Raw genomic sequence first — 57,671 nt, 5'->3', positions numbered from 1 at the left:
ATGAGGTGCGCGAGGCCAGCCCGCGCACCTCGTCGGCGACCACGGCGAAGCCGCGGCCCTGCTCGCCGGCGCGCGCCGCCTCGATGGCGGCGTTGAGCGCCAGCAGGTTGGTCTGCTCGGCGATGCCGTGGATGACGTCGAGCACGCGGCTGATCTCCTGGCTGTGCGCCTCCAGCTGGTGGATGACGTCGGTGGCCTGCTGGATATCGTCCGCCAGGCGCACGATGCTGCTGCCGGTAAGGCCGACGATCTGCCGGCCACTGGCCGTCTCGCCATCGGCCCGCGCCGCCGCCTCGGCGGTGCGCTGGGCATTCAGGGCGACCTCCTGGACGCTGGCTGCCATCTGGTTGATCGCGGTGGCGACCTTGTCGGTTTCCTGCTGCTGGCGCGAGGCGCTCTGCGTGCTGCCCTGCATCGCGGCGAGCAGTTCGCGGGCATGGTTGCTGAGCAGGCCGCTGGAGTCGGCGATGCGCCCGACCATGGCGGCGGCTTCGGTTTCCAGCATCTTCATGGCGAAGGCGATTTCGCCGATCTCGTCGCGCCGGCCGGTGTAGATCCGCTGGCTGACCGGATTGTGCCCGACCTGCCGTGCCTGCCACGCCAGCCGCCGCAACGGGGCGAGCGCCAGGCTGCCCAGGGCGGCGGCGCCGAGGCTGCCGAGCAGGATGCCGGGGGCCGCGGCAAGCAGCGGCACGCCGCCGAACAGGGCGCCCAGGGTGCCGCCGAGCACGACGCCGAGCGCTGCCAGCAGGCCGACACGGGCGCGCATGCCCAGCTGGAGCTTGCTCAGGAACGCGGCGCCCGGCTTGTCGCGCAGCTGGCGGTAATAGGCTTCGGCGGCACGGATCTGCTCGGGCTGTGCCCGGGTGCGCACCGACTGGTATTCCACCACCCGACCGTTGCGGCTGACCGGCGTGACGAACGCGCTGACCCAGTAGTGATCGCCGTTCTTGCAGCGGTTCTTGACCAGCCCCATCCAGGATTGCCCGCCACGCAGGCAGCTCCAGAGATCGGCGAAGGCCTGCGACGGCATGTCCGGATGACGCACGATGCTGTGTGGCTGGCCCCGCAGTTCCTCTTCGCTGAAACCGCTGATAGCGACGAAGTCCGCATTGGCATAGGTGATTTCGCCACCCAGGTTGGTGGTCGAGAGGATGTTGGCGTGGTCGCTGACGTTGATTTCGTGGCCGGTGACCGGCAGGTTCGTGCGCATGTTGGCGTTATCTCCCATGAATAAAAGGGCGGTTAACGCAAGGGAATATCGGCGCTGCATCGTCGGCCCGTCAGCGGACCCGGCAGCGCTCTTGTCTTGGACGCGGTGAGCGTCTGTGTTGTTTCCGTCATGCCGGGATCGTTGTCCGGTTCCGCTCATGCGGGGTCGCTATCGGCCTGCGGCTCCTCCAGTTGCTCGAGCAGGTCCAGCAGGCGCCGCCGAAGCTGCCCGAGTTCCCGCGACTTGAAGGAGTGGCGGGTTCTCTCGAGGACCTGGATGGTTTCTTCCAAGGCTGCCCGCAACTGGGTGGTCTCGTCGCTCGGCATGGGCGTTCACCGCGGCGCAGTACGGTATGCAAGTTTCATGACTGTCTCGTGTCGTCCGTGGCGTTGCGGCGATGTCCGGTGGCAACGAAAAAGGCGCCGGCGATGGCGCATCCGACAGGATGGCCACGGCAGGCGCCTCAGCTATCAGGCCCTTACGTCCTGAGCGGTAAAGCAGCTTTCGTATTACGAAACTAGTGGCAGTCTGCCATTGTCGGGATGATGGAACAAGCCCGCCGGCTGCATGCCCTGCGGCAATCGGTCAGGGCGCTGTTCGTTGTCCGCAACGCTGCTAGACTCCCAACACCGCGCAGACTCACAAGGGATGCCGGGCATTCGAAAACAACCAAAAGGAGTGCATCCATGAAAGGCAAATCCTTGGCATGGATCTTTACCGCTGCACTGGCGGGAACCGGCCTGAGCGGTATGGCGCAGGCGCAAGAGAAGTTCGTCACCATCGGCACCGGTGGCCAGACCGGGGTCTACTACGTGGCGGGGCAATCGATCTGCCGCTTCGTCAACCGCAACGCCGAGAACCTCAAATGCAATGCGCCTGCCAGTGGCGGCGGCGTGGCCAACGTCAACGGCCTGCGCAGTGGCGAGTTCAATTTCGGCATCATGCAGTCCGACCACCAGTACAAGGCGATGGAAGGCGCCGTACCCTTCGAGAAAGAAGGGAAGATGGACGACATCCGTGCGGTGTTCTCCCTGCAGAGTGAAGTCTTCACCGTGCTTGCGCGTCGTGACGCCAACATCAAGGGCCTGGATGACCTCAAGGGCAAGCGCGTCAATATCGGCAACCCCGGCTCCGGCCAGCGCGACACCCTCGAAGAGATCATGAAGGAGAAGGGCTGGAACAAGTCGGTGTTCTCGCTCGCCGCCGAACTGAAGCCGGCCGAACAGGCCAGCGCGCTGGGCGACAACAACATCGATGCCATGACCTACTTCGTCGGCCACCCCAACGGCGCGATCCAGGAAGCGACCACCACCGTGGATGCCGTACTGGTACCGATCACCGGCCCGGAGATCGACAAGCTGCTGGCGGAGAAGAGCTACTACACCAAGGCCGAGATTCCCGGCGGCCTGTACAAGGGCAACGACCAGCCGACCCAGTCCATCGGCGGCAAGGCCGTGCTGTCGACCACCAGCAAGGTCGACGCCGAAGTCGTCTACCAACTGGTCAAGTCGGTGTTCGAGAACATCGAGCGCTTCCAGCGCCTGCATCCGGCATTCAAGGACCTCAAGCCGGAAGAGATGATCAAGGTCGGTCTGAGTGCGCCGCTGCATGAAGGCGCCGAGCGCTACTACAAGGAACGTGGCTGGTTGTAAGGCGCGAGCGGTCGTCCCACCGGGCGGCCTTGCTGGCAATGCCTTAGCCCGAAAACCCGTGCGCCGGCCGGCCACGGGTTTTTGCGGTTTCCGTTACCTGAAAAAACAGGCCTCATTTCATGCAAGACAAACAACTGTCCACCGAGGAACTGATCGCCCAGGATGTCGGTGCGCGCCTGCCCACCGGCGCGATGGCCGCGGTCATCGCCGGGCTCGCGCTGCTCTGGTCGCTGTTCCAGTTGTGGATCGCCTCGCCGCTGCCGTTCGTCCTCGGCTTCGGCGTGCTGAATGACACCGAGACCCGCTCGATTCACCTGGCCTTCGCCCTGCTGCTGGCCTTTCTCGCCTACCCGGCTTCCAAGCGCTCGCCGTGCGACCGGGTACCGCTGCTGGACATCGCCCTCGGGCTGGTCGCCGCGGCCAGTGCCGCCTACCTGTTCATCGCCTACGAACAACTGGCGCAGCGCCCCGGCAACCTGACCACCCTGGATCTGCTCACCGCCTGCGTCGGCATTCCGCTGTTGCTGGAGGCTACCCGTCGCGCGCTCGGCCCGCCGCTGGCGATCATCGCGCTGGTATTTCTCATCTACAGCATCGCCGGCCCCTGGATGCCCGGCCTGCTGGCCCACCGCGGCGTCAGCTTCACCGCGTTGGCCAATCACCAGTGGATCACCACCGAAGGCGTGTTCGGCATCGCCCTCGGCGTTTCCACCAGTTTCGTCTTCCTGTTCGTGCTGTTCGGCGCGTTGCTCGAACGTGCCGGCGCGGGGCATTACTTCATCCAGCTGGCGTTCAGCCTGCTCGGGCATTTCCGCGGCGGTCCGGCCAAGGCGGCCGTGGTGGCTTCCGGCATGACCGGCCTGATCTCCGGCTCCTCGATCGCCAACGTGGTCACCACCGGCACCTTCACCATCCCGATGATGAAGCGCACCGGCTTCTCGGCGGAGAAGGCCGGCGCGGTGGAAGTCGCCTCCTCGGTCAACGGCCAGATCATGCCGCCGGTGATGGGCGCCGCGGCGTTCCTGATGGTCGAATACGTCGGCATTCCCTATGTCGAGGTGATCAAGCATGCCTTCCTGCCGGCGCTGATCTCCTATATCGCGCTGGTCTACATCGTCCATCTGGAATCGCTCAAGCTCGGCCTGCAGGCGCTGCCGCGGGCCAATGTGGCCAAGCCGTGGATGCAGCGGCTGATCGGCTTCGCCTTCGGCGCGGCGTTGATTTCCGGGTTGTCGCTGGGGGTCTACTACGGCCTCGGCTGGCTCAAGCCGGCGCTCGGCGATGCCGCGCTGTGGGTCATCGGCGCGCTGCTGGCGCTGGTCTATCTGGGGCTGCTGAAGATTGCCGCGAGCAACCCGCCGCTGCCCCACGAAGACCCGAACATGCCGCTGGAGAAGCTGCCCGAGACGCGTCCGGTGCTGCTTTCCGGCCTGCATTTCCTGTTGCCGGTGGTGGTGCTGGTGTGGTGCCTGATGATCGAGCGGCTGTCGCCCGGCCTGTCGGCGTTCTGGGGGTCGGTGATGCTGGTGATCATCCTGCTCACCCAGCGCCCGCTGCTGTCGTGGCTGCGCCGTGACGGCAACCACCGCGACGGCACCTTCGTCGATGGCGTGATCGACCTGCGCGAAGGCCTGATCGCCGGTGCGCGCAACATGATCGGCATCGGTATCGCCACCGCGGCTGCCGGCATCATCGTCGGCGCGGTGTCGCAGACCGGCGTCGGCCTGGTGCTGGCCGATCTGGTCGAGCTGCTGTCGATGGGCAACCTGCTGCTGATGCTGCTGCTCACCGCGTTCCTCAGCCTGATCCTCGGCATGGGCCTGCCGACCACCGCCAACTACATCGTGGTGTCCAGCCTGCTGGCGCCGGTGATCGTGGCGCTGGGGCAGCAGAACGGGTTGATCGTGCCGCTGATCGCGGTGCACCTGTTCGTCTTCTACTTCGGCATCATGGCCGACGTCACGCCCCCGGTGGGCCTGGCCTCGTTCGCCGCGGCGGCGGTGTCCAAGGGCGATCCGATCAGGACCGGCATCACCGCCTTCTACTACAGCCTGCGCACCGCGGCGCTGCCGTTCCTGTTCATCTTCAACACCGACCTGCTGCTGATCGGCGTGGATTTCTGGCACGGCGTGCTGATCTTCCTGGTGGCCACGCTGGCGATGCTGATCTTCGCCGCCGGCACCCAGGGCTATTTCCTGGTGCGCAGCCGCTGGTACGAGAGCCTGCTGCTGTTGCTGGTGGCCTTCACCCTGTTCCGCCCGGGGTTCTGGATGGACATGCTCCACGACCCCTACCAGGACATCCCCCCGGCGCAATTGGTCGAGGCCCTGGGCGGGGTGGACGAGGACAGCCAGCTGCGCCTGCGCGTACGCGGCGAGGACGCGGTGGGCGATCCGCGCGAATTCGTCCTGCTGCTGGCGATCCCGGATGGCGCCTCCGGCGAGGAGAAGCTGGAGAAGATCGGCCTGGTGACCTACGAGGACGACGGCAAGCTGCTGGTCGACAGCGTCGCCTTCGGCAGCCCGGCGGCCGAGGCGGGACTGGAATTCGACCAGGAGATCCTCTCGGTACGTGCGCCGACCGACCGCTGGCAGAAAGAGATCATGTGGGTGCCGGGCTTGCTGCTGTTCGGCCTGATCGTCTGGATGCAGCGACGGCGCAAGCAACGCTGATCGCGACCTCCAACCCCGGCCGTGCTCGCGCATCGCCGGGGTTCTTTTTGCTCAAGAGGACGTAGGAGCAGGCCATGCCTGCGAACGAGGTCGATGCACCCGCGTGGCTGCCCTTCGCGGGCATGGCCCGCTCCTACGAGAGCCGACTCCGGGGCGATGCTTTCAAGCAAGCCGTGACATGGATGCGTGCCTCGTTCGGCGGGTTACAACCCGCCCTACGCAGGCTTGCCGGGCAGATGCTGCTCTACCGGCAGCCTGTCGCGGCCCGCCTCGGTGGCGTGGCCCTTGCCGCCCTGGCCCTCCAGCGCCGCATAGGCCGCACTGCAGAACAGCGAATTGAGCCGCTTCATGTCGGCGATCAGTTCCAGGTGCGCGGCACTGGTCTCGATGCTCTCCACCACCTGCTGGTGCAGGCGCTGCACGTGCGAATGGGCCAGCTCGCGCTCCAGCTTGCGAAACTGGCGCTTGTGCTGCAGCAGTTGCCGCGCGCTGTGCGAGTCGCCGGAGAGGAACACCGACAGTCCCAGCCGCAGGTTGGCGCCGAGCAGGGCATGCAACTGGCCGAGCTCCTCCAGGCCGCTGTCGGAGAAGGAGCGGCGCTTGGCGGTCTTGAGGTTCTGCACCTTGCTGGCCATGTGCTCGATGATGTCGCCGGCCTGTTCGAGGTTGATCGCCAGCTCGATGATCTCCGCCCAGCGCCGGCCCTCCTGCTCGGCCAGGTCCTCGCGCGGCATCTGCGCCAGGTAGAGCTTCACGCCGCTGTAGAGCGCGTCGACGTCGTCGTCCAGGCGGCGGATCTCCTCGCCGGGTGCCGCGCGATCCTCCTGCAGCGCCTCGAGCAGGCGCGCCAGCATCATTTCAACCAGGTCGCCGATGCGCAGGGTCTCGCGCACCGCATTGGCCAGCGCCAGGCTCGGCATGTCCAGGGCGGCGGGGTCGAGGTGCCGCGGCTGCGCCACGCCGTTGTCCAGCACGCGTTCCGGCAGCAGGCGTTCGCACAGCCGGCTCATGGGCTGCACGGTGGGCAGCAGGATCAGGCAGCGCAGGCTGTTGTAGAGCAGGTGGAAGCCGATCACCTGGGTCTGTGCGCTGTAGCCGAGGGTATCCATCCAGGCCACCAGCGGCCCGAGGAAGGGCAGTGCCGCCAGCCCCGCCAGCTTGTAGAGCAGGCTGCCCAGCGCCACCCGGCGCGCCGACGCCGGCTGCACGCTGGCGTTGAGCCAGGCGAGCAGGCCGCTGCCGATATTGGCGCCGATCACCAGGCCGAGCGCCACCGGCAGGCTGATCAGGCCGGCGCCGGCCAGCGTCGAGGTCAGCAGTACCGCCGCCAGGCTGGAATAGGAGAGCAGGGCGAACAGCGCGCCGACCAGCGCCGCCAGCAGGGTATCGCCGGCCAGCGAGGAGAACAGCACCTGCATGCCGCGCGCCTCGGTGATCGGCTCGGCGGCATGCACGATCAACTGCAGGGCGAGGATGATCAGCCCCAGGCCGATCAGCACCCGGCCGATCTGGCCGGCACGGCTCTGCTTGCGCGAAAGGAACAGGCTCACCCCGACCAGGGTCAGCAGCGGCGACAGCCAGGACAGGTCCAGCGTCAGCACCCGCGCCATCAGCGCGGTGCCGACGTCCGCGCCGAGCATGATCGCCAGCGCCGTCGGCAGCGCCATCAGGCCCTGGGCGACGAAGGAAATGGTCAACAGCGCCGTGGCGTTGCTGCTCTGCACCAGCGCGGTGACGCCGATGCCGGCACCGAAGGCCAGCGGTGCGTTGGCCATGCTGTGGCCGAGCAGGCGGCGCAGATGGGAGCCATAGACGCGCATGATGCCGGTGCGCACGATGTGCGTACCCCAGACCAGCAGCGCGATGGCGGAAAGCAGGTGCAACAACGTCAGCATCAGGCCCGGCCTCCGGCTGTTCGATGGTCGACGGCCACAACCTGTCGCGCCCAGGGGCGGCACAGAGCTGTGGGGTTATGGACGGTTGACCATCGCCGGGAGCCGGCCGTTCACACAATTGTCATCAGCGGAGCGCCTCGCGGCCGCGCTTGGCGGCTCAGTTGGGCGCGTAGTAGCCCACCCCCAGCAGCACGTCATCGACCCGCTGGATCAGCGAATGCTTCTGCTCCACCGCGTTGGTGGCCGGGTTGCGCCATACATAGTCGACCGTGCCTTCGCCCTGTTCGCGCGCCAGCTCGATCATCTCCTTGAACAGCGGCTTGCCGGCGGCATCGTTCACCGCGCGTACATCGAGCCCCACCAGGTTCGGCGAACTCCCGCTGGCGCGGTAGCGGCCATCCTCCAGGCCGATGGCGAACACGTACTCGTCGTTGATCACGAAGCCGCCCTGCGGATCGTTGAAGCGCTCGAAGGCCCGTTCGGGGCCGAGTTCCCGCGTCAGCGCCACCGCCTTGTCCAGCAGCGCCCTGGCCTGTTCGGCCGTGCCGCGCGGGATGTAGTAGCCGACGCAGAGGATGTGCTCACCCACCCGGCGGAACTGGCTGACCTTGTTTTCCACCTTGTTGGTCGTCGGGTTCAGCCAGTGATAGTCCACCGTCCCGCTGTCGGCGTTCTTCGCCTTGTCGATGAACTCACGCATGAACGGCTTGCCGGCCGCATCCTGCAGGGCGGCCACGTTCAGGCCGACCAGGCTGCGCGAGGCGCCATTGCTGGCCAGCATGCTGCCCTGGGTGTCGAGCACGAAGACATAGTGCTGGCCCATGACGAACGGTCCCTTGCGGTCGTTGAACGCGGCCAGCGCCTGCTCCGCGCCATTGGCCTGCAGGTAGGCGACGGCCTTGTCGAGCAGCTCGGCGGCCTGTTTGGCGTGGCTGCGCTCGACCGAGCCGAGCGGTCTGGCCGCCGTTCCCTCGGCCGCCGACACGGAGAAGGCCAGCGGGGCACTGCCGAGCACCGCGGCCATGGAAAGCGCGAGCAGATTCTTGAGATTCAGATTCATGGATGACTCCTGGCGGGCGGGGCGTTTCGATCACCCCATCGCAACCCATCCTATTGGCCATCGGCAGAATTGATATTGGCCCTCGGAACGAGATGCCTCGGGCAAAAGGCGTAGTTTTTGTAGCCTGCCGTCCCGGGCGGCCATCCTGCGGGCCGTCGCGCGCAGCGTCCGGGCCGCAGGCGCGGCTCGCCCCCGTCGCGGGTGGCCTGTAACCTATCGGCTCCTGTTCTCAGCGGTGCGTCCATGCTCAGCCTCTACCATGCTCCCGACCTGGAAACCCTGGGCGAACTGGCTACCACGCTGCTCGCCCAGCCGCTGGCCGACCCCTTCGCCCCGGCGCGGGTGGTGGTGCCGAGCCAGGGCATGGGCCGCTGGCTGACCCTGGAGCTGGCACGCAAGCAGGGCATCGCCATGCAGCTGGACATCCAGCTGCCGGCCAGCTTCGTCTGGGACCTCAGCCGCGCGGTGCTCGGCAGCCTGCCGGAGCAGTCGGCGTTCACCCCGGCCAGCCTGACCTGGCGCCTCTACGGCTGGCTGTGCGAGCCGGCCAACCTGGCGCTGGCGCCGCGCCTGGCGCAGTACCTGGACGGCGGCGACGAGCGCCGGCGGCTGAGCCTGGCGGCGAAAATCGCCGACACCTTCGACCAGTACCTGCTCTACCGCGACGACTGGCTGGCGGCCTGGGAGCGTGGCGAAACCCTCGACCTCGGTCCCGACGAAGCCTGGCAGGCGCTGCTCTGGCGCGAGCTGACCAAGGATGGCCACCCGCACCGCGCGCGGCTGCTCGGCGACCTGCTGCAGCGCCTGTATCGCGACGAAGCACTCGCCGGGCTGCCCGAGCGGCTGCTGGTGTTCGGCATTAGCAGCCTGCCGCCGCACCACCTGCGGGTGCTCGACGGCCTGGCGCGGCACATCGACGTGGTGGTCTGCGCGCTCAATCCGAGCCGCGAGGCCTGGGGCGAGATCCGCGATGTGCGCGAGCTGGCGAGGCAACCGGAAAGTGCTGCGGACGACTGGTACCTCGACGTCGGCCACCCGCTGCTGGCCAGCCTCGGCAAGCAGGGCCGCGATTTCTTCGATGCGCTGTTCGGCCTCGGCGGCCAGGAGATCGGCCTGTATTCCGAAGACGCGGACCTGCGCGACGACAGCCTGCTGCATGCCCTGCAGCACGACATCCTGCGCCTGCGCACGCGGCTGCCGGACGAGCGCATGACGCTGGCGGACGATGATCGCTCGCTGGAAGTGCACATCGCCCATTCGCCGCTGCGCGAGGTGGAAATCCTCCACGACCAGCTGCTCGCCCGCTTCGCTGCCGACCCGGCGCTGAGCCCGGACCAGGTGGTGGTGCTGACGCCCGACATCGAGCGCTACGCGCCCTTCATCGAAGCGGTGTTCGCCGTGCGCGAGGGCGTGCCGCGTATCCCCTACAGCCTGGCCGACCGCAGCCTGCGCGCCGAGGTGCCGCTGATCGAGGCCTTCCTGCAGTTGCTGCTGCTGGCGCAGAGCCGCTTCGCCGCCGAGGAAGTCCTCGCCTGGCTGGAGCAGCCGGCCATCGCCCGCCGTGCCGGCATCGACAGCGAGGACCTGCCGCTGCTGCGCGACTGGCTGCGCGAGGCAGGTGTGCGCTGGGGCCGCGACGGCCGTCAGCGCGCCGCGCTCGGCCTGCCCGACGAGGCCGCGTTCACCTGGCGCCAGGGCCTCGACCGCCTGCTGCTGGGCTTCGCCGCGCCGCCGCAACTGGCCGGCGATGCCGCGCCGCTGCTCGGCGAGCACTGGCCGCTGGATGCCCTGGAAGGCGCGCGCGGGCAACTGCTCGGGCGCCTGGTGGAATTCGTCGAACGCCTCGGCCAGCTCGCCGAGCAGCTGGCGCGGCCGCGCCCGCTGGCGCAATGGGCCGATGATCTGCAGATGCTGATCGACAGCCTGTTCGACGAGCGCGAGGCCGGCGATACCCTGCTGCAGCTGTCCCAGGCTTGCGCCGCGTTGCGCGAGCAGGCGCAGGCGGCGGGCCTGGAGCGGCCGCTCGACGTGGAGCTGGTGCACCAGCAGCTCAGCGCCGCGCTGCAGCAGGGCGGCGGCGCCTCGGGCTTTCTCACCGGCGCGGTGACCTTCTGCACCATGGTGCCGATGCGCAGCCTGCCGTTCCGCCTGGTCTGCCTGCTCGGCCTCGACGACGGCGCCTTCCCGCGGCGCAATCCGCCGGCCGGCTTCGACCTGATCGCCCGCCATCCGCGCCGCGGCGACCGCGCGCGGCGGCTGGACGACCGCTACCTGCTGCTGGAAACCCTGCTCTCGGCGCGCGAGGCGCTGTACCTGTCCTACGTCGGCCGCGACCCGCGCGACAACGCCGAGCTGCCGCCGTCGGTGCTGCTCAGCGAAGTGCTGGAGGCGGTGGACATGACTGCCGTTTGCAGGAGCGAGCGTGCTCGCGATCCCGCCAGTACCGATGCCTCGCTGCCGAAAGAGCGCAAAGCCAGCATGGCGATCACCGTCGCCCATCCGCTGCAACCCTTCGCCCCGGGCAACTTCGCCGGCCCGCCCCGCGCCGGTTTTTCCGCCCCCTGGTTCCGCGCAGCCCAGCGCCTGGCGGCGACGCCGGAACCAGCGCCGCCGTTCGCCAGCCTGCTCGCCGAGCCGGACGAGGCCTGGCTGACCCTCGAGCCGTCGCAGTTGCTGCAGTGCTTCCGCCATCCCGCACGTTTCCTGCTGGAGCAGCGCCTCGGTCAGCGCCTGGCCGATACCCGGCAGGCGCTGGCCAGCGACGAGCCGTTCGAACTGGAACTGCCGGCCTGGAACGGCCTGCGGCAACTCTCGCTGCAGGCCCTGGAACACGGCTGGAGCGACGCCGACGAGCGGCGCCTGGCCTCGGCCGCCGGCTGGCTGCCGCCCGGCGAGCTGGGCCAGGCGCTGTGGGGCAAGCTGCGCGGGCCGGTGCGCGCCTTCGCCCCGCGGCTGTTCGAACTGCGCCCGCAGGCCGTGCCCGAGCCGCTGGCAGTGGACATCAGCCTGGCCGGCGTACGCGTCCACGGCTGGCTGGATGGGGTGACGCCGAGCGGGCTGTTCGGCTGGAAGCTCGGCCGGCTCGGCGAGTGGGACCTGCCGGCGTTCTGGTTGCGCCACCTGCTGCTCAACCTGTCCGCCACGCCGGGGATCGCGCGCGACAGCCTGCTGCTGTCGCCGGCCGGCGACTGGCGGCTCGGTCCGCTGGCGAACGCCGCGCAGTTGCTCGAACCCTGGCTGGCCGCCTACCGCAGCGCCATCCGCGAGCCGCTGCCGCTGTTGCCGCGCAGCAGCCACGCCTTCGCCCGTGGCTATCGCAACCCGGCACGCGGCAGTGAGCCCGTCGACACCGCCCGCAAGCGCGCCCGCGAGGCCTGGCTCGGCGGCGAGTTCAGCCCCATCGCCGGCGAATGCGAAGACCCCTGGAACGCCCTGGCCTTCCGCGACCGCGATCCGCTCGACGAGCGCTTCGAGGCGCTGGCCGAGGCGCTGATCGGCCCGGCGCTGGATGCCCTGGCCCAGGACGAGGAGCAAGACGCATGAGCCTGGACCTGCTCGATTCGCCCTTCGACGGCCGCTCGCTGATCGAGGCCAGCGCCGGCACCGGCAAGACCTGGACGCTCACCGCGCTGTACGCCCGGCTGCTGCTGGAGCGCCAGCTGTCGGTGGGGCAGATCCTGGTGGTCACCTACACCACCGCCGCCACCGCCGAGCTGCGCGAGCGCATCCGCGCGCGCCTGGCCGAGCTGCTGGCGGTCTACGAGGGCACGCCCAGCGCCGACGGCTTCCTCAACCGGCTGCATGCGCGCTATCCCGACGAGGCCTCGCGGCGGCGCCTGCTGCTCGCGGTGCACGGTTTCGACGAGGCGGCGATCTTCACCATCCACGGCTTCTGCCAGCGCGCCCTGCAGGACGCCGCGTTCGAGGCCGGCGGCGATTTCGACAGCGAACTGACCGCCGACGACCGCGAGATCGTCGACGCGCTGCTTGCTGACGCCTGGCGCAGCGAGCTGGCCGCCGCCGATCCGGCCTGGGCGCGTTTCCTCGCCAAGAACCGGATCACCCCCACGGCGCTACGCCAGCGCCTGCGCAGCCACCTGGGCAAGCCCTACCTGCGCGTCGAGCCGCGCGCGCTGGCGGCGCCGGCCGATCTGTCCGGCGTCGAGGCGGCCTGGCAGCGCGCCGCGCAACTCTGGCAGCAGGCCGGCGGCGCCTGGGTCGAGGAACTGAACGCACACGGCGGACTCAGCCAGAGCACGCACAAGGCGGTGAAGTTCATGCTCTGGCACGGCGAACTGGAGGCCTACTTCGCCGACCCGGCAGCGATGTTCGACGCCCCGGAGGGCCTGCTCAAGCTCGGCGCGCGGGCCCTGGCCAAGGCCTGCAAGAAGGGCTTCGAAGCGCCCCTGTGCGAGCTGGCCGAGGCGCTGGATACGCTCGGCGACCAACTGGCCGAAGCCTTGCCGGCCGGCAAGCAGCGGCTGGTCGCGCTGCAGGTGGCGCTGCTCGAACGGCTCGACCGCGAGCTGCCCGCGCGCAAGGCGGCGCAACGGCTGCTGGCCTTCGACGACCTGCTCAACCGCCTCGACCAGGCGCTGCAGGGGCCCGCGGGCGAGGACCTGGCCGCCTCGCTGCGCGCCAGCTACCCGCTGGCGCTGATCGACGAATTCCAGGATACCGACCCGATCCAGTACGCCATCTTCGACCGCATCTACACCCGCGGCGGCGAGGCCTCGCTGTGCTTCGTCGGCGATCCCAAGCAGGCGATCTACGCCTTCCGCGGCGCCGACCTGGCGACTTATCTCACCGCGCGGCAGCAGGCCGACCGGCCCTACGACCTGCCGACCAACTACCGCTCGACGCCCGAGCTGATCGGGGCGCTGAACCGCCTGTTCGACCATCCGCAGCCCTTCGCCCAGGCCGATCTGCAGTACCCGCCGGTGGCGGCCGCCGAGAAGGCGCGCGCTCGGTTGCGTCTGGTGGAGGAAGAAGAGGCCGCGCCGCTGTCGCTGGTCTGGCTCGGCGACGAGCCGCTGGGCAAGGCCGAAGCCGCGCAACTGGCTGCCGCCGACACCGCCCGGCGCATCGCGCTGCAACTGACCGCGGCGGCGCAGGGGCGTGCCGGCTTCGAGATGAATGGGGAATTCACCGCGCTCAAGGGGGGTGACATCGCCGTGCTGGTGGCCAACCACCGCCAGGCCGCGCTGGTCGCCGAGGAACTGGCTGCGCGCGGCGTGCCCAGCGTGCGCCGCGGGCGCGACAGCGTCTGGCGCAGCGAGGAGGCCAGCGAGCTCGCCGCGGTGCTCGCCGCCTATGCCGAACCGGGCCGCGAAGGCCTGTTGCGCTACGCCCTGGCCACGCGCCTGCTGGGCCGCAGCGCGGCGGACCTGGCGCGCTGCCAGGACGACCAGCAGCAGTGGGACGCCGAACGCGAGGCCGCCGAGCGCTACCACCAGCTCTGGCAGCAGCAGGGCTTCATGCGCGTGTTCCGCGCCTGGCTGGACGAGCAGGCGGTGGCCGAACGGCTGCTGGCGCGGGTCGACGGCGAGCGGCGGCTGACCAACCTGCTGCATCTGGGCGAACTGCTGCAGGCCGAAAGCCTGCTGCGCCCGGGGCTGGAGCCGTTGCTGGCCTGGTTCAACGCCCAGCGCGACAGCGAAAGCGGCGGCGAGGACGCGCTGCTGCGCCTGGAAAGCGATGCCGAGCGCGTGCAGATCGTCACCATTCACACCAGCAAGGGCCTGGAATACCCGCTGGTGTTCTGCCCCTTCCTCTGGGACGGCAAGCTGCTGGGCAAGAACCGCGACAGCGCCCGTTGCCATGACGAAAACGGCCAGCCGCTGCTGGACCTTGGCAGCGACCAGCTCGAGGACAACCTCGAACGGGCGCGGCGGGAAACCTTCGCCGAGCAGTTGCGCCTGGCCTACGTCGCGCTGACCCGCGCCCGCGACCGGCTCTGGCTGCACTGGGGGCCGGTCAGCCTGTGCAAACCGAAGAAGGACGGCAGCCTGGCGGGCGAAGGCCTGCACAGCAGCGCCCTGGCCTGGCTGCTGCACGGCCGCCAGCTGCCCGGCGCGGATGCCCTCGCCGAGCTCGGTCCGCACCTGGCCGGGTTCGACGGCGCCAGCCTGCGCGCGGCGATCGAACGGCTGGTGGCGGGCAGCCACGGCGGCATGGCCTGCCTGCCGCTGGAGGCGCGCGAGGCCAGCGCCGAGGGCAGCCACCGCGCCGCCGCGCCGCAACGGCTGGCGCAGCTCGAACGCAGCCTGCACAGTGCCTGGCGCATCGGCAGCTTCTCCGGTTTGGCCGCTGGCCTGCACATGGAGGCGCCAGATCGCGACGCCCTGGCCATGCCCGATGCCGGCGAGCCGGGCAGCGGCTTCTTCGCCTTTCCGCGTGGCGCGCGCGCCGGGACCTGCCTGCACGCCATCCTCGAAGACTGGGCGCGCGGCAAGGGCGCGCTGGCCGAGCTGGTCGAACCGGCGCTGAAGGCCCACGGCCTGCCGGCGGACTGGAAGAGCGTTGCCAGCGAGCACCTGCAGCGGGTGCTGGACACCGACCTCGACGGCCGCGGCCTGCGCCTGGCCGCGCTGCAATCGGCGCGGCGCCTGCCGGAGCTGGGCTTCACCTTCCCGGTGCGCCAGCTCGATGTGGCGCGCCTGCGCGCGCTGCTCGGCGACCCGGCCCACGGCTTGGCCGCGCCGCTGCGCGAGGCGGCGGCGCGGCTGGAATTCGACAGCCTCAAGGGTTTCCTCAAGGGTTTCATCGACCTGACCTTCGAGCACGACGGGCGCTGGTACATCGCCGACTACAAGTCCAACTGGCTCGGCCCGGACGCCGGCTACTACGGCGGCGAACGCCTGTTGCAGGCCCTCGCTGCCGAGCACTATTACCTGCAGTACCTGATCTACCTGGTGGCGCTGCGGCGCTTCCTGCGCCAGCGCCTGGCGGATTTTCGCGACGAGCAGCTGGGCGGCGCCTTCTATCTGTTCCTGCGCGGCATGCCCGAGGCCGGCGTCTACTTCGCGCGGCCCGCCGATGCGCTGCTCGATGCGTTGGACCGATTGTTCGAGGAGGGCCAGTGATGATGCCCGATCATCGTGTAGGGTGGGCCAAGCGGCGTTCCGCTTCAGCCCAGCGTCACGCGGCGGCCATCGAACCCAGCGCTATTCGCGTAGGAGCCGGCTTGCCGGCGATGCCTGCCATCGAGTCGCCACGGATCGCCAGCAAGCTGGCTCCTGCCTGTAGAAGGACGCGCTCATGAATCTGGCCGATCTGCCCTTTGGCGCCCTGGAGCGCGCCTTCGTCGCCAGCCTGCAACGCCTCGAACCCGAGGCCTCGGAGGCGGTGTTGGTCGCCGGCGCGCTGTGCTGCGAGGCGCTGGGCAAGGGCGACGTCTGCCTGCCGCTGGCGCGCCTGGCCGGCAAGCGGCCGTGGCCGGAGCACGACTTCGCCCTGCCGCCCCTCGACGCCTGGCGCGCTCAACTGCAGGCTTCGTCGCTGGTCGGCGCCCCGGGTGACTACGCGCCGCTGATCCTCGATGGCGAGCGGCTCTATCTCGCCCGTTACCAGGCCTACGAGCAACAACTGGCCGAACGCCTGCTGACCCGCGCCGGCGATACGCCGGAGGTAGACGAGGCGCAACTCGGCGAAAGCCTGGCGCGGCTGTTCGCCTTCAACCGGCAGAGCCCCGACTGGCAGCGGCTGGCCGCGGCGCAGGCGGTGCGCCGGCGGCTGGCGGTGATCTCCGGCGGCCCCGGCACCGGCAAGACCACCACGGTGGTGCGGCTGCTGGCGGCGCTGCTCGAACAGCCCGGCGGCGAGCGCCTGGCCATCGGCCTCGCGGCGCCCACCGGCAAGGCGGCGGCGCGCATGGCCGAGGCGATCCGCAATGCCAAGGCCGAGCTGCCGCTCAGCGACGCGCTGAAGCAGGCGCTGCCGGACGAGGCGCGCACCCTGCACCGCCTGCTCGGCAGCCGCGGCGACAGCCCGAAGGTGCGCCACGACGCGGCCAATCCGCTGCCGCTGGACGTGCTGGTGGTGGACGAGGCGTCGATGGTCGACCTGGCGCTGATGGCCAAGCTGGTCACGGCCCTGCCGCCCAGGGCGCGGCTGATCCTGCTCGGCGACAAGGACCAGCTGGCGGCGGTGGAGGCCGGCGCGGTATTCGCCGAGCTCTGCGAAGGACGCGGTTTCGACGCGCAGGCGGCGGCCGAGCTGCAGCGCCTGACCGGGCAGGCCGTGCCGGTGCAGGCGCCGCGCTCGCGCCTCGGCGACGCGGTGCTGCTGCTGACCCACAGCCACCGTTTCGCCGGCGACAGCGGCATCGGCGAACTGGCGCGGCGGATCAACGGCGGCGACGCCAGGGGCTGCACGAGCCTGCTGCGCGAAGCGCGCGACGACCTCGCCTGGAACGCCGCACCCAGCCCGGCGGCGCTGGTCGAGCGGCTGGAGCAGGGCTATGCGCCCTACCTGCAGGCGGCGCGGCAGGGCGAGCCGGGGGCGGCGTTCGCCGCGTTCAACGGTTTCCGCGCGTTGACGGCGCAGCGCGAAGGCGCCTTCGGCGTCGGCGGCCTCAACGAGGCGCTGGAAGCGCGGCTCAAGCGCCGCCTCGGCGTGCCGGGCCGCGAGCGCTGGTATCCGGGGCGCGCGGTGATGGTACGGCAGAACGACTACGCGCTGGGCCTGTTCAACGGCGATATCGGCCTGTGCCTGCAGACCGGGCAGGGCCTGCGGGTATTCTTCGAGGGCGACGAGGGCTTTCGCGGCTTCGCCCCGGCGCGGCTGCCGAGCCACGACAGCGCCTTCGCCATGACCGTGCACAAGAGCCAGGGCTCGGAATTCGCCGAGGTGCTGCTGGCGCTGCCGGAGCAGCCGAGCCCGCTGCTGACGCGCGCGCTGTTCTACACCGGGATCACTCGCGCCAAGCGCAAGGTGGAGATCTGGGCATTGCCGGAACGCCTGCAGGAGGCTGTGGCCACCCGCGCCGAGCGGGCGGCGGGGTTGGCCGAGCGGCTGGCGTTGGCGGCGACGGAGCGTCCCGCCGACGCGCCGGAGGCAGGCGCCGAGCCGGTGGATCAGCTCAGTCTGTTCTAAGGAATGTGGTTGCTGGCTTGGGACAGGCCTGTGCAGGCAAATCGCTTGCCGAGCGTTCCGATCCCCGTTGGGCGGCCTGCCTCACCGATGTTCGAGCGGTCGGGCGTTCCGGGTAGGTTGGCGCTGAGCGCAGCGAAGCCCAACCGGGATCGGTACGAAGCTGTTGGGCTTCGTCGCTTCGCTCCTCAACCCAACCTACGGCGTCCGTTAGCCGTACACCCCAGGCACCATCATCGAAACGCCGATCGCTTCACCCCGTTTCCGTGAAGCGGTTGAACGTATCGCCCGACGAATTCTGTTCCGATGCGCTTTTGCCGCGAACCGACGGTAAAGGACAGGGAATGAAAAGCATATTCTTCGCGATCTGGGCGCTGCTCAGCCTGCTGCTGGGCGGCGTCGCGATCCTGGCGGCGCTGGCCGAGCCGGGGCTGAGCAGCGGCTTTTTCGTGCTGCTGACAGCCTATTACGCGTTCTGTTTCTTCCAGCTGATCCGCGCCTTCTACCAACCCTGGGGCTTGCTGGGCCCGCGGCGGCGTACCGGTTACTGGTTGTGCCTGCTGCTGCTGCCACTGGCGCTGTTGCCGCTGCACGCCGCCTACGAGATCTGGCAGCAAGGCGCCTATGTCGTCGAGGACACCGGGCGCATGCGCTTCGGCATCGCCGTGGTGCGCCAGGGCCTGGTCTGGCTGCAGGAACTGGTCGGCCATCTGGGCCCGATGCTGGTCATGCTGGCGCTCGGCGTGGCCATCGCCGTCGGCCTGCTGCGGCTGCTCAGGACTCAGGTGGTGCGCTGAAACCACCTCAGGCTCTCAGCCGTTGAGCAACGTCAACAGCAACGGCAGGCTCGCCGCGGCCAGCAGGGTCTGCAGGGTGATGATGCCGGCCATCAGGTGGCTGTCGCCGCCGAGCTGGCGGGTCAGCACGTAGGCGGTCGGCGCCGTGGGCAGGGCGAAGAACAGCACGAGGATGGTGGTCTCCATCTCCGGCAGGCCGAGCAGGCGTGCCACCGCATAGGTCAGCGATGGCACCGCCAGCAGGCGCAGCGCGCTGTTCCAGCCCAGTGCCGGAACTTCCCCGCTCAGCTCTTGCGGTTTCAGCGCCGCGCCCACGCAGAGCAGGCCCAGCGGCAGGCTGGCGGCGGCCAGCAGGCCGAGCAGGCGATCGCTGCCGCCCGGCAGGCCGAGGCCGGAGAAGTTGACCAGCGCGCCGGCCAGGCAGGCCAGGATCAATGGATTCTTCATGATCGGCAGCAGCAGCGAACGCACGCTGACGCCGCGTTCGGCGGTCAGCGCCCAGACCGACATGACGTTCACCGTCGGCACCATCAGCGCCAGCATCAGCGCCGCCAGCGCCAGGCCTTCCTTGCCGAACAGGCTGCCGACCGCGGCCAGCCCCAGGTAGGTATTGAAGCGCAGTGCACCCTGGGTAAGCGCGCCGAAGCGCGCCGCCGGCCAGCCGCGCAGGCGCTTGAGGGCCAGCAGGCCGAGCCACGCCAGGCCCAGCGCCAGCATCACGGCGGCGGCCAGGCGTGGCAGGGCGGGGTTGTCCAGCGGCGCGGTGGCCAGGCTGCTGAACAGCAGGGCAGGGAACAGGATGAAGTAGTTGAGGCGTTCGGCACCGGGCCAGAAGGCGTCGCTGGGAAACTCGCGCAGGCGCAGGAAGTAGCCGGCGACGATCAGGGCGAACAGGGGCCAGAGGGCAAGCAAGAGGGCGGTCACGGATACATCCAGCAATGCATGTGGAGCGAATCTTCGATGCTGGTAACGGCCAGTGCAAGCCTCCGCCCAGCATCCGGCGCCTTTGCCATCGTTACGCCGGTCGGAATGCATTCAATCGAATAATGGCCAGGTGATATCATGCTTTTGCCGAAACAGCGAGCTTCCTCCCGATGCGATATACCAACGAGCACTCTTCCGCAGAGGGGTTTCGCGACACGCCCTATGGCCGCCAGCTGCATGGCGGCTTCCGCCTGCTCAGGTTCACGCCGGCGCTGGAGCAGGAGTTTCGTCGCTATCTCGACCGCCATGCGCGAATCTCGCAACGCCTCGCCGCACTGCTGCTGATCGTCGCCGTCTCGGGCTATCTCTACTGCGAGCGCACGTTCTTCGATATCGCCGACACCGGCTGGCTGGGCACGCTGACCTTGCTGCGCAGCGTGCAGATCGCCCCCGGCGCCATCGTGCTGGTGCTGACGTTCTACAGCCGTGCCTTCCGGGCCCAGGCGAACCGGATCTTTCCGCTGCTGCTGGTGCTGATCGGCATCGTGGCGGCGCTGATCGACGTCCAGTTCGAGGCGCTCGAGTCGGCGTTGAATTTCCGTTACGGCGCCGGGCTGTTGATCGTCAGTTCGTTCTTCTTCCTCGGCGTGACCTTCTGGTGGGCACTGCTGTGCGCGCTGCTGATCGTGCTGGCGGATGTCTTGATGGCCAGTCTGATCCTGTCTTCGGAGCAGATGCCCGAGCACTGGATCGCGGTCAGCTACTACCTGTTGCTGCTGATCATCGGCGGCATCAGCCGTTACGTTCACGAGTATTCCCAGCGCGACCAGTTCCTGATGCGCAAGATGCTGGGCTGGGTCGCCGAGCACGATGCCCTGAGCGGCCTGGCGAACCGGCGCAGCCACGACCTGGCGTTGCGCCAGCGCATCGCCCAGGCGCGCCGGGATCGCCTGCCACTGACCTTGCTGCTGCTCGACCTGGACGACTTCAAGGCCTACAACGATGCCCTCGGCCATCCGGCCGGCGATGCCCTGATCCGCACGTTCGGCGAGCTGCTCGCCGGTTTCGCCCGGCGCCCGCTGGACCAGGCGGCGCGCGTCGGCGGCGAGGAATTCGCGTTGCTGCTCTACGATTGCGACAGCGCGGCGGCGCAACGCATCGCCCGGCAGCTGGTGACGGCGCTGGCGGCGCTCGATATCGCGCATCCGCGCGCCGCCCTGTCACGGGTGGGGGTCAGCATCGGTATCGCCACGCTGCAGGACGACCAGCAGGCCGAACAGCTTTATCACTGCGCCGATACGGCGCTGTACCGGGCCAAGACGACGGGCAAGAACCGCTTCGTCGTCGCCGACCGCCTGGCGTTCGCCTGAGGCGGTCATTCAGCGGCGCGGCAGTACCGGGCGGGTGCGGCCGCTGCCGTCGATGGCGACGAAGACGAACACCGCCTCGGTGACCTTGCGCCATTCGCTGGACAGCGGATCGTCGCTCCAGACCTCGACCAGCATGCGGATCGAGCTGCGGCCGACTTCCAGCGTCTGGGTATAGAAGGAAAGCTGTGCGCCGACCGCCACCGGCACCATGAAGGCCATACGGTCGATGGACACCGTGGCTACCCGTCCGGCGGCCACGCGGCTGGCCATGGCCGTACCGGCCAGGTCCATCTGCGAGACCAGCCAGCCGCCGTAGATGTCGCCGAAACCATTGGTCTCCCGCGGCAACGCGGTGAGCTGCAAGGCCAGGTCGCCCTGGGGGATCGGATCTTCCTGTTCGTATTCTTTCATCGGTCGGACTCGCGGCGATTGTTTTTCTGGCGCGAAAAGCCCGCGCTAGGGCGGGCGAAAGCCGAGTATAACGGCTGCTTGGCGGGGCAGCGACCGGCGCGGTGCCGTTTTGCTCGCCGTCACCAGATTGTCACATGGGTTTCATAGAGTGTTCATACGGCCTGCAGATACTGGCCCCCGTTCCAACACACTCGAGCACACACCTGCTAGGAGCAAGGTATGAAACTGAATCGTTTGATGGCGGCCCTGACCTTCGTTGCCGCTGGCGTGGGCGCTGCAAGCGCGGTGGCCGCGGTAGACCCGGCGCTGCCGAGCTATGAGAAGACGTCCGGTGTTTCCGGCAACCTCTCCAGCGTCGGTTCCGATTCGCTGGCCAACCTGATGACGCTGTGGGCCGAAGAGTTCAAGCGCAGCTATCCGAACGTCAACATCCAGATCCAGGCGGCCGGTTCCTCCACCGCACCGCCGGCGCTGACCGAAGGCACTTCCAACCTGGGCCCGATGAGCCGTCCGATGAAGGATAACGAGATCCAGGCCTTCGAAGAGAAATACGGCTACAAGCCGACCGCCGTACCGGTAGCCATCGACGCCCTGGCGGTGTTCGTGCACAAGGACAACCCGATCAAGTCCCTGGACATCGAGCAGGTCGACGCGATCTTCTCCAGCACCCGCCTGTGCGGTGGCGAGCAGGACATCAAGACCTGGGGCGAGCTGGGCCTGACCGGCGAGTGGGCGAGCAAGCCGATCCAGCTGTTCGGTCGCAACTCGGTATCCGGCACCTACGGCTACTTCAAGGAAGAAGCCCTGTGCAAGGGTGACTTCAAGTCCAACGTCAACGAGCAGCCGGGTTCGGCCTCGGTGGTGCAGTCGATTTCCAGCACCCTGAACGCCATCGGCTACTCGGGTATCGGCTACAAGACCTCCAGCGTCCGCGCCGTACCGCTGTCCAAGGGCGGCGAGGCCTTCGAAGCCAACGAGGAAAACGCCCTGGCTGGCAAGTTCCCGCTGGCGCGCTTCTTCTACGTTTACGTGAACAAGGCGCCGAACAAGCCGCTGAGCCCGATCGACACCGAGTTCCTCAAGCTGGTGCTGTCCAAGCAGGGCCAGGACGTCGTGGTCAAGGACGGCTATATCCCGCTGCCGAAGAAGGTGGTGGATAAGACGCTGCAGGACCTGGGTCTGTAAGAACCTGTCTACGATCTGCTGCGCGTCGGCCCTGCTGCGTTAAAAACAGGCTCGGAATGCTCATTTACACTCGTAAACTCCGCTTCCTCGCCTGTTTTTGCCTTGCAGGGCTCTAGCTCGCGAGATCGTAAATAGGTTCTAAGGTTTGCAGCGGCCGGCGGCACAAGTGCCGGCCTCGCGCAGGGGCCCGCCACGCGATACGCGCTGGCGGGCTTCGGCGCGTCACCTAGCTGTAATTTTTCTGTCACACGGATTCACTAAATTAGGCGTCCCGAAGGGCCGCTCAGGCCCAGGAACCCTGGCATGAACGACATAGAGAACATGACCGCGAATTCCGATGTGCAACGGCTGGACTTCAACACGTCGTCGCTCAAGCGCAAACGCCGTATCCGGGCGCTGAAAGACCACCTGGCACGCTGGTACGTGTCCATCGGTGGGCTGGCCGTGCTGGGTGCCATCACCCTGATCTTCTTCTACCTGGCGCAGGTGGTCCTGCCGATGTTCCAGGGCGCCGAGCTGGAGGCCCGCGCGGCCCAGCAGCCGGCCTGGCTGGCCGAGGCCGGTGCGCCGCTGCTGCTGGCCATCGAGGAGCAGAACCAGGTGGCCCTGCGCCTGGGCGCCGATGGCCAGGCGCGCTTCTTCAGCCTGCGTGAGGGCACCTTGCTGTCGAGCCAGGCCCTGCCGCTGCCGGCCGGCAGCCATATCGTCTCGGTGGGCCAGGACACGCCCGGTACGCGCCGGCTGGTGTTGGGCCTGGACAATGGGCAGGCGCTGGTGGTCGAGCACAACTACAAGGTCAGCTACCCGAACAACCAGAAGACCATCACCCCCGAACTCGCCTATCCGTTCGGCAACGAGCCGCTGCAGCTCGACCCCGAAGGCCGTCCGATCGAGCGGGCGGCCATCAGCCTCAACGGCAAGACCCTGCTGGTCGCCGGTGCCACCGGTACCGCGCTGCACGCGCAGCGCATCAGCAGCAGCGAGAACCTGCTGACCGGCGAAGTGAGCCTGGAGCAGGAGCGCCTGGATCTGCCGCAGCTGGCCGAACCGATCCGCCAGCTACTGATCGATCCCCGCCATGCCTGGCTCTACGCCATCAGCGGCAGGTCCAGCGCGGACGTCTTCGACCTGCGCCGCAAGCAGCTCAACGGCCGCTACAAGCTGGTCGGCGACAGCCGCGAGATCACCAGCACCAGCCCGCTGCTGGGCGGCATCTCGCTGATGATCGGCGATTCCAAGGGCGGCATCGGCCAGTGGTTCATGGTGCGTGGCGCCGACGGCCAGGCCGAGCTGAAGAACGTGCGCAACTTCAAGCTGGGCAGCAGCCCGATCCGCCAGATCCTGCCGGAAGAGCGTCGCAAGGGCTTTCTCGCCCTGGACGATGCCGGCAGCCTGGGCGTCTTCCACAGCACCGCGCACCGCACCCTGGTCCGGGAACAGGTCGCCGAGGGCGCCGCGCTGGCCGCCATGTCGCCGCGGGCGACCCGCCTGCTGGTGGAGTCCCAGCAGGGGCTGCAGCGCTTCGTGATCGACAACCCGCACCCGGAAATCTCCTGGAGCGCGCTGTGGGGCAAGGTCTGGTACGAGAGTTATCCCGAGCCCGACTACGTCTGGCAGTCGACCTCCGCCAACAGCGACTTCGAGCCCAAGCTGAGCCTCGCGCCGCTGGCCTTCGGCACGCTCAAGGCGGCGTTCTACGCGATGCTGCTGGCCGCGCCGCTGGCGATCTGCGCGGCGTTCTATACCGCCTACTTCATGGCACCGTCGCTGCGCAGCAAGGTCAAGCCGGTGATCGAGCTGATGGAGGCGCTGCCGACGGTGATCCTCGGCTTCTTCGCCGGCCTGTTCCTCGCGCCGTTCCTGGAGAACCATTTGCCGGGCATCTTCAGCCTGCTGCTGCTGATGCCGCTGGGCATCCTCTTCGCCGCCTGGACCTGGAGCCGGCTGCCGCAGGGCGTGCGCCTGGCGATCCCGGATGGCTGGGAAGCGGTACTGCTGATTCCGGTGATCCTGCTGATCGGCTTCGGCTCGCTGGAAATCAGCGGCCACCTGGAGAACTGGTTCTTCGGCGGCGACATGCGCCTGTGGCTGTCCAACGAGATGGGCATCCCGTTCGACCAGCGCAACGCCCTGGTGATCGGCCTGGCGATGGGCTTCGCGGTGATCCCGACGATCTACTCGATCGCCGAGGACGCGGTGTTCAGCGTGCCCCGGAGCCTGACCCTCGGCTCGCTGGCGCTGGGTGCCACGCCCTGGCAGACACTGACTCGCGTGGTACTGCTGACCGCCAGCCCGGGCATCTTCTCGGCGCTGATGATCGGCATGGGCCGCGCGGTGGGCGAGACCATGATCGTGCTGATGGCCACCGGCAACACGCCGATCATGGAGGCGAACATCTTCGAGGGCATGCGCACCCTGGCCGCCAACGTCGCGGTGGAAATGCCCGAGTCCGAGGTGGGCAGCAGCCATTACCGCGTGCTGTTCCTCGCCGCCCTGGTGCTGCTGATGTTCACCTTCGTGATGAACACCCTGGCCGAGCTGATCCGCCAGCGCCTGCGCGGCAAATACGCCAGCCTGTAACCCGATTTCGCAAAAAGGTATCGATCCGTGAAAAAGGATTCGTTGAACACCTGGGTCAAGAGCGGCACACCCTGGATCTGGATGAACGCCGGCGCGGTGTCCATCGCGGTGATCATGACCCTGGGCCTGCTGGCGGTGATCGCCGTGCGCGGGCTGGCGCACTTCTGGCCGGCCGATGTGATCGTCGCCGAGTACCAGATGCCCGGCAGCGAGCCGCGTCTGCTGGCCGGCGAAGTGGTGCAGGCCGAGGAAGTGCCGCGCGCGCGGCTGGCGGCCAGCGGCCTGCCGGTGAACGTCGAAGGCGGCGAGTTCATGACCCGCGAGCTGCTCAAGGTCGGCAACCGCGAAGTCTACGGGGCGGATTTCTCCTGGATCGTCGGCGAATGGCTGAGCGATTCGCGCAAGCCCGCCGACCTGATGGTCCTCGAGCGTCGCGAATGGGGCAATTTCTACGGCTACCTGCTGAATGTGAAGGAGGGCGGCCAGCTGGTCGCCGAGGGCGAGGGCGCCTGGGCCGAGCTGCAACGGCGTATCGACCGCGTCGCCGCACTGTACGCGCAGATCTCGCGGGTCGAGAAGACCGACATCGGCCGCATCAACCACGGCCTCGAGCGGCTGCGGCTGAAGACCCGCAAGCTGGAACTTGACGACCGCCTGGACGTCGCGACCCAGGCGGAACTGGATGCCGAGCGTGCCCAGTGGGACGCCGAGTACCGGCTGCTGGAAGAGAAGCTGGTCGCCCTGCAGCAGCAATTCAACCGCGACAGCATCGGCGTGCGTACCGCCGACGGCCGCGAGCAGGAGATCAGCCTGGGCAAGGTGGTGCGCGCCTTCCAGCCCAATGCCATGTCGACCCTGGACAAGCTGGGCTTCTACTTCGCCAAGCTGTGGGAATTCATCAGCGACGACCCGCGCGAGGCCAATACCGAAGGCGGCGTGTTCCCGGCGATCTTCGGCACCGTGCTGATGACCCTGATCATGGCGGTGATCGTCACCCCGTTCGGCGTGATCGCCGCGGTCTACCTGCGCGAGTACGCCAAGCAGGGTCTGCTCACCCGGATCATCCGCATCGCGGTGAACAACCTCGCCGGGGTGCCGTCGATCGTCTACGGGGTGTTCGGCCTGGGCTTCTTCGTCTACGTGCTGGGCGGCTCGCTGGACCGGCTGTTCTATCCCGAAGCCGCGCCGGCGCCGGTATTCGGCACGCCGGGCCTGATGTGGGCCTCGCTGACGCTGGCGATCCTCACCCTGCCGGTGGTCATCGTCGCCACCGAGGAAGGCCTGGCGCGCATCCCGCGGATGATCCGCGAAGGCTCGCTGGCCCTCGGCGCGACCAAGTCCGAGACGCTGTGGAAGGTGGTGCTGCCGATGGCCAGCCCGGCGATGATGACCGGCCTGATCCTCGCCGTGGCCCGCGCCGCCGGCGAAGTGGCGCCGCTGATGCTGGTCGGCGTGGTCAAGCTGGCGCCGAACCTGCCGCTCAACGGCAACTACCCTTATCTGCATCTGGATCAGAAGATCATGCACCTGGGCTTCCATATCTACGACGTCGGCTTCCAGAGCCCCAACGTCGAGGCCGCGCGCCCGCTAGTCTACGCCACCGCGCTGCTGCTGGTACTGGTGATCGCCGCGCTCAATTTCAGCGCGATCTACATCCGCAACCACCTGCGCGAGAAGTACAAGGCGCTGGATCACTAATCGTTAGCTGGAAACTAGAAGCCTGAAGCTGGAAGCAAGAGCGCTTCGACTTCCAGCTTCAGGCTTTCAGCTTCAGGCTCTTCCCGGAGTGAGCACATGCAACCGAACACCCATGCCATCGACATTTCCGCGCTGGGCCGTGACAAGCGCAGCCTGGACCTGGCCACCGAGCAGGTAGCCATCGAGGTGCCCGACCTGAGCCTGTTCTATGGCCAGAAGCAGGCGCTGTACAACGTCAGCATGAACATCCCCCGGCAGCGCGTGACCGCCTTCATCGGCCCCAGCGGCTGCGGCAAGTCGACCCTGCTGCGCTGCTTCAACCGCATGAACGACCTGGTCGATGGCTGCCGCATCGAGGGCGAGATCAACCTCGACGGCCACAACATCTACCGCAAGGGCGAGGACGTCGCCGACCTGCGCCGGCGCGTCGGCATGGTGTTCCAGAAGCCCAACCCGTTCCCCAAGAGCATCTACGAGAACGTCGTCTACGGCCTGCGCATCCAGGGCATCAAGCAGAAGCGCGTGCTCGACGAAACCGTCGAATGGGCGCTCAAGGGCGCGGCGCTGTGGGACGAGGTCAAGGATCGCCTGCACGAGTCGGCCCTCGGCCTCTCCGGCGGCCAGCAGCAGCGCCTGGTGATCGCCCGCACCATCGCCGTGCAGCCGGAAGTGCTGCTGCTCGACGAACCGAGTTCGGCACTCGACCCGATCTCCTCGCTCAAGGTCGAGGAGCTGATCTACGAGCTCAAGGCCAAGTACACCATCGTCATCGTCACCCACAACATGCAGCAGGCGGCGCGGGTGTCGGACTACACCGCGTTCATGTACATGGGCAAGCTGATCGAGTACGGCGATACCGATACGCTGTTCACCAACCCGGCCAAGAAGCAGACGGAAGACTACATCACGGGCCGCTACGGCTAGCCGGCCATGGCAAACCGCGCTGCGCGTTGTCGGCGGCGCTTGCCGTACTCGTTTGTACTGTCTGCGCGCCGCCTCCTAGCGCAGCACGCTTTGCCAAGGGCCGGCTCGTCCGGCGAGAGAACCACAGTTTCGCAAGGGCTCGATGATGATCAACAAAGACAGCCACACCCAACACATCTCCCAGCAGTTCAACGCCGAGCTGGAGGAGGTGCGCAGCCACCTGCTGGCCATGGGCGGGCTGGTGGAGAAGCAGGTCAACGACGCGGTCACCGCGCTGATCGAGGCCGACTCGGGCCTGGCCCAGCAAGTGCGCGAGGTGGATGACCAGATCAACCAGATGGAGCGCAACATCGACGAGGAATGCGTGCGCATCCTCGCCCGCCGCCAGCCGGCGGCCTCCGACCTGCGGCTGATCATCAGCATCTCCAAGTCGGTGATCGACCTCGAGCGCATCGGCGACGAGGCGACCAAGATCGCCCGCCGCGCCATCCAGCTGTGCGAGGAGGGCGAGTCGCCCAAGGGCTACGTCGAGGTGCGCCACATCGGCGACCAGGTGCGCAAGATGGTGCAGGAGTCGCTGGATGCCTTCGCCCGCTTCGATGCCGAGCTGGCGCTGTCGGTGGCGCAGTACGACAAGACCGTCGACCGCGAGTACAAGACCGCCCTGCGCGAGCTGGTCACCTACATGATGGAAGACCCGCGCTCGATCTCCCGCGTGCTCAGCGTGATCTGGGTGCTGCGCTCGCTCGAGCGCATCGGCGACCACGCGCGCAACATCGCCGAGCTGGTGATCTACCTGGTGCGCGGTACCGACGTGCGCCACCTGGGCCTGGCGCGCATGGCCGAGGAGGTCGAGGGCAGCAGGGAGCGCTGAAGTGCGGCTTGTTGCCATTGTACGGGGTGTAGGGTGCTATTTGCGTAGCGCCCTGTACACCTTCCTCAATAGATGTTCCGAAGCCAGATCGCGGAAGTCGCCATCGGCCATCAGACGGGTGAAGATTTCCTCGTTGCCTTCCATGCGGTCGATCACCAGCCCTTCGAAGGCTTTGCGGAACACATAGCCGAAGTCTTCCAGCGAGTTGGCATTGACCGCCTTTTCCAAGTCCTCGTTGGCGATGGCCTCGGCTTCGATCTGATCGAAGAACAGCTGATCCGCCTCGGTGAAGTTGGTGCCGAAGCGCTCGTTCAATGCCTTGACCAGCTCCGACAGTGGCACCTCCTCGTCGCCTGGCCGGCCGGTGCCGACATCGCTCGGGCCCTTTAGCGCGGTGGCTTCGCCTTGCGTCAGGTCGATGCTGCCCTCGCTGATCTTCTGCAGCCGGTAGTACTCCAGGGTGACCTCGTCGTCCACCTGGTAGCCCGGCCCGCTGGCATCGCGCGGCAGCTTGGTCAGCAGGAAGCGCAGGTAGGTGTACAGGCGCTCCAGTTCGGAATCCTGGTAGGGCATTACCTGAGAGAGGAAGCCATACAGGTTGCGGAAGTTGACCAGCAGCCCCTTGCACTCCAACTGCTCCTCCTCGTCGAGCCGCTTGAATCGCTCCACCGCCAGGTCGAGGATGCCGTTCATCCTGGCCTGGTCGTGCACGCTTTCCTTGCGCTTGCCGGCGAAGTACAGCGCGCAGTAGTCGCGTACCTCGTCGGCGTAGATCAGCTGCAGTTCTTCGATCTGATGCTGCAGGCGGTACAGGTGCTGTGGATCGGTCAGCGCCTCATAGGGCGTCTCGCCGTAATAGGGTTTGAACGCCGCGAAGATTTCCTCGGGCTTGTTGCGAAAATCCAGGACGAAGGTGTCTTCCTTGCCCGGCGCCATGCGATTGAGGCGCGACAGGGTCTGCACCGCCTGGATGCCGGAGAGCTTCTTGTCCACGTACATGGTGTGCAGCAGCGGTTGGTCGAATCCGGTTTGGTACTTCTCCGCCACCAGCAGCACTCGGTACTCCTCACCGGCGAAGGTCTCCGGCAGCTCGCGCTCGGAAATGCCGCCGTTCAGGCTCACTTCCGTGTAGGTCTTGTCCTTGAAGTCCGGGTCTTCCACGCTGCCGGAAAAAGCCACCAGGGATTTCACGTCGGTGTAGCCCTTGCTAGAGATATAGGCATCGAAGGCCAGCTTGTAGCGCACCGCGTGCAGGCGCGATTCGGTGACCACCATGGCCTTGGCCCGCTGGCCGATCTTGTGCCGCACATGGGTGCGGAAGTGCTCGACCATCACCTCGGTCTTCTGGTTGATGTTGTGCGGATTCAGGGTCAGGAAGCGCGCCAGGGCCAGCGCCGCCTTCTTGCGCTGCACCTGCGGGTCGTTGGCGGCGGACTGGGTCAGCTTGTAGTAGGTCTGGTAGGTGGTGTAGTGCGCCAGCACGTCGAGGATAAAGCGCTCCTCGATGGCCTGGCGCATGCCGTATTTGTGGAAGGGTGCCAGGCCGTTCGGCCCCGGCTCGTCGAACACATGCTTGGTCTTGTACTTGGGCGTGGCGGTGAAGGCATAGAAGCTGATATTGGCCTGCCGGCCGCGCTTGAGCATCTCACGCAGCACGCCGTCGTTCTCCTCGTCGGGGTTGTCTGCGCGATACTGCGCGGCGGCTTCCTCGATGCCGTGCCGGTTGAGCACGTACTTCATGTCCATCGCCGTTTCGCCGGACTGCGAGCTGTGCGCCTCGTCGATGATCACCGCATAGCGCTTGCCCTGGGTGCTGATCGCCAGGGCGTTGGGGTTGCCCTGCTGGTTGAGCTTCTCCAGGGTCTCGTTGACGAAGGGAAACTTCTGCAGCGTGGTGATGACGATCGGCGTGCCGCCGGCCAGCGCCTGCACCAGCTGCCTGGTGTCTTCGTCGATCTTCTGCACCACGCCCTGCTTGTGTTCGAACTGGTAGATGCAGTCCTGCAGCTGTTGATCCAGCACGCGGCGGTCGGTGATCACCACCACCGAGTCGAACACCTTGCCGTCGCCGGCGTCATGCAAGCTGGACAGGCGATGGGCCAGCCAGGCGATGGAGTTGGACTTGCCCGAGCCCGCCGAGTGCTCCACCAGGTAGTTGTGCCCGCTGCCATGGCTGCGGCTGTGGGTGATCAGCCGGCGTACCGCATCGAGCTGGTGGTAGCGCGGGAAGATCATGGTTTCCTTGCGGATTTTCTTGACCGCCCCATCGACGACGATGCGCTTCTCGTCCTCCTGCAGGTGCATGAACTGGCCGACGATATCCAGCAGGCTGTCGCGTTGCCACACCTCGCGCCACAGATAGCTGGTGCGGTAGCCGCCGTCGGCGGCCGGCGGGTTGCCGGCACCGGTTTCGGTCGAGGTGATCGGGCAGCCCAGGTTGAACGGCAGGAACACCGTCTTGCCGCCGGACAAGCGGGTGGTCATGAAGGCCAGGTCCTGATCCACGGCGAAATGCACCAGGGCGCGCTTCTTGAACTCGAACAGCTTCTCCTGCGGGTCGCGCTGGGTCTTGTACTGCAGCTTGGCGTCTTCGACGGTCTGGCCGGACAGCGCGTGCTTCAACTCGGCGGTAACGATGGGCAGGCCGTTGATGAACAGCACCAGATCCAGCGACTTGTTGTCCTTTTCGGAGAAGTACAGCTGGCGGGTCACCGATACGCGATTCTGCGTATAGAGCGCCAGGGTATCCGGGTTGAGGCCGTTGCTCGGCGCGAAGAAGGCCACCCGCAGTAGCTTGCCGTAACACTTGAAGCCGTGGCGCAGCACCTTGAGCATGCCCTTGGTATCCAACTCCTTGCACAGGCTGTCGAGCACCAGGGCGCTGGCGCCTTCACCTTGGATGGCCTGCAATGCCTGCCATGCCTTGGGCTGAGTGCGTTGAATGAAGTCCAACACCTGGGCCGGCTCCATCGCGCGGGCGGAGTCGAAATCCTGGCTCTGGCCCTGGCTCAGCCCGGCCTCGTGCAGCAGGGAATACTCGATGGCGTCCTCGAATTGCGCTTCGCTGTGCTTCTTGGCCACGGTCGATCCTTCTGTGAGCTTGGTGGGTGCTTTCTTGCATAGCGCATGTGTAAGTCTGGCCGAGTGATCCTTAAATACATAAATACATATGTAAGGTTTTAAGGCGGTTTCTTACATATGGATTTCTGTGTGTAAGCCTGCCTGGGCTTTCAGGCCATAAAAAGGTCGAAGTAGCGCTGGAACAGGTACAGCCGGTTGCGTCCATAGCCAGTGGTTTCCACCAAAATGTCCAGACTTTCGAGTTGTTTCACCAGGGCAGCAGCGCTCGGATGCGTCACGTCGAGTATCTCCGAGACGTCGCCAATGCTGACCATGGGTCGCTGGTACAGGTGCAGCAGCAGTTTCTTGGCGTTTTCCGCTCGTTTGCCCAGGCTGAGGATCTGGTGTTCCACCTCATGGCGCAAGGTCATGATCGCCATGAAGGTGTTCTTGCTGCTGGTGGCCGTTTCCACCACGGCGGTCAGGAAGAAACGCAGCCAGTGCAGCAGGTCGTTGGAGCTGCGCACCACGGTCAGGGCGTCGTAATAGGCCCCGCGGTTGCGCTCGAAGAAGTCCGACAGGTACAGCGCCGGCTTGTGCAACAGGCCCTTGTCCACCAGATACAGGGTGATCAGCAGGCGGCCGATGCGGCCGTTGCCGTCGAGAAAGGGGTGGATGGTCTCGAACTGGTAATGGCTCAGGGCGATGCGGATCAGGTCCGGCACCTGCACCTGCTCGTTGTGCCAGAACTTCTCCAGGTCGCCCATCAGCTCGGGCACCTCGTTCGGATGCGGCGGCACGAACACGGCGTTGTTCAGGTTGCTGCCGCCAATCCAGTTCTGCGAGGTGCGAAATTCCCCCGGCATCTTATGATCGCCGCGCACACCCTGCATCAGTACCGCATGGGTCTGCTTGAGCACGCGGATGGACAACGGCAACTGCTTGAGGTCGTCGACGGCGGTATTGATCGCCTCGATATAGTTCTGCACCTCCTGCCAGTCGTCGCGCTTCTCCGGCGCCACCTGCTCGCGGCGCATCAGCGCCTCGTCCATCTGCGTCTGGGTGCCCTCGATGCGGCTGGAGGTGTTGGCCTCCTTGGCGATATGCATGCGGATGAACAAGTCCACGTCCGGCACCATCAGCGACAGCGCATTCAGCTCCGCCAGCGCCCGCGAGGCGCGCTCCAGCAATGTGTTGAGCTGCGGGTCGAGCCACTGCCATTCGCAGTTGATCGGCGTCGGCGAAAAGCTCTTGTACTGGTACTGCTGCAGCCACTGGCCGGAGCGGAACTGTTCGACTTGCATCAGGCGACTTCCTTGTCTGCTTCGGGTTCTTGTATCGGTTCCGGCGCCTGCCAGTTGCGCACATCGATCTGACCGGTGACTGCGGCGGTGATTAGGGCGGCGCGGTATTCCTGAAGGCGGGTGATGGCTTGTTGGGTTTTCTCAAGCATAGAGTTGAAACCAACAGTCTTAAGATTAAGAAACTGAACTATGGCTTCCTGTTCCACTTTGGGCGGCAGGGGGATTGGAAAACGCCCCAAGACTCCCATCGCCAAGTTTGGTTGCGCAGATTGAACCGCATATAGCCATGTAATTTCTTTAATAAAACTTGATTCCAGCCAGTAACAAAGATAGTGACTGCTCAGTGAAGATTTGGGCCGAATGAAAGCGATTGCTTGATTGATGTTGGCTGGCAGGATTGAGTCATCAATTATCGCAACTTTCCCCAATGTCGCCCCTGCAATCACAAAGAGCAAATCACCTTGTTTGAGGGTTGATCTAGATAATTTTCTATTTGTTTCTTCGCTAATGAATACTTTGGGAGCCTCGCTGATTGCTTGGCTTGCAATGTTTTCGGCTTTTATAAATCTGACGGGGCCATCTTCTAAAGTATCATGCCCCTCGGTTGAAGGGGTTGTGCCTTTTGATATTGTGCTTGAGTACTCTTTTATCCGGCCTAGCTGCCAGTGCTGAGGAATAGAGTTCAGCCATTCAATGCCAGATTTTTTCATCTTTACATTGATGTCTATTCCTTTGGTAACTACGTGGGTTATTGTGGCGATGCGTTGCTCTTGAAGCTTTTCAATCAGCTCTTTCTTTTTCTCGATCAAACGGTCAATTTTTGCAGTTTTATAATCGAGGAAATCTGAAATTATTTCCTGCTCTAGCAGCGAAGGAAGCCCCACCCGAAAGTCTCTAATGAAGTCATCCGTGACTCGCTTCTGCCCACCGGCTCCCAGCATTTGCGATGCACCTATCTCTCTAAACGCATGGCAGACGCTCAGGTAAAAAAGATAGTTGCGATTCATAGAGCTTTCGCAGCGCAGCACATGGAATTCAGTTGTGCCAAAACCAACGCCATTGGTGAGGCCTTTAGCTATAGCCCCTTTGCCATTTTCAAAGCAAGGCGTGATTTTTGCTATCAGTACATCGCCATCTGCAAAATAGCTGTACCCATTCGAAACCTCTGAAATTTCCTTCTCGACATCAAGGCACAGACCACCGAGCTCCCCAACAGCCTCCATAGGTACAAAAGAGACCGATAGGTTTTCGCTCAAATGTTTAATTTCAGATTTTGTGGGGTTAGTCTGAATAGAAAACCTCAAGCGCTCGACGCCCCAGTGGCTAGGCATTTGCTCCAGCCACTCAATTCCCGACTTCTTATATTCCGGATACCTCCGATACCCCATCAAACCACCTCACTCAGCATGGCCATAATCTCGCCTTCCAGCGCCTTGATCTCCGCCTCGATCTCAGCCAACGGGCGCGGGGCTTCGTACTCATAGAAGTGGCGATTGAAGGGAATTTCGTAACCGACCTTGGTCTTGTCGAAGTCGATCCAGGCATCCGGACGGTAGGGCAGCACTTCGCGGGCCAGATAGTCCTGGCAGTGCTGGCGCACCCGCTTGAGCAGCGCGCTCTTGTCCACCTTGCCCTTGTTGGCGTTGCTTTCGTAATCCAACGGCAGGGGCAGGGCGATATCGGTGGGCAGGCTGACATTCTCGGTGTCGCGCAGGTCGGCATCCGGCTCGGGATTGCCTTTGGCGTCCTGGCAAATGTCGGCTTCGGGGTCCTGCTCGCCCAGGGCACCCTTGGCCAGCAAGGCCTTTCTCAGCGGCGCGCTCCAGCCGATATCGCTGCTCTTGAAGGCGGCTTTCAACAGCTTCTCGAACTCGTCGCGGTTACGGATCACTTCGCTTGCGGCGAAGCGCGGTTTGAGCCCTTCGAGAATGGCGAGGATTTTCGCCTGCTGGGCCTTGCCGGCGGCGATTTCCGCGGCGCTGGCGGCCAGGTCCTTGCGCTTCTTGCTGCTGGCCAGGCCGGCAAAGAAGCTGCCTTCCCTGACCTGCTGGATACGCGCATCGGTAATGGCGAAGTTAAGGCGCAGCGGGCGCTCGACGGTGATCTTCAGGTAGCCGAAGTCGCGGTTGTCGAGAATCCTGCTGACCAGCACGCTCTTGTTCGGATCACGCTTCTTCTTGCGGTCCGGCTCGATATTGGTCTGGATCTCATTGATGCGCAGGCGCTGGTCGTGCTGGAACTCGCCATGGATGCGAGTCAGCGCGTCGATATGGTTGGGCTCGAAGCCACCGTTCTCGGTCTCGCCTTCGCCGAGCTTCTTGCGTTTGTCGCCCAGGCTCTTCTTCATCTTCCAGGCGAAGTCGGCGGCATTGATCAACTGCACCTTGCCCTTGCGCTTGGCGCTCTTGCGGTTGCTGACGATCCAGATATAGGTGGAGATGCCGGTGTTGTAGAACAACTGGTCGGGTAGGCCGACCACGGCCTCCAGCCAGTCGTTCTCGATGATCCAGCGGCGAATATTACTCTCGCCGCTGCCGGCGTCGCCGGTGAACAGCGGCGAGCCGTTGAACACCACGGCGATGCGCGAGCCCGCACCCGGTTCGCCGCCTTCGACCTCGCTCGGCACGCGCTTGCTGAGCATATGCTGGAGAAACAGCAGGGCACCGTCGTTGATGCGCGGCAGGCCGGCGCCGAAGCGGCCGTTGAAGCCGAGCTTGTTGTGCTCCTGGGTGACATAGTCCTGCTCGGGCTTCCATTCCACGCCGAAGGGCGGATTGGCCAGCATGTAGTGGAAGGTCTCGTCGGGGTGGCCGTCGCCGTCGACTATGCCTTCGCGGTTACGGCCTGTGCCCAGCGTGTCGCCGAAGACGATGTGGTTGGTGTCTTCGGCCTTGATCATCAGGTCGGAGCCGCAGATGGCGAAGGACTCCGGGTTGTATTCCTGGCCGTAGAGCCTGACGTCCGCTCGCGGGTTTTCGGCGAGGATGTACTTTTCCGACTCCGACAGCATGCCGCCGGTGCCGCAGGTCGGGTCGTAGATGCGCAGGTGCTTGCCTTCGGCGTAGACCTCTTCCTGGCCGTTGAACAGCAGGTTGACCATCAGCTTGATCACTTCGCGGGGGGTGAAGTGGTCCCCCGCTTCCTCGTTGGCCTGTTCGTTGAAGCGCCGCACCAGGTCTTCGAAGATGTAACCCATGGCCATATTGGGTACGCGGCCGGGATGCAGGTCGATGGCGGCGACGGCCTTGATCACTTCGAACAGACGGTTGGCGTCTTCAAGCTTCTCGATCTCGATGCCGAAGTTGAACTTGTCGAGGATCTTGCGCGCCTTGCTGGAGAAGCCGGCGAGGTAGTTGATGAGGTTGCGCGCCAGATTGTTCGGGTCGGCCAGCAGCTTTTTGAAGGTGAATTCGCTGGTGTTGTAGAAGTTCAGGTCGAACTTGCGGCAAATCATCTTCTCGATCAGTTCGTCGCTGAACTTGTCGGTGGTCTTCAGCAGCTTGTATTCCGCCAGAACCTTGTCCTTGCTGGCCTCCAGCACGCAATCCAGGCGTCGCAGCACGGTCAGCGGAATCATCACCCGACGATATTGCGGTGGGCGGTAGGGGCCGCGCAGCAGGTTGGCGATGTCCCAGATGAAGTCGCTGTGTTTCTTGAAGAGTTCCTGGTGTTCCACTGCTGATCCTTGGGGGCCTTAAAGCAAACGATGGAGTTTATGCTGCCGAACGACCTTGTGCACGGGGGCTAGCGCCGGCGTCAGCGCCTCGCTCAGATAATCGATCAGCACCCGCAGCTTCGGCGGCAGGTGGCGGTTCTGCCGCCACAGTAGCCAGGCCGCGCCCTGGTACGAGCCGGTGTAGCGCCACTCGGGCAACACCTCGCGCAGGCGGCCGTCGGCCAGCGCGGCGGCGGCGGTGAAGTGCGGCAGGCAGGTGATACCCAGGTGGGCCAGCGCCACCTGTAGCCGCGCCTCGCTATGGTTGCTGATATAGCGGCCGCGCACCGTCACCACTTCCTGCCGTTCGCCGCGGCGCAGATGCCAGCGGTTGTCGCCGGCGCTTTCTCCCAGATACAGGCAACTATGGCGCAGCAGATCCTGCGGGTGCTGCGGCGCGCCGTGCCGTTGCAGGTAGTCGGGGCTGGCGCAGAGCAGCTGGCGCACCGGTTCGAACGGCTTGCCGGCCAGGCCGGCGGGCGGCTGGTCGGTGACTTGCACCAGCAGGTCGAAACCCTCCTCGATCAGGTCCGGGCTGCGGTCGTCGATCCGCAGCTGCACGTCGACGTCCGGGTAGCGCTGCAGAAACCCCGGCATCAGCGGGCTGACGACGAACTTGCCATAGGCCTTCGGCACGCTGAGGCGCACCAGCCCGCGCGGGCTGCGCATCAGCCGCTCGCCGATGGCCATGGCGGCCTCGGCCGCTTCCAGCATGGCCCGGCAATGCTGATAGAACTGCGCTCCCGCCTCGTTCAGCCGCAGCTGGCGGGTGGTGCGTTCGAGCAGGCGCAGCGCCAGCGCCTGCTCCAGCCTCGCCACCTGCCGGCTCACCGCCGAGGGCGTGCTGCCCAGCAGGCGCGCCGCGGCGGAGAAGCTACCGGCCTCCACCACGCGGACGAAGACCGCCATGTAGGGCAGCAGGGCTGCGTTGTCATTCGTTCCCATGTGGAACAGGTCCTGTGCTGTTTCGCTGGATTATCGATTGAGGCGCCAAGATCGACAATCGGCGCCCGATGGTTGCAACGAGGGTATTGGAATGAAAGGCGCAACGAAGCAAGGCCTGTGGCTGGCCGATGGCATGCTGCTGATGGTGGCGCTGATCTGGGGCAGCAGCTACGCGGTGGCCAAGCAAGCGCTGCTGTTCTACCCGGTGCTGGGCTTCCTGGCGATCCGCTTCGGCCTGACCTTCATCCTGCTGTTGCCGCAGCTGCGCGGAGCCGGTCGCCGGGCGCTGCGCCCCGGCCTGCCGCTGGGGCTGGTGATGCTGGTGATCTTTCTCTGCGAGACCTGGGGCGTGCTGCTGACCAGCGCCAGCAATGCGGCGTTTCTGATCAGCCTGTGCGTGGTGATCACACCGTTCATGGAATGGCTACTGCTGCGCCAGCGGCCGCACAACACGCTGTTCCTCGCCTGCGCGCTGTCGCTGGCGGGCGTCTGGCTGCTGACCGGCGGGCCGCAGCTGTCGCTCAATCTCGGCGATGCGCTGATGCTGGCCGCCGCGTTGCTGCGCGCGGTGCTGGTCTGCCTGACCCGGCGATTGACGGCCGGCCGGGAAATCCCGGCACTGGCGTTGACTGCGGTGCAGAGTGGAGTCGTTGCGGCGGGCTGCATCCTGCTCGCCGTGTCGCTGCCGGGCGGACTGCCGGCGCTGCCGGTGGAGCCAGGCTTCTGGTTCGGCACGCTGTATCTGGTGCTGTTCGCCACGCTGTTCGCCATGTTTGCGCAGAACCGCGCGCTGGGGCGCAGCAGCGCAACGCGGGTGTCGTTGCTGATGGGCTCCGAGCCACTGTTCGGCGCACTCATCGCCGGGCTCTGGCTGGGCGAGCGGCTGGCGCCGATGGGCTGGGCGGGCGGCCTGCTGATCATGCTGGCGACGGCATGGACACTGCACTCCGGCCGGGCGGCGCCGACCAGGCCCGCCGCTGGCATCGACGACGGCGTGGCGACGCGGGCCTGAGCGTAGGTTGGGTTGAGCGAAGCCCAACGAGCAAGGTTCCCGGCGATACAGCCGTTGCGGCGTGACTTTCGGCATAAGCGATGCCTGCGGGTTCGCGGGCATACCGGAGTGTTGGGCTTCGGCGCCATGCACCTCAACCGCAACCTACGGTGATGTGCTCAGCGCCCGCCGAGACCCGCGCGATGGTTCACTCCTGGCGCAGTTCTGCCTGCAATGCATCCAGCGCCGCCTGGCGCTCGGCGTCCTGCAGGCGGGCGGCGGGGTTGAGCGCCGACCACTCGGGGTGGGCGCGGCAGCGTTGCAGGGCTTCCGGCAGGCTGCCTTCGCGCCAGTTGCGGTCCTGCGGCGTGCCCAGGCGGATCGCCTCGACCGCGGCGTGCCCGCGCGTGGCCAGGGTCGCCAGCAGCTGGCGCTGGCGCAGGGCGAGCAGGCGCAGCACGGCGTCGTCGACGCTCAGTTCGCGCTGGCCCTTGAGCTTGCCGAGCAGGCGGTTGCCATAGTGCCGCGCGGTCTGCGCGCCGCCACCGGCGATGGCGCCGAGCAGCGCCGCCGCGCCGAGGGTGATGCCGCCGACCATCAGGTCGACCCCGGCGCCCGCCGCGGCACCGGCGGCCATGCCGCCGCCGATCTTCACGCCGAGCTGTTTCAGGGTTTCCGGATTGAACAGGTCGTCGCCCCAGCGCCCGTCGAGCAGCGGCAGGTCGTGGGTCTCGGCGTCCTCCCGGCGGAAGGCATACAGCCGCAGCAGCGCCTCGACGCAGCGCTGTTCGCGGACGCGCACCGCATCGTGCAGCTCGCCGATGGCGCGGCGCTCCAGCTCCGCCTGCGCGGCGACGCTGCGGCGGCAGGCGGCGACATCCACCAGCAGCTCGGCGATCAGCCGCTGGCCGCTGGCCAGGCGTGCTTCGGCCTGGGCCTCGTGATCCTCGATCAGCCGCTGCAACTTCGGTCGCGCCTGCTCCAGCAGCAGCGCCAGGCTTTCGTACAGCCGCCGCTCGCCGTCCAGCGGCGGCGCCACGCTGTCGAAGCGCACCAGCGCATGCAGGCCGAGCCGCGCCAGGGCCTGGCGCCATTCCTCCTCGCGATGGCCGGGCTGGGCGACGAAGTTGAGCACCGGCAACAGCGGCTTGCCGCAGCCGGCGAGCACCGCCAGCTCGTCCTTGTACTTGGCCAGCACCGGCTCGCGGGCATCGATCACGTAGAGCCCGGCGTCGCTGGCCAAGAGCTGGCGCAGCACCTTGGCCTCCTGCTCGAAGCGCTGGCGCGCCTCGCTGCCGTCGAGAAAGCGCGCGGTGCGCGCCGGGCCGTCGAGGCGCTCGCCGGGGCGCTCCAGGCGTTCGAGGTAGTCGAGCAGGGCGATGGCGTCTTCCAGCCCCGGGGTGTCGTAGAGCTCCAGCAGCGGCTCGCCGTCCACCGACAGCCGCGCGCCTTCGACATGGCGGGTGGTGCTCGGCCGGTGCGAGACCTCGCCGAAGCCGATGTCGCGGGTCAGGGTGCGCAGCAGCGAGGTCTTGCCGACGTTGGTATGGCCGACCACGGCGAGTTTCAGCGCGTCAGTCATGGCCGTGCTCCAGCCAGCCCAGCGGCGCGCAGCTGGAATGCGCCAGGCCCAGGGCATCCAGCGCCTGGTGCCAGTCTTCCAGGCGCGCGCTGTCCAGCGCCTCGCCCGGCGGCGCCTGCAGCAGCCAGACGCGAGTCGCTGCCGCGCAGCGCGACAGTTCGCCGATCAGCGCCAGCGTGCCGCGATCCGGCGAGCGCCGCGGGTCGCAGGCGATGGCCAGGCGTGCCGGCGGAAAACGGGTGAGCTGGTCGAGCAGACGCCGGCGCCCCTCGCGGTCGTCGAGGATGCCGGCATCGGCGACGCCCTTGGGCAACGGCGGCGGCCACGGGCGGCTGCCGTCCAGTTCGATGGCCACCAGCACGGCGCCGGCACTGCCATCGAGCTGGGCGCCGGCGCTGGGAGCGTGCAGTTGGGCGGGTGCTGCATCACTGATGCCGAGTCGCTCGCTGGGCGGCTGCAGGCGTTCGCGCAGCAGGCGGTAGGCCGGCAGGTTCAGATCGAGTCGCAGCGCTGTGCGGCCACGTTGCCAGCGCCACAGGCAGAAACCGGCCAGCAGCAGGCGCGGCAGCAGGCCGTAGACCAGCAGCACGCCGACCAACCAGCCGGCCCAGTGCTGCCGGGCGTTGTCCAGATCGCTGCCCAGCGCGCCGCTGGCGCGGATCTGCTCGACGTCCGGTATGCCGAAGCCGAGCAGCGTCGGCAGCGCGCCGAGGGCCTGGGTAAGGGTGACGAAGGCGTTTTCGCCGAGGATGGTGGTCTCCCAGACGAAGCCGTAGCGGCGCGTCGCCAGCAGGGCCAGCAGCGTGAGCAGGGCGCTGGTCATCGCCAGCAGCCACAGCCCATGCACGCCGATGCCGAGCAGCCAGCGGCCGAGGCGGCGCTGCTGCAGCACGGCGAGCAGCGCCGGCGCTAGCTGCACGGCGCGGGCGTCACGCGCCAGCTTCTCGCTGAGCCAGAGCCACAGCCGCCCCAGCGCGCCGCCGCTGTCGCCGATGAAGAGCAAGCCCAGCAGCCAGCCGAGCAGGGTCAGCAGGTTCAGCCCGAGCAGGCTGCCCAGCGCCCAGAACACGTTGACCGGCCGCTGGCCGTCGCCCAGCGCGGCCCAGGCCAGCCCCGCGCCGGTGCAGACCGCCAGCAACGCCAGGGCCAGGCCGGCCAGGCGCACGCCCTGGCGCCAGTGTTGCCGGGCATCGAGCAGGCCGTCGCGGTGCGCCAGCCAGAGCGCGCGGTGTTCGATCAGCGCCGCCAGGTCGCCGCCCCGGGCGCGAGCCTGGCGAATGGCTTCCTCGTCCTCCAGCGGCCCGGCATGCTCTTCGCGCAGGCGCACGGCTTCGGTCAGCCAGATTCGGTCGAGCGGAGTGAGATCGGGAGAGGGGCGGACGGTCACGCGGCTTCTCGCTGGCGGGTCGAGCCCTGAGGATAACCGCTGCCGCGCGGAACGGGGAAACGGGGAGCCGTTGCGGCTCCCCGCTGTGGCCGTCAGTCGGCGTTGCGCAGGCGCACGGCGATATCCGGCTGGTCGATGAACAGGCCGTCGATGCCGGCGTCGAGAAAGGCGCGGATTTCCGTTTCGATCTCGCCGCGTGCGGTCGGCTGGTCGCTGCTGCGCAGGCCGGTCGGGAGGAAGGCGTTCTCGGCTCGGAAGGTATAGGGGTGCACCTTGAGCCCGGCGGCGTGGGCGTCGGCGACGAAGCGGGTCGGCGCGCCCAGGTTGCCGTTGGCGTCGCGCGGGATGAGATAGCCCTTGTCCGGGCCGACGCCGGCCGCGTAGCGGGCGATCGCCTTCAATCCGGCCGGGGTCGCCATCCGTGCATAGGTCAGTTCGCTGCCGCGCACCTGCTGGTCGTAGGGTTGGCCTGCGCCGAACAGCTGGACCAGGCGCAACTGGGTCAGGCGGCTCAGGGTCTTGAGGTTGTCCACCTCGAAGGACTGGATGTACACCGGTGCCTGCCGGCCGACGTAGCCGTTGCGGGTGAGGATGCGCACCAGCGGCTTTTCCATCGCCAGGCCGAGCTGCTGGAAGTGGGTCGGATGCTTGGTTTCCGGGTACAGGCCGATGCGCCGGCCCTGGCTGAGCTGCAGGGTTTTCACCAGGTCGATGATCTGCTGCAGGGTCGGGATTTCCAGGCTGCCGTCGAGACGGGCGTTGCCCGGGCGGATTTCCGGGATGCGCTCGATGGCGCGCAGGGTCTTCAGCTCGGCGAGGGTGAAGTCCTCGCTGAACCAGCCGGTGAGGGTGACGCCGTCGACCTGCTGGGTGCGTTTGCGGTCGGCGAACTCGGGGTGGCGGGAGACGTCGGTGGTCAGCCCCAGTTCGTTGTCGTGGCGGGCGACGATCTGCCCGTCGCGGGTCATCACCAGATCCGGCTCGATGTAGTCGGCGCCCTGGAACACCGCCAGGGCGTAGGCCGCCAGGGTGTGCTCCGGCACGTAGCCGCTGGCGCCGCGGTGGGCAATCACCAGCGGGGCCGGTTCGGCGTGACGCTGCGCCGTGCTGTCGGCCGGGGCGGCGAAGCCGGCGAGCGGCAGCAGCAGGCTGCAGGCGGCCAGCCAGTGGCGAAGGGAAGCGGTGGTGGTGCGGGCCATGTCGGCATCTCCTCGGATTGGAAATCATAGCCTGGGCCCATTGCATGACCGGGCTCTGACGCCGCGCTGTCGCCGACGTTTCCAGGCGCTGCAGCCGACGAACGGCTGGCGCTGCAGGACGACGCGGCGCTCTGTTATGCTCGCCGCCATGAACCAGACCCGCCTCCCCCTCGCCATGATCGCCGCGCTCGCGGACAACCGCGTGATCGGCCTCGACAACCGCATGCCCTGGCACCTGCCGGCCGACCTCCGGCACTTCAAGGCCATGACCCTCGGCAAGCCGATCATCATGGGTCGCAAGACCTGGGACTCGCTCGGCCGCCCGCTGCCGGGCCGGCTCAACCTGGTGGTCAGCCGCCAGCCGGAGCTGCAGCTCGATGGTGCGGAAGCCTTCACCGGGCTGGACGCGGCGCTGCTGCGCGCCGAGCAGTGGGCGCGCGAGCAGGGCGCCGGCGAGCTGATGCTGATCGGCGGTGCGCAGTTGTACGTGCAGGCGCTGGCGCGGGCGCAGCGGCTGTATCTGACCCGCATCGAGGCCCGCCCCGAGGGCGACGCCTTCTTCCCGGCGTTCGACGAAGCCGAATGGCAATGCGTCGACAGCCAGGCGCAGCCGGCCGAGGGCGAGGCGCCGGCCTATCGTTTCGAAACCTGGGAACGGCGCTGAGCGGCATCGCCGCCACTTGATCGTCGCCAATGCCGCTGCGGGCGGCAGGTTCTATCCTGGCGCGCCGTCGCCGTAACGAGACCACCTTCGATGCAGCCAACCGAATCCGAAGCCGCGGAAGCCGAGCGCGTCGCCGCGATATTCGTCCGTCATCCGCTCTGGGAGGACGCCCTGGCGTTGCTCACCGGCACCGCGCTGGTCGCCCTCGGCATCGCCTTCTACAGCCATGCCGGGCTGTTGACCGGCGGCACCGTGGGCCTGGCCTTCCTGCTCAAGTACCTGGCCGGCTGGTCGTTCGGCCCGGCCTTCTTCCTGCTCAACCTGCCGTTCTACGCGCTGGCGATCTGGCGCATGGGCTGGACCTTCACCCTGCGCACCGTCTGCGCGGTGGGGCTGGTCTCGCTGTTCGCCGAGCTGACCCCGCAATGGGTGCGCTTCACCGAGCTCAACCTGGTCTATGCGGCGGTCTTCGGTGGCTTCGTCATCGGCATCGGCCTGCTGATCCTGTTTCGCCACCGTGCCAGCCTCGGCGGGGTGAACATCCTCGCGCTGTTCCTGCAGGAGCGTTTCGGCCTGCGCGCCGGCACCGTGCAGATGGGCATCGATGCGTCGATCGTGCTGGCGGCGGTATTCATCGTGCCGGCGGACAAGGTTGTCCTGTCCGTACTCGGCGCGGTGGCGCTGAACCTGGTGCTGGCGATCAACCACCGCGCCGGGCGCTACATGGGCGTCAGCTGAGCGTCACCAGTTCGACTTGCGCTTGGCCCTCTTCCAGCTCCAGCAAGGCCAGGCCGATGGGCAGGCTGAAACGCCGCGGCCCGGCGCTGCCGGGGTTGACGTAGAGCACGCCGTCGCGTCGTTCGACCTTCGGCCGATGCGAGTGGCCGGCGATCACCACGTCGATGCCGGCGGCGAGCGGGTCGATGTCCAGCTGCTTGAGGTCGTGCAGCACGTGCAGGGTGAGGCCGCCGATGCGCAGGTCCAGCCGTTCGGGCAGCGCGAGCGCCCAGTCGCCGCTATCGATATTGCCGCGGATGGCTTGCAGCGGGGCGATCGCCCGCAGGCCGTCGAGCACCGCCGGTTTGCCGATGTCGCCGGCATGGATGATCTGCTGGCTCCCCTGCAGGGCCGCCAGCGCCTCGGGGCGGAGCAGGCCGTGGGTGTCGGAGATCAGGCCGATGCGCATGCCGGGTTTTCCTCGAAAAGCTGCAGGATAGGCCATTGGACCCTTGGCCCGCCGCCCTGGTTGCGGCAGGCTTGGCCGGAACGGTTGAGGAGCAAGGCATGGAGCGGGTGGACTGTGTGGTGGTGGGCGCCGGGGTGGTCGGGCTGGCGGTGGCCCGCGCATTGGCGCTGGGCGGGCGCGAGGTGTTGCTGCTGGAGGCCGAGGCGGCCATCGGCACGGCCACCAGTGCGCGCAACAGCGAGGTCATCCATGCCGGCATCTACTACCCGCAGGGCTCGCTCAAGGGGCGCTTGTGCGTGGCCGGGCGCCAGGCGCTGTACGCCTTCTGCGACAGCCACGGCGTGCCCTACCGGCGTTGCGGCAAGCTGATCGTCGCCAGCGATGACGCCCAGCTCGCCGCGCTGGCGCAATTGCAGCAGCATGCGCGGGCCAATGGCGTCGACGACCTGCAGCGACTCACCGGCGCCGAGCTGCTGGCGTTGGAGCCGCAGTTGCGGGCCGTGGCCGGGTTGCGCTCGCCGAGCACCGGGATCGTCGACAGTCACGCGCTGATGCTGGCGCTGCTCGGCGCTGCCGAGAGCCAGGGCGCGCTGCTGGCGCTCAATGCGCCGGTGGCAGGCATCGCGCTGACGGATGCGGGATTGCGCGTCCGGGTCGGTGGCGCCGAGCCGCTGCAGTTGCTGGCGCGAACCCTGGTCAACTGCGCCGGGCATGGCGCGCCGCTGCTGGCGGCCCGCACCGCCGGCCTGCCCGCCGCAGGGCGGCCGCGGCAGTTCTTCGCCAAGGGCAGCTACTTCAGCCTCGCCGGGCGCACGCCGTTCACTCACCTGGTCTATCCGCTGCCGGAGCCGGGCGGGCTGGGTGTGCACCTGACCCTGGATCTCGCCGGCCAGGCGCGCTTCGGCCCGGACGTGGAGTGGGTCGACGGCCTCGATTACCAGGTCGAGCCGCAACGCGCCGAGGGCTTCTACGCGGCGATCCGCCGCTACTGGCCGGGCCTGTCGGACGGTGCGTTGCAGCCGGCCTACAGCGGCATCCGCCCGAAGATCAGCGGGCCGGGCGAGCCGGCGGCGGACTTTCGCATCGACGGCCCGGCGCAGCACGGCGTCCCCGGGTTGGTGAACCTGTTCGGCATCGAGTCGCCGGGGCTGACCGCCTGCCTGGCGATCGCCGATGAGGTGTGCCGGCGCCTCGAAGGCGCCGGCTGACCCAGCCGTTCAGAGCGGCGCGGGCCGGGACGTGGGCGTTTCCGGCAGGAACCAGTTCATCACCAGCGCGCAGATGCCGCCGGTGGCCACGCCGGATTCCAGTACGTTGCGCAGTGCAGCCGGCAGGTGCGCGAGGAATTCCGGCACCTGGGAGAAGCCCAGGCCGAGGGCCAGCGACACCGAGATGATCAGCAGCGCGCGCCGGTCCAGTTGCACCCCCGCGAGGATGTTGATCCCGGCCGCGGCCACGGCGCCGAACATCACCAGGGCGGCGCCGCCGAGCACCGGCTCGGGCACCGCCTGCAGTGCGCCGGCGACAGCCGGGAACAGGCCGAGCACGATCAGCAGCACCGCGACCCACATGCCGACGTAGCGGCTGGCGATGCCGGTCAGCTGGATGATGCCGTTGTTCTGCGCGAACACCGAGCTGGGAAAGGTGTTGAAGATTCCGGCCAGCAGCGAGTTGGCACCGTTGACCAGCACACCGCCCTTGATGCGTTGCATCCACAGCGGGCCCTCGACCGGCTGGCGGGAGATCTTGCTGGTGGCGGTGACGTCGCCGATGGCTTCCAGCGAGGTGACCAGATAGATCACCACCATGGGAATGAACAGGCTCCAGGAGAAGCCCAGGCCGAAGTGCAGCGGCATCGGCACCTGGAACAGCTCGGCTTCGCGCATGCCGGTGAAGTCCAGGCGGCCCAGCCAGGCCGCCAGCGCATAGCCGGTGGCCAGGGCGATGATGATCGCGCAGCTGCGCAGCCAGGCCAGCGGCAGGCGGTTGAGCACGATGATGGCGCCCAGCACCACGCACGACAGCAGCAGGTTCTCGCCGTTGGCGAAGGTGCCGTTGCCCATCGCGGCATAGCCGCCGCCCATGCTGATCAGGCCGACCTTGATCAGCGTCAGGCCGATCATCAGCACGACGATGCCGGTGACCAGCGGGGTGATCAGGCGTTTGACGAACGGCAGGATGCGCGACACGCCCATCTCGATGAAGGAGCCGGCGATGACCACGCCGAAGATCGCCGCCATCACCGCCTCGACCGGCGTGCCCTGCTTGACCATCAGCACGCCACCGGCGATCAGCGGGCCGACGAAGTTGAAGCTGGTGCCCTGGACGATCAGCAACCCGGCGCCGAGCGGGCCGAAACGCTTGCACTGGACGAAGGTGGCGATGCCGGAGATCACCAGCGACATCGAGACGATGACGTTGGTGTCGCGGGGCGAAACGCCGATGGCCTGGCAGATCAGCAGGCCAGGGGTGACGATGGGCACGATGATCGCCAGCAGGTGCTGGAGGGCGGCGAGGAAGGCCAGCCAGGGGCGCGGGCGGTCGTCGAGCCCGTAGAGCAGATCATGCGGGGCGTCGAAGGCGGGGCGATTTTCCAGAGCGCTCATGATGGTGTCCAAAAGGGCGCGATATTACGGCCCCGAACGCCATCGGAACAGTGCGAATCGATGCGCCGCCAGCGGCCGGACGCCGCACGCGGGCTGGCGATAAAGAAGCCCGGCGTCGGGCCGCGATGCTGCGCACTGTCAGTCGAGCATATTTAGTCCCCCCTCTCCCGCTGTGGGAGAGGGGAAACGCATTGCCTGGCGTTTATGTGTACAACATGGCGGCATCAGGCTGGGCTTTTGCCGCGGGCATCAGCCCTCCAGCAGCGCCTTGTTGCGTACCGCACCCTTGTCGGCACTGGTAGCCAGCAGGGCGTAGGCCTTGAGCGCGGTGGTCACCTTGCGCGCGCGCGGAGCGGCGGGTTTCCAGCCCTTCTTGTCCTGTTCGATGCGCCGGTGCGCCAGCTCTTCGTCCGAAACCAGCAGGTTGATGCTGCGGTTGGGGATGTCGATCAGCACCTTGTCGCCGTCGCGTACCAGGCCGATGGCGCCGCCGGCGGCGGCTTCCGGCGAGGCGTGGCCGATGGACAGGCCGCTGGTGCCGCCGGAGAAGCGGCCGTCGGTGAGCAGGGCGCACTGCTTGCCCAGGCCCTTGGACTTGAGGTACGAGGTCGGGTAGAGCATTTCCTGCATGCCCGGGCCGCCCTTCGGACCCTCGTAGCGGATGATCACGATGTCGCCGGCCTTCACCTCGTCGCCGAGGATGCCCTTCACCGCGGCGTCCTGACTTTCGAAGATCTTCGCGCTGCCCTCGAAGACCAGGATCGATTCGTCGACACCGGCGGTCTTCACCACGCAGCCATCGAGGGCGATATTGCCGTAGAGCACCGCCAGGCCGCCTTCCTGCGAGTAGGCGTGCTCGACGCTGCGGATGCAGCCTTCGGCGCGGTCCAGGTCCAGGCTCGGCCAGCGGGTGCTCTGGCTGAACGCGGTCTGGCTGGGGATGCCGGCCGGGCCGGCCTTGAAGAAGGTGTGCACGGCTTCGTCGCGGGTCTGGGTGATGTCCCAGCGGGAGATGGCTTCGGCCATGTTCGGACTGTGCACGGTGGCCACGTCGGTGTGCAGCAGGCCGCCGCGGGCCAGCTCGCCGAGGATGCTGAAGATGCCCCCCGCCCTATGGACGTCTTCCATATGGTACTTCTGGATGTTCGGCGCCACCTTGCACAGTTGCGGCACCTTGCGCGACAGCGCGTCGATGGCGCGCAGGTCGAAGTCGACCTCGGCCTCCTGGGCCGCGGCCAACAGGTGCAGGATGGTGTTGGTCGAGCCGCCCATGGCGATGTCCAGGGTCATGGCGTTCTCGAACGCGCGGCGGTTGGCGATGTTGCGCGGCAGCACGGACTCGTCGCCTTCGCCGTAGTAGCGCTGGCACAGCTCGACGGCGATGCGCCCGGCACGCAGGAACAGTTGCTCACGGTCGGCGTGGGTGGCCAGCGTCGAGCCGTTGCCGGGCAATGCAAGGCCCAGGGCTTCGGCCAGGCAATTCATCGAGTTGGCGGTGAACATGCCCGAGCAGCTGCCGCAGGTGGGACAGGCGCTGCGCTCGTATTCGGCGACGGTCTCGTCGGAGCAGCTGTCATCGGCAGCGGCCACCATGGCGTCCACCAGGTCCAGGCCATGGGCGGCCAGCTTGGTCTTGCCGGCTTCCATCGGGCCACCGGAGACGAACACCACCGGGATGTTCAGGCGCAGCGCGGCCATCAGCATGCCGGGGGTGATCTTGTCGCAGTTGCTGATGCAGACGATGGCGTCGGCGCAGTGGGCGTTGACCATGTACTCCACCGAGTCGGCGATGATCTCGCGGCTGGGCAGCGAATAGAGCATGCCGTCGTGGCCCATGGCGATGCCATCGTCCACGGCGATGGTGTTGAATTCCTTGGCCACGCCGCCGGCTTTCTCGATCTCGCGTGCCACCAGTTGGCCCATGTCCTTGAGGTGCACGTGGCCGGGCACGAACTGGGTGAAGGAGTTGGCGATGGCGATGATCGGCTTCTTGAAGTCTTCGTCCTTCATCCCGGTGGCGCGCCACAGGGCGCGGGCGCCGGCCATGTTGCGGCCGTGGGTGGAGGTTTTCGAGCGGTAATCGGGCATGACGGGTTCCTGCGGCTAGATCAGGTGTCTGGTTATGTGCGTTGCGTGAGCGTCTGTGACCGGTGACGAACGGCAGATGGCCGAAAGTTCGGGGAAGGCACGGTGCGCAGCGGGGGTTACCGCCCGCCCGGCCGGGGCTCACAAGCCCGCCGGAGGATAGTTGGCGAGGAATGCCGCGATTCTACGCCGCTTGGTGCGATAGAGGGAGGGTTGGCTGTCCGGGCGGTCACGGGGCGCACGGGTTTTTCGTCTGCCCCGGTGCGGCAAATGCCAGTCTTGATGATGGGCGTTGCGTATCCGGCATACCAGGCTGAGGACCTCTTCACGATCTCGCGAGCTAGAGCCAGGCAAGACCTGGGGCGGCCCCGCGAAAATGCCCGAGGAAGCGGAGTTTCTGCATTGTAAATGAGCATTCCGAGGGCATTTCCAAGACCGCCTGGCCGACGCGCAGTAGATCGTGGACAGGTTCTCAGAAGTAGCGCACCACCTGCGCCCACACCCGTGGCGAGCGGTCGACGTCGCTCTGCGGGTCGTCGTTGCCGAGCTTCCAGGCCGCCACGGCGTTGATCCGCCAGCCGTGGTCGGCCCAGGTCGCGCCGACGCCGGCAGCCGACAGGCTGCGGTGGTTGTCGCCGTTGCTCCAGCTGTCCTTGTTCAGCCGCACCTGGCCGTGGTCGACGAAGGTGTTGAGCTGCCAGGCCGGCGTCAGCGCATAGCGCAGCTCGAGGTTGGCCAGCCAGCCCTGGTCGCCGCTGGCTTCGCCCTGCGGGTAGGCGCGCACGCCGTAGGCGCCGCCGAGGCTGAGTTTTTCCGAACTGTCCAGGTTGGCGTCGCTCCACTGGCCCTGCACCTGGGCGTACAGGCTGAAGCGGTCGCTCAGGCGCTGCAGGCGCACCAGGCTCGGGTTGAGCTTGTGGAAGCGCCCGCGGGTGCCGGCGCTGAGGTCGTCGATCAGTTGTTCCAGCTCGCCGTCGATGTTCAGGCTGCCCTGGCTCCAGGCCAGGGCGAAGCTGCTGAGGCCGCCGCCCAGCAGGCTGTCGCGCGCGTTGCCGTTGAGCGCGGCGGTGACCACGCGCGAGCGCTTGTCGCTCTTGGACGCGAACAGGTCGATGTCGTCCTTCAGGCGCTTGTCGTCGAACTGCAACTGGGCGAACAGCGAGAAGTCGCGCGAACGGATCAAGGGCTGGATCGCATAGACACTGGCGATGCGCGCGTTGCCGTGGGCATCCAGGTCGCCGAAGTCCTTGGCCAGTTGGTAGTCCATGTCCGAGTAGGCCACGCCCACCTGGGTGGCCCAGGGGCCGATGGGCAACTGGTAGGCGGCGCGGTAGTAGTGCTGATCCTCGTCCGAACCCATGGCGCGCAGGGACAGCCGGTCGCCCAGGCCCAGGGGGCTGTTGAGGTTCAACGTGCCGCCGAGGCGGTATTCGCCGGTGAAGCGGTTGCCGTAGTTGTCGGCATCCACCGAGCCGGAGACCAGCGGGCCGGGCTGCACGTCCACCAGCAGGTCGGTGGCGCCGACCGAGGCGCCGGGCTTGAGGGTGGATTTCACTTCCACGCCGGGGGTGTCCTGCAGGAGCAGCAGGCTGCGCTCCAGCGGCGCGGAGCGCACCGCGTCGCCGGCTTGCAAGGCGCCCAGCGGGGCCAGGGCCGCGCCCTTGAGGCGCGACTGGTTGTCCAGCCGCACCTCGCCGTAACGGCCTTCGAGCACGGCGATGCGCACGATGCCGCCGTCGATCTCCTGGGCCGGCAGGTAGGCGCGGGCCAGGGGATAGCCGCGCTCGCGGTACAGCAGGGTGATGCGGTTGGCGCCGGCCTGCAGTTCGCCGAGGGAAACCGTGCGGCCTTGCAGGTCGGCGAGCAGGGGCAGCAGTTCGTCGCTGGCGATGACACTGTTGCCTTGCAGGGTAAAGCCATTGACTTGCAGGCTGGGCCCGCCGGCCTTGACTTCGCTGGACGGAGCGTCGGGCAGGTTCAGTTCCAGGGTCTGCCGGGGCGGCAATTGCAGCGGGGTCTGTTCGATATCGCGGATCGATTGGCCCGCATCCGGGGCGACTTGCGCCTGGGCGACCGTTATCGAGGTGGAGAGCAGGGTTGCGGACAACAGGCTGGGGGCCACACGCATGGTCAGATTCCTTCCGGTAGTTGAATGCCGCTGGCGACGACCTGGTAGGGCAGCGGGGTGTCGGTGGGCTCGGCGCGGCGCAAGTCTTCGCTGCGCGCGAAGGTCAGCGAGGCGAGGATGTCGCCATAGGCTGGCGGTGCGCTGGGCGGTGGCAGGGTCGGCTCGACAACGGGCTGTCCGCTGATGACGAGCGTGCCGTCGACGTAGCTGATGGCATAGTTGCCGGCGCTCAGGCCGCTGGCCGTGAGACTGTAGCGGCCGGCATTCACGGCACCCTGGGCGCTGCCACCGTAGACCAGCGTGCCGTCGAGCACGGACGCGTCCTCGCCATTGACGAAGCCGCTGTAGCTCACCCCGTTGCCTCTGCTCCAGGCCAGGCCGTCGTAGGTCTTGCTGGCGTCGTTGGCGGTGATGGTCAAGCCGGCCTTGCCGACGGTCAGCGTGCCATCGACATAGGTGATGTCGTAGTTCGACAGGCCCGTGCCGTCGGCGTTGTCCGCGCTGATCGTGTAGCTGCCCACCGTTGCGGTCGCCGCGCTGCCGCTGCTGGACAGGTCGACGCTGCTCACGCTGTCGCCGTTGACCAGGCCATTGGCGGTGTAGGACAGGTTCGCGGTCTGCCCGTAGGTCTTGCTGGCGTCGTTGGCGGTGATGGTCAGCCCGGCCTTGCCGACGGTCAGCGTGCCATCGACATAGGTGATGTCGTAGTTCGACAGGCCCGAGCCGTCGGCGTTGGCCGCGCTGATCGTGTAGCTGCCCACCGTTGCGGTCGCCGCGCTGCCGCTGCTGGACAGATCGACGCGGCTCACGCTGTCGCCGTTGACCAGGCCGTCGATATCGTAGCCGGACAGATTCGCGGTCTGACCGTAGGTCTTGCTGTCGTTGTTGGCGGTGATGGTCAGCGCCGCCGGGTCGATGGTCAGCGCGGTGGCGTTGCTCGAATCCTGTACGAACACGTAGTTGTCCGCGCTCAGCCCGCCGCCGTCGATGGCGTAGCTGCCGACATTGCTCTGGCCGGTTGCGATGGTACCGAAGGCCAGGTTGCCGGTGGTGGCGCTGGCCTGGGTCTCGCCGTTGACGAAGCCGGTCACCGTGCCGGTCAGGCCGGTGGGGAGCTGGCCATAGGTGCTGCTGGCGGCGTTGGCCACGTAGGTCAGCGTGGCCTTGTTGATGACGTAGCTGGCCGTGCCGGCATAGCTGATGTCATAGCCCTGCTGGCCGGAATGCAGGCCGCCCAGGGTCAAGGTGCCATCGGCCAGGGTGTAGTCGTCGGCATTGGCGCCAGTGGTGGCGTAGTCCAGCGTGCCGTCGATCAACCCTGTGTCGGCGCTGCTGCCATCCGCCAGCGACGCGGCGTAGCTACCCAAGCTGCCGCTGGCGGCGCTACCGTCGTAGGTCTTGCTGCCCAGGCTGCCGTCCACAGTCACGGTCGCCGCGGTCAGGAAGCTGCGCAGCAGCGGTGTGGTGCTGCTTTCGTAGATGCGCCAGGTCAGGCCGGTGCCGCCTTCGTCGTCGATGCTCCAGCCGGCGTCGGCGAAGGTGGACAGGTTGATCAGCTCGGCATGGGTCTTGGGCGTACCGGCACGCGCGATGTCGTCCTCGCTCAGGCCGGCGGTGATGTCGGCACCGTTGGCGTCGGTGGTGGCATAGAAGCTGGTCTCCACCGTGCCGCCGTTCCAGCCCACCAGACCGCCGACGATGCCGTCACCACTGGCCGTGCCAAGGGCATAGCTGTCCTGCACCCTGCCATCGTTGTTGTAGCCCACCAGGCTGCCGATGTCGCCGCGCCCGCTGACATCGCCGCTGGCGTAGCTGTTGGCCACCGTGCCCCGGTTCTCACCCACCAGACCACCGATCTCGCCATCGACATCGGTGCCACCGGCCACTACGCCGGCGGCGTAGCTGGCACTGATGCTGCCGCTGTTCAGTCCCACCAGTCCGCCGATACGGCCTTCGCCATCGACTGTGCCGGTGGCGTAGCTGTTCTCGATGCTGCCCAGGTTCTGGCCGACCAGGCCGCCCGCATAGCCACCGTCGCTGGTGACGGTGGTGGTGGCGTAGGCGTTGTGGATCACCCCGGTGCTTTCGTTGAGGCCGACCAGGCCGCCGGTCGAGGAACTACCGTAGACGCCGCCGGAATAGACGTGATCGATGCCCAGTACCTGGACGTTCTCGATCAGCCCGCCATTGATGCCGGCCAGGGTACCCACGTTGCCCGTGCCGTAGACGTAGGTGCTGTAGTAGCCTGCATATTCCGGGTACTCCGCCGCGTAGGGGACGGTGGCCACCAGGCCGAGGTCACGGATCACGCTGCCGGCACCGGTGACACCGAACAAGCCGACGGCGCTGCCGTCGTAGCGGTAGATGCTCAGGCCGCGGATGCTGTAACCGTTGCCATCGAGGCTGCCGGTGAAGGGGCTGGCGGCATCGCTGATCGGATCGAACCCGCTCCAGTAAGCGTCGTCGGTGATCCGCGACCAGCCCAGGGTGCCGCTGGCATCGATGTCGTTGGCCAGAGCGAAATGCCCGGCGAGGAAGCCGTCCATGCCCTGCAGGCCGTAGACATCGATCAGTTGCCAGGGGGCGTCGGTCGTGCCTGCGCCGCCGCTGGCGCGAAGGAAGGTGCCGCCGAGCAATTGGAAGTTGCCGGCCTGGAAGCTGCTCAGCGCGCCGACTTCGTACCAGTGGCCGCCCTCGAGCTGGAAGGTGCCGACGTCGATGCCGGCCTCGGGCGTGAAGGTGGTGTCGCTGCCGCCGTTGAGTGCCAGGGCGCCATCGTCCAGGATGATGTTTTCGTCCAAGGCGAAGTCGCTGGCGGCGACATTCAAGCGCCAGCTTCTCAGGGCCTGCAGGGCGTCGGTGAAGCCGGCTGCCTCGATGAGGCTGTCGAGCTGCGAGAATGCCTCGGCATCGGCTCCGGCGTCGATGGTCAGCCAGCCGTAGTTGAGGTCGAGGTCGTCGGTGCCGCCGCTCACATGGTCGCGCAGGCGCGCGGACCAGATGGCGCTGCTATTCGGGGTGGTCTTCTCCATCATGGTCACAGCGCTGTCTTGCAGGCTGTCGGCTGACGCCAGCACGTAGTAGTAACCGTTGGCGCCAATGCCGGAACTGCCCAGCAGAGCGTCGTCGGCGTAGACGCTGATGCTGTGACTGCTGTTGGTGCTGTTGGTGCCGGAAGCGTTGGAGTAGTCGGAGATGCCGGAAAGGGTCACCGGCGTGCTGCCGGCGGCGAACTGCCAGCTCAGATAGGGGTAGCTCTGGCCGGTAACGATGTTCCAGATGGCCGGATCGAAGCCGTCGGGAAGTCCGGCCTGCAATTGCGCCGTGGTCAGGCCGCCGGAAATGCCGGTGGTGTCGCTGTTCCAGTAGCCATTGGTGACGGTGCCAGCATAGCCGACCAGTGCCGAGAGGCCGCCGCCGCCCTGCCAGTTGCGCGTCACCCGGCCTGCGGCATAGACGTTAGTGGCCGTGCCGCCGACGTTGTAGCCGATCAGCCCACCGACGTCCCATTGGCCGTGGACATTGCCCAGGGCATAGCTATCGGTGACGGTGCCGTTGCCGTTGTGACCGACCAGCCCGCCAACGTAGTAGTCGCCGGTGACGCCGCCGCTGGCGTAGGACTGGCTGATGCTGCCGGCGTTCTGTCCGATCAGTCCGCCGGCCCAACCCAATCCTTCCGAGGCGGTGGCATTGACCCAGCCAGTGGCGTAGGCGCGCAGGATGCTGCCGCCGCCGACGTTGGCGCCGACCAGCCCGCCGGTGACGTGGGCGCCGGTCACATCGACGGTGGCGTAGGCGTCCACGATGCTGCCGCCATCGTTGTAACCGACCAGCCCGCCGACGTAGCTGTTGCCGGTCACGCTGCCGCCTTGCAGCCCAACGTCGCGCAGGGTACTGCCGCTGCCGGTGTAGCCGAACAGGCCGACGTAGTCGCTGCCGGAGGCGCTGATGGTCAGGTTTCCGATGGCGTGTCCCAGCCCGGCGAAGGTGCCGGTGAAGGCATTGGCCGCGTCGATGCCCACCAGCGCGCTGGTGTAGGGGCTATCGCTGGCATCTAGATCCTGCGCCAGGGCGTAGTGACCGGAGAGACCGGTGCTGTCGATGGCGTCCAGTTGCTCCATCGAGTGGATCAGGGTGTAGTCGCTGCCATTAATGCTCAGCGTGGCATCAGCGCCGGAGAGGGTGACGGGCGCGTTGACGTTGTAGTCGGTGCCACTGGCGGCTGTGGCGCCGGCGACGCCCTCGGTGCCGCCGTAGTTCAACGCCAGCCCGGCGCTTTCGCCGCTGGCGGTGATGGCCGCGTCGATGTCGATATTGCCCGCCGCGTTCAGGGTCAGCGTGGTATTGGCGTCCCAGCTCACCGCCGAGGCTACGGTGATGTCGCCATTCTGGCTGCCGGCCGTGCCGGTGGAGACGGTGACGTTGGCGTCGGCCAGCAGCCCTTCGAGGGTGTCCGCGCCCAAGGTGGAGTCGTCCGCCGTGGCAGTGGCGCTACCCCCTGTGCCGCTGCTGATGGTGAGGTCGTACGGGTCCAGCAGCAGGTCGCCGAAGGCGCCGTGGGCGGCGGAGAGGTCCACGGTGCCGGTGAAGCCCAGAACCGCCTTGCCGGAGACTTCCGCCTGGCCGCCATCGCCGCCCTGCGCGCCGCCTTTGGCGCTGATATGGCCCTGGTAGCTGGTGTGCTGGTCGGACCAGACGACGACCGTGCCGCCGTCGCCGTTGTGCGTGGCGTCGGCCTTGAGCGTGCTGGCCGCGTCCACCGTGGTGGCCTGCGCGCGGGTCAGGGTGCCGGTGCCCTGCCAGTCGCCGCCGACCTTGACGCTGCCGCCGCCAGTGGCGCCGGAGGCGTCCAGGGTGGCATCGGCCAGGGCGACGTTCGCTCCCGTCACCTCGATGGCACCGCCCTGGCCGGTGGTGGCGCTGGTGTCCAGGGTGCCGGCCACCTGCACGCTGCCCTCGTCGCCGCCGTTCAGCACGACCTTGCCGTTCTTCTCGCCCAGCGTCCGCGCTTCGATGATGCCGTCGTTGTTGACCACGGTCCTGAGCAGCGCGTCCGCCGCCTGGGCGGTCAGCAGCACCTGCCCGCCGTCGGCCTGGATCAGTTGGCGGTTCTCCACCAGGGCATCCTTCGTGGCCTCGTCGACCTGCACGTTGAGCAGCCCGTCGCCGGCGAAGTCCAGGGTCACGGCATTGCCCGCCGCCAGCGCCACCGTGCCGCTATTGGCGACGATCACGCCCTGGTTGCTGACCGTGCCGCCGAGCAGGGCCACGGCGCCGCCGTCACTGGCCATGAGCGTGCCCTGGTTGATGACGGAGGCGTTGGAGCCATCGCCCTTGAATCGGTAATTGCCGGCGGCGAAATCCTCGTTGCTGATGTCCAGCGTCGAGGCCACCAGGGCGCCGACGTTGACCTGCGCGCCGGCGCCGAACAGTACGCCGTTGGGGTTGACCAGGAATACCCGGCCGTTGGCATCGAGCTGGCCCATGATGGTCGAGCCATCCGAACCCAATACGCGGTTCAGCGCGATGGAGTCGCTGCCCGGCTGGTTGAAGGTGACCTTGTGGCCGGCGCCGATATCGAAGCTCTGCCAGTTGATGGCGAGCTTGCCGCTGGCCTGGTCGATGACCATCTGGCTGGCTGAGGGCGTGCCGATTTGCCCGTTGCCGAGGACGACCTGCCCGCCGCTGGGCAGGTCGGCGGCCCATGCCCAGGCCGGGTTGAGCGCGGCGATGCCCAGCGCCAGGGTGCCGCCCGCGCGCCGGGCCGAGGCGCCACGCTTGCCGCGCCGGCTGGCATGTTCGCTGGCGACGTTCCATGCGCCCAACGCGTGGTTCCAGATGACGTTGAAGACTCGGTTCATGCCTCCCCCCTTGTTAGCGCTGCCCGATAGCGGTTGCAGCCGGACAGGGTGCGGAGGGGAGAGGGGCTTTTCTTGATAGAGTTTGCTGTCTTTCGCCTGGCTGTTGCGGGCTGCGAAGGCTCCATGCCGGGCTTGGCGGGAGGGACGGACGCGGAGGCGCCAGTCCATGGGCAATCGATGGGTTGCACCCATCCTATGGCAGGGCGCTTGCGCCGTTATCGGGCCTGTCTTTCAGCCTTCCAGCCTGATGGTCACATCCAGCCATTTCTCGCCGCCGCGGTCCAGCCAGGGTGGTCGCCGGTAGCGCTCCAGGGCGCCCGGCCCGCTGGCGCCGAAGCGCTCGCCGGAACGCGGTCCCCAGACCGAGCCGATGGTGCGGTAGACCGGGAAGATGTGGCTGTAGGGCGCGCGGTGTTCCAGGCAGGCGAAGCGCGCGGCCGGCAGGCTCAGGCGCGAGAGGGCCGGATGCTCGAGGCCGAGGCCGGTATCGATCAGGGCACAGTCGTAGCGCACCAGGTCGTTGGGGGTGATTTCCGGGTTGTCCTGGATGATGCCGATGGCCTGGAGATCGGCCAGGGGGAAACCGGCTTGCTCGAGAATTTCGGCGAAG

36 protein-coding genes (2 of these 36 running past the window's edge) are annotated in these 57,671 nt (G+C 67.2%); 16 read left to right on the top strand and 20 right to left on the bottom strand.

The window, feature by feature from the left end:
- Positions 1-1,213, bottom strand: partial view of a methyl-accepting chemotaxis protein gene (locus tag CXK94_RS11405; protein ID WP_102894435.1) — the 5' portion only. 374 nt of this gene lie to the left of the window's left edge; only the first 1,213 of its 1,587 coding nucleotides appear in the window; the start codon lies at positions 1,211-1,213; the stop codon falls past the left edge of the window.
- Positions 1,214-1,368: 155 nt separating this feature from the next.
- On the bottom strand, positions 1,369-1,539 hold the full coding sequence (locus tag CXK94_RS22420) for a hypothetical protein (RefSeq protein WP_164838485.1): 171 nt from the start codon (positions 1,537-1,539) through the stop codon (positions 1,369-1,371).
- Between the two features lie 360 nt (positions 1,540-1,899).
- Here CXK94_RS22420 and CXK94_RS11400 point away from each other — a divergent pair, with 360 nt between their 5' ends.
- Together CXK94_RS11400 and CXK94_RS11395 are read left to right on the top strand one after the other, a co-directional pair.
- Complete coding sequence (locus CXK94_RS11400; RefSeq protein ID WP_037044578.1) at positions 1,900-2,865, top strand: TAXI family TRAP transporter solute-binding subunit; 966 nt, start codon at positions 1,900-1,902, stop codon at positions 2,863-2,865.
- 119 nt (positions 2,866-2,984) lie between these two features.
- The gene (locus CXK94_RS11395; protein ID WP_102894434.1) at positions 2,985-5,537 is read left to right on the top strand and encodes a TRAP transporter permease; all 2,553 of its coding nucleotides are present in this window, start codon (positions 2,985-2,987) and stop codon (positions 5,535-5,537) included.
- Between the two features lie 215 nt (positions 5,538-5,752).
- On the opposite strand, the gene CXK94_RS11390 is transcribed toward CXK94_RS11395, so the two are convergent.
- Together CXK94_RS11390 and CXK94_RS11385 are read right to left on the bottom strand one after the other, a co-directional pair.
- Positions 5,753-7,432 carry a Na/Pi cotransporter family protein gene (locus CXK94_RS11390; RefSeq protein WP_102894433.1) on the bottom strand — a complete coding sequence of 560 codons (1,680 nt, stop codon included), beginning with the start codon at positions 7,430-7,432 and terminating at the stop codon, positions 5,753-5,755.
- A 157-nt stretch (positions 7,433-7,589) separates the two neighbouring features.
- The gene (locus CXK94_RS11385; RefSeq protein WP_102894432.1) at positions 7,590-8,492 is read right to left on the bottom strand and encodes a cache domain-containing protein; all 903 of its coding nucleotides are present in this window, start codon (positions 8,490-8,492) and stop codon (positions 7,590-7,592) included.
- 243 nt (positions 8,493-8,735) lie between these two features.
- Here CXK94_RS11385 and recC point away from each other — a divergent pair, with 243 nt between their 5' ends.
- From recC to CXK94_RS11365, 4 genes are all read left to right on the top strand, one after another.
- A complete protein-coding gene (gene recC / locus CXK94_RS11380; RefSeq protein WP_102894431.1) occupies positions 8,736-12,035 on the top strand; it encodes an exodeoxyribonuclease V subunit gamma in 3,300 nt (1,099 codons plus the stop codon).
- A complete protein-coding gene (gene recB / locus CXK94_RS11375; protein WP_102894430.1) occupies positions 12,032-15,577 on the top strand; it encodes an exodeoxyribonuclease V subunit beta in 3,546 nt (1,181 codons plus the stop codon). The genes recC and recB overlap by 4 nt, the downstream gene beginning before the upstream one ends.
- 175 nt (positions 15,578-15,752) lie before the next feature.
- Positions 15,753-17,588 (top strand): exodeoxyribonuclease V subunit alpha, encoded by a 1,836-nt coding sequence (recD, locus tag CXK94_RS11370; RefSeq protein ID WP_102894429.1) that lies wholly within the window; start codon positions 15,753-15,755, stop codon positions 17,586-17,588.
- Positions 17,589-17,929: 341 nt separating this feature from the next.
- Complete coding sequence (locus CXK94_RS11365) at positions 17,930-18,382, top strand: hypothetical protein (protein WP_102894428.1); 453 nt, start codon at positions 17,930-17,932, stop codon at positions 18,380-18,382.
- Positions 18,383-18,397: 15 nt separating this feature from the next.
- Here the strand turns inward: CXK94_RS11365 and CXK94_RS11360 are convergent, their stop codons facing one another.
- A complete protein-coding gene (locus tag CXK94_RS11360) occupies positions 18,398-19,306 on the bottom strand; it encodes an AEC family transporter (protein WP_102894427.1) in 909 nt (302 codons plus the stop codon).
- A 170-nt stretch (positions 19,307-19,476) separates the two neighbouring features.
- On the opposite strand from CXK94_RS11360, the gene CXK94_RS11355 reads away from it, so the two are divergent.
- Entirely contained in the window at positions 19,477-20,676 is a 1,200-nt protein-coding gene (locus tag CXK94_RS11355) for a GGDEF domain-containing protein (RefSeq protein ID WP_102894426.1), read from the top strand.
- A gap of 9 nt (positions 20,677-20,685) precedes the next feature.
- Here the strand turns inward: CXK94_RS11355 and CXK94_RS11350 are convergent, their stop codons facing one another.
- Positions 20,686-21,087: an acyl-CoA thioesterase gene (locus CXK94_RS11350; protein ID WP_037043447.1), complete on the bottom strand. Its 402-nt coding sequence runs from the start codon at positions 21,085-21,087 to the stop codon at positions 20,686-20,688.
- 219 nt (positions 21,088-21,306) lie between these two features.
- Here CXK94_RS11350 and CXK94_RS11345 point away from each other — a divergent pair, with 219 nt between their 5' ends.
- The 5 genes from CXK94_RS11345 (at position 21,307) to phoU (ending at position 28,348) form a co-directional block, all read left to right on the top strand.
- Positions 21,307-22,272 carry a PstS family phosphate ABC transporter substrate-binding protein gene (locus CXK94_RS11345; protein WP_037043445.1) on the top strand — a complete coding sequence of 322 codons (966 nt, stop codon included), beginning with the start codon at positions 21,307-21,309 and terminating at the stop codon, positions 22,270-22,272.
- A 303-nt stretch (positions 22,273-22,575) separates the two neighbouring features.
- Positions 22,576-24,852 carry an ABC transporter permease subunit gene (locus CXK94_RS11340; RefSeq protein WP_102894425.1) on the top strand — a complete coding sequence of 759 codons (2,277 nt, stop codon included), beginning with the start codon at positions 22,576-22,578 and terminating at the stop codon, positions 24,850-24,852.
- Between the two features lie 27 nt (positions 24,853-24,879).
- A complete protein-coding gene (pstA, locus tag CXK94_RS11335) occupies positions 24,880-26,550 on the top strand; it encodes a phosphate ABC transporter permease PstA (protein ID WP_102894424.1) in 1,671 nt (556 codons plus the stop codon).
- Positions 26,551-26,646: 96 nt separating this feature from the next.
- Complete coding sequence (gene pstB / locus CXK94_RS11330; RefSeq protein ID WP_037043442.1) at positions 26,647-27,474, top strand: phosphate ABC transporter ATP-binding protein PstB; 828 nt, start codon at positions 26,647-26,649, stop codon at positions 27,472-27,474.
- 145 nt (positions 27,475-27,619) lie between these two features.
- Positions 27,620-28,348, top strand: coding sequence for a phosphate signaling complex protein PhoU (gene phoU, locus CXK94_RS11325; protein ID WP_037043456.1), 729 nt, complete (start codon positions 27,620-27,622; stop codon positions 28,346-28,348).
- 36 nt (positions 28,349-28,384) lie between these two features.
- On the opposite strand, the gene CXK94_RS11320 is transcribed toward phoU, so the two are convergent.
- The 5 genes from CXK94_RS11320 to CXK94_RS11300 form a co-directional block, all read right to left on the bottom strand.
- A complete protein-coding gene (locus tag CXK94_RS11320; RefSeq protein ID WP_102894423.1) occupies positions 28,385-31,429 on the bottom strand; it encodes a type I restriction endonuclease subunit R in 3,045 nt (1,014 codons plus the stop codon).
- Positions 31,430-31,578: 149 nt separating this feature from the next.
- The gene (locus CXK94_RS11315) at positions 31,579-32,712 is read right to left on the bottom strand and encodes a Fic family protein (RefSeq protein WP_037043440.1); all 1,134 of its coding nucleotides are present in this window, start codon (positions 32,710-32,712) and stop codon (positions 31,579-31,581) included.
- Positions 32,712-34,043: a restriction endonuclease subunit S gene (locus CXK94_RS11310; RefSeq protein WP_180984416.1), complete on the bottom strand. Its 1,332-nt coding sequence runs from the start codon at positions 34,041-34,043 to the stop codon at positions 32,712-32,714. Before CXK94_RS11310 ends, CXK94_RS11315 begins: the two co-directional genes overlap by 1 nt.
- 56 nt (positions 34,044-34,099) lie before the next feature.
- Positions 34,100-36,388 carry a type I restriction-modification system subunit M gene (locus CXK94_RS11305; RefSeq protein WP_256046032.1) on the bottom strand — a complete coding sequence of 763 codons (2,289 nt, stop codon included), beginning with the start codon at positions 36,386-36,388 and terminating at the stop codon, positions 34,100-34,102.
- Positions 36,389-36,406: 18 nt separating this feature from the next.
- Positions 36,407-37,372 carry a LysR family transcriptional regulator gene (locus tag CXK94_RS11300; protein ID WP_102894421.1) on the bottom strand — a complete coding sequence of 322 codons (966 nt, stop codon included), beginning with the start codon at positions 37,370-37,372 and terminating at the stop codon, positions 36,407-36,409.
- Between the two features lie 91 nt (positions 37,373-37,463).
- Here CXK94_RS11300 and CXK94_RS11295 point away from each other — a divergent pair, with 91 nt between their 5' ends.
- Positions 37,464-38,384, top strand: coding sequence for a DMT family transporter (locus CXK94_RS11295; RefSeq protein WP_102894420.1), 921 nt, complete (start codon positions 37,464-37,466; stop codon positions 38,382-38,384).
- A 187-nt stretch (positions 38,385-38,571) separates the two neighbouring features.
- Here the strand turns inward: CXK94_RS11295 and CXK94_RS11290 are convergent, their stop codons facing one another.
- The 3 genes from CXK94_RS11290 to CXK94_RS11280 form a co-directional block, all read right to left on the bottom strand.
- Positions 38,572-39,945, bottom strand: coding sequence for a DUF3482 domain-containing protein (locus CXK94_RS11290; protein WP_102894419.1), 1,374 nt, complete (start codon positions 39,943-39,945; stop codon positions 38,572-38,574).
- Complete coding sequence (locus CXK94_RS11285; RefSeq protein ID WP_102894418.1) at positions 39,938-41,332, bottom strand: DUF2868 domain-containing protein; 1,395 nt, start codon at positions 41,330-41,332, stop codon at positions 39,938-39,940. The genes CXK94_RS11290 and CXK94_RS11285 overlap by 8 nt, the downstream gene beginning before the upstream one ends.
- A 92-nt stretch (positions 41,333-41,424) precedes the next feature.
- On the bottom strand, positions 41,425-42,531 hold the full coding sequence (locus CXK94_RS11280) for a glycerophosphodiester phosphodiesterase (protein WP_102894417.1): 1,107 nt from the start codon (positions 42,529-42,531) through the stop codon (positions 41,425-41,427).
- Between the two features lie 148 nt (positions 42,532-42,679).
- On the opposite strand from CXK94_RS11280, the gene CXK94_RS11275 reads away from it, so the two are divergent.
- Entirely contained in the window at positions 42,680-43,195 is a 516-nt protein-coding gene (locus tag CXK94_RS11275) for a dihydrofolate reductase (protein ID WP_180984415.1), read from the top strand.
- 90 nt (positions 43,196-43,285) lie between these two features.
- Complete coding sequence (locus tag CXK94_RS11270; protein WP_037043994.1) at positions 43,286-43,933, top strand: YitT family protein; 648 nt, start codon at positions 43,286-43,288, stop codon at positions 43,931-43,933.
- Here CXK94_RS11270 and CXK94_RS11265 read toward each other — a convergent pair.
- Positions 43,926-44,381, bottom strand: coding sequence for a metallophosphoesterase family protein (locus CXK94_RS11265; protein WP_102894415.1), 456 nt, complete (start codon positions 44,379-44,381; stop codon positions 43,926-43,928). The genes CXK94_RS11270 and CXK94_RS11265 overlap by 8 nt on opposite strands.
- 98 nt (positions 44,382-44,479) lie before the next feature.
- Between CXK94_RS11265 and CXK94_RS11260 the strand changes: the two genes are divergently transcribed.
- Positions 44,480-45,589 (top strand): NAD(P)/FAD-dependent oxidoreductase, encoded by a 1,110-nt coding sequence (locus CXK94_RS11260; protein WP_102894414.1) that lies wholly within the window; start codon positions 44,480-44,482, stop codon positions 45,587-45,589.
- Positions 45,590-45,598: 9 nt separating this feature from the next.
- On the opposite strand, the gene CXK94_RS11255 is transcribed toward CXK94_RS11260, so the two are convergent.
- The 5 genes from CXK94_RS11255 to CXK94_RS11235 form a co-directional block, all read right to left on the bottom strand.
- The gene (locus tag CXK94_RS11255) at positions 45,599-46,987 is read right to left on the bottom strand and encodes a uracil-xanthine permease family protein (RefSeq protein ID WP_037044001.1); all 1,389 of its coding nucleotides are present in this window, start codon (positions 46,985-46,987) and stop codon (positions 45,599-45,601) included.
- 249 nt (positions 46,988-47,236) lie between these two features.
- Positions 47,237-49,075: a dihydroxy-acid dehydratase gene (gene ilvD / locus CXK94_RS11250; RefSeq protein ID WP_102894413.1), complete on the bottom strand. Its 1,839-nt coding sequence runs from the start codon at positions 49,073-49,075 to the stop codon at positions 47,237-47,239.
- 469 nt (positions 49,076-49,544) lie between these two features.
- Positions 49,545-51,200, bottom strand: a complete 1,656-nt coding sequence (locus tag CXK94_RS11245) for a ShlB/FhaC/HecB family hemolysin secretion/activation protein (RefSeq protein WP_037043997.1) — start codon at positions 51,198-51,200, stop codon at positions 49,545-49,547.
- Positions 51,201-51,202: 2 nt separating this feature from the next.
- Positions 51,203-57,061 (bottom strand): MBG domain-containing protein, encoded by a 5,859-nt coding sequence (locus CXK94_RS22540; protein WP_102894412.1) that lies wholly within the window; start codon positions 57,059-57,061, stop codon positions 51,203-51,205.
- A gap of 231 nt (positions 57,062-57,292) precedes the next feature.
- Positions 57,293-57,671 carry the end of an AraC family transcriptional regulator gene (locus CXK94_RS11235; RefSeq protein ID WP_102894411.1) on the bottom strand. It continues 599 nt past the right edge of the window, so the window shows 379 of its 978 coding nt (coding positions 600-978); the start codon falls outside the window, past its right edge — the gene reads right to left on this strand; its stop codon occupies positions 57,293-57,295.

The organism is Stutzerimonas stutzeri (assembly GCF_002890915.1).
Taxonomy (GTDB): Bacteria; Pseudomonadota; Gammaproteobacteria; order Pseudomonadales; family Pseudomonadaceae; genus Stutzerimonas; species Stutzerimonas stutzeri_AF.
The sequence above is the reverse complement of the archived record's forward strand: the minus strand, read 5'-3'. Positions and strand labels throughout refer to the sequence as shown.

What these genes read in the sequence shown, in the direction of transcription:
- CXK94_RS22420 (WP_164838485.1), bottom strand. Translation starts at nt 1,539, where the DNA reads ATGCCGAGCGACGAGACCACCCAGTTGCGGGCAGCCTTGGAAGAAACC.
- CXK94_RS11400 (WP_037044578.1), top strand. Translation starts at nt 1,900, where the DNA reads ATGAAAGGCAAATCCTTGGCATGGATCTTTACCGCTGCACTGGCGGGA.
- CXK94_RS11395 (WP_102894434.1), top strand. Translation starts at nt 2,985, where the DNA reads ATGCAAGACAAACAACTGTCCACCGAGGAACTGATCGCCCAGGATGTC.
- CXK94_RS11390 (WP_102894433.1), bottom strand. Translation starts at nt 7,432, where the DNA reads ATGCTGACGTTGTTGCACCTGCTTTCCGCCATCGCGCTGCTGGTCTGG.
- CXK94_RS11385 (WP_102894432.1), bottom strand. Translation starts at nt 8,492, where the DNA reads ATGAATCTGAATCTCAAGAATCTGCTCGCGCTTTCCATGGCCGCGGTG.
- recC (WP_102894431.1), top strand. Translation starts at nt 8,736, where the DNA reads ATGCTCAGCCTCTACCATGCTCCCGACCTGGAAACCCTGGGCGAACTG.
- recB (WP_102894430.1), top strand. Translation starts at nt 12,032, where the DNA reads ATGAGCCTGGACCTGCTCGATTCGCCCTTCGACGGCCGCTCGCTGATC.
- recD (WP_102894429.1), top strand. Translation starts at nt 15,753, where the DNA reads ATGAATCTGGCCGATCTGCCCTTTGGCGCCCTGGAGCGCGCCTTCGTC.
- CXK94_RS11365 (WP_102894428.1), top strand. Translation starts at nt 17,930, where the DNA reads ATGAAAAGCATATTCTTCGCGATCTGGGCGCTGCTCAGCCTGCTGCTG.
- CXK94_RS11355 (WP_102894426.1), top strand. Translation starts at nt 19,477, where the DNA reads ATGCGATATACCAACGAGCACTCTTCCGCAGAGGGGTTTCGCGACACG.
- CXK94_RS11350 (WP_037043447.1), bottom strand. Translation starts at nt 21,087, where the DNA reads ATGAAAGAATACGAACAGGAAGATCCGATCCCCCAGGGCGACCTGGCC.
- CXK94_RS11345 (WP_037043445.1), top strand. Translation starts at nt 21,307, where the DNA reads ATGAAACTGAATCGTTTGATGGCGGCCCTGACCTTCGTTGCCGCTGGC.
- CXK94_RS11340 (WP_102894425.1), top strand. Translation starts at nt 22,576, where the DNA reads ATGAACGACATAGAGAACATGACCGCGAATTCCGATGTGCAACGGCTG.
- pstB (WP_037043442.1), top strand. Translation starts at nt 26,647, where the DNA reads ATGCAACCGAACACCCATGCCATCGACATTTCCGCGCTGGGCCGTGAC.
- phoU (WP_037043456.1), top strand. Translation starts at nt 27,620, where the DNA reads ATGATCAACAAAGACAGCCACACCCAACACATCTCCCAGCAGTTCAAC.
- CXK94_RS11315 (WP_037043440.1), bottom strand. Translation starts at nt 32,712, where the DNA reads ATGCAAGTCGAACAGTTCCGCTCCGGCCAGTGGCTGCAGCAGTACCAG.
- CXK94_RS11310 (WP_180984416.1), bottom strand. Translation starts at nt 34,043, where the DNA reads ATGCCTAGCCACTGGGGCGTCGAGCGCTTGAGGTTTTCTATTCAGACT.
- CXK94_RS11300 (WP_102894421.1), bottom strand. Translation starts at nt 37,372, where the DNA reads ATGGGAACGAATGACAACGCAGCCCTGCTGCCCTACATGGCGGTCTTC.
- CXK94_RS11295 (WP_102894420.1), top strand. Translation starts at nt 37,464, where the DNA reads ATGAAAGGCGCAACGAAGCAAGGCCTGTGGCTGGCCGATGGCATGCTG.
- CXK94_RS11290 (WP_102894419.1), bottom strand. Translation starts at nt 39,945, where the DNA reads ATGACTGACGCGCTGAAACTCGCCGTGGTCGGCCATACCAACGTCGGC.
- CXK94_RS11280 (WP_102894417.1), bottom strand. Translation starts at nt 42,531, where the DNA reads ATGGCCCGCACCACCACCGCTTCCCTTCGCCACTGGCTGGCCGCCTGC.
- CXK94_RS11275 (WP_180984415.1), top strand. Translation starts at nt 42,680, where the DNA reads ATGAACCAGACCCGCCTCCCCCTCGCCATGATCGCCGCGCTCGCGGAC.
- CXK94_RS11270 (WP_037043994.1), top strand. Translation starts at nt 43,286, where the DNA reads ATGCAGCCAACCGAATCCGAAGCCGCGGAAGCCGAGCGCGTCGCCGCG.
- CXK94_RS11265 (WP_102894415.1), bottom strand. Translation starts at nt 44,381, where the DNA reads ATGCGCATCGGCCTGATCTCCGACACCCACGGCCTGCTCCGCCCCGAG.
- CXK94_RS11260 (WP_102894414.1), top strand. Translation starts at nt 44,480, where the DNA reads ATGGAGCGGGTGGACTGTGTGGTGGTGGGCGCCGGGGTGGTCGGGCTG.
- CXK94_RS11255 (WP_037044001.1), bottom strand. Translation starts at nt 46,987, where the DNA reads ATGAGCGCTCTGGAAAATCGCCCCGCCTTCGACGCCCCGCATGATCTG.
- ilvD (WP_102894413.1), bottom strand. Translation starts at nt 49,075, where the DNA reads ATGCCCGATTACCGCTCGAAAACCTCCACCCACGGCCGCAACATGGCC.
- CXK94_RS11245 (WP_037043997.1), bottom strand. Translation starts at nt 51,200, where the DNA reads ATGCGTGTGGCCCCCAGCCTGTTGTCCGCAACCCTGCTCTCCACCTCG.
- CXK94_RS22540 (WP_102894412.1), bottom strand. Translation starts at nt 57,061, where the DNA reads ATGAACCGAGTCTTCAACGTCATCTGGAACCACGCGTTGGGCGCATGG.